Source organism: Leuconostoc carnosum (assembly GCF_014207505.1).
GTDB lineage: Bacteria > Bacillota > Bacilli > Lactobacillales > Lactobacillaceae > Leuconostoc > Leuconostoc carnosum.
Genome location: NZ_JACHGL010000004.1, coordinates 9339 through 67009 on the forward strand (window position 1 = coordinate 9339; position 57671 = coordinate 67009).

63 protein-coding genes, 1 tRNA gene and 1 riboswitch (1 of these 65 only partly in view) are annotated in these 57671 nt (G+C 36.9%); of the genes, 56 read left to right on the forward strand and 8 right to left on the reverse strand.

Annotation, left to right across the window (positions count from 1 at the left end; genetic code table 11):
- The 3 genes from HNQ98_RS05115 to HNQ98_RS05125 form a co-directional block, all read left to right on the forward strand.
- A partial coding sequence (locus HNQ98_RS05115) for a CAP domain-containing protein (protein ID WP_184284959.1) occupies positions 1-817 on the forward strand: 817 nt, incomplete at its 5' end.
- 66 nt (positions 818-883) lie between these two features.
- Positions 884-2137: a peptidoglycan bridge formation glycyltransferase FemA/FemB family protein gene (locus HNQ98_RS05120; RefSeq protein ID WP_184284960.1), complete on the forward strand. Its 1254-nt coding sequence runs from the start codon at positions 884-886 to the stop codon at positions 2135-2137.
- Between the two features lie 57 nt (positions 2138-2194).
- Positions 2195-3376: an LCP family glycopolymer transferase gene (locus HNQ98_RS05125; protein ID WP_135197812.1), complete on the forward strand. Its 1182-nt coding sequence runs from the start codon at positions 2195-2197 to the stop codon at positions 3374-3376.
- 13 nt (positions 3377-3389) lie between these two features.
- Here HNQ98_RS05125 and HNQ98_RS05130 read toward each other — a convergent pair whose 3' ends face one another.
- On the reverse strand, positions 3390-3839 hold the full coding sequence (locus HNQ98_RS05130; protein WP_135197811.1) for a YbaN family protein: 450 nt from the start codon (positions 3837-3839) through the stop codon (positions 3390-3392).
- 82 nt (positions 3840-3921) lie between these two features.
- Between HNQ98_RS05130 and HNQ98_RS05135 the strand changes: the two genes are divergently transcribed.
- The 35 genes from HNQ98_RS05135 (at position 3922) to HNQ98_RS05305 (ending at position 33995) form a co-directional block, all read left to right on the forward strand.
- Positions 3922-4839: a Ppx/GppA phosphatase family protein gene (locus HNQ98_RS05135; RefSeq protein ID WP_135197810.1), complete on the forward strand. Its 918-nt coding sequence runs from the start codon at positions 3922-3924 to the stop codon at positions 4837-4839.
- Positions 4832-6046, forward strand: a complete 1215-nt coding sequence (locus HNQ98_RS05140) for a hydroxymethylglutaryl-CoA reductase, degradative (protein WP_135197809.1) — start codon at positions 4832-4834, stop codon at positions 6044-6046. The genes HNQ98_RS05135 and HNQ98_RS05140 overlap by 8 nt, the downstream gene beginning before the upstream one ends.
- A complete protein-coding gene (locus HNQ98_RS05145) occupies positions 6043-6987 on the forward strand; it encodes an HELLH-NELLK family protein (RefSeq protein ID WP_135197808.1) in 945 nt (314 codons plus the stop codon). Before HNQ98_RS05140 ends, HNQ98_RS05145 begins: the two co-directional genes overlap by 4 nt.
- A gap of 42 nt (positions 6988-7029) precedes the next feature.
- Positions 7030-7734, forward strand: a complete 705-nt coding sequence (locus HNQ98_RS05150) for an NAD-dependent protein deacylase (RefSeq protein ID WP_014974883.1) — start codon at positions 7030-7032, stop codon at positions 7732-7734.
- 299 nt (positions 7735-8033) lie between these two features.
- The gene (locus tag HNQ98_RS05155) at positions 8034-8777 is read left to right on the forward strand and encodes a metal ABC transporter ATP-binding protein (protein ID WP_135198202.1); all 744 of its coding nucleotides are present in this window, start codon (positions 8034-8036) and stop codon (positions 8775-8777) included.
- Positions 8770-9615 (forward strand): metal ABC transporter permease, encoded by an 846-nt coding sequence (locus tag HNQ98_RS05160; protein ID WP_014974881.1) that lies wholly within the window; start codon positions 8770-8772, stop codon positions 9613-9615. The genes HNQ98_RS05155 and HNQ98_RS05160 overlap by 8 nt, the downstream gene beginning before the upstream one ends.
- Positions 9616-9665: 50 nt before the next feature.
- Positions 9666-10604: a metal ABC transporter substrate-binding protein gene (locus HNQ98_RS05165; protein ID WP_172600986.1), complete on the forward strand. Its 939-nt coding sequence runs from the start codon at positions 9666-9668 to the stop codon at positions 10602-10604.
- 119 nt (positions 10605-10723) lie between these two features.
- A complete protein-coding gene (locus tag HNQ98_RS05170) occupies positions 10724-11629 on the forward strand; it encodes a cation diffusion facilitator family transporter (RefSeq protein WP_014974879.1) in 906 nt (301 codons plus the stop codon).
- A gap of 374 nt (positions 11630-12003) precedes the next feature.
- A complete protein-coding gene (locus tag HNQ98_RS05175) occupies positions 12004-13398 on the forward strand; it encodes an Nramp family divalent metal transporter (RefSeq protein ID WP_150281209.1) in 1395 nt (464 codons plus the stop codon).
- A gap of 23 nt (positions 13399-13421) precedes the next feature.
- A complete protein-coding gene (locus HNQ98_RS05180) occupies positions 13422-13889 on the forward strand; it encodes a universal stress protein (RefSeq protein WP_135197804.1) in 468 nt (155 codons plus the stop codon).
- A 211-nt stretch (positions 13890-14100) separates the two neighbouring features.
- Positions 14101-14712: a cadmium resistance transporter gene (locus HNQ98_RS05185; RefSeq protein ID WP_135197803.1), complete on the forward strand. Its 612-nt coding sequence runs from the start codon at positions 14101-14103 to the stop codon at positions 14710-14712.
- Positions 14713-14719: 7 nt separating this feature from the next.
- Positions 14720-15013 carry an ArsR/SmtB family transcription factor gene (locus tag HNQ98_RS05190; RefSeq protein WP_135197802.1) on the forward strand — a complete coding sequence of 98 codons (294 nt, stop codon included), beginning with the start codon at positions 14720-14722 and terminating at the stop codon, positions 15011-15013.
- A 91-nt stretch (positions 15014-15104) separates the two neighbouring features.
- A tRNA-Leu gene (locus HNQ98_RS05195) sits at positions 15105-15188 on the forward strand.
- Positions 15189-15442: 254 nt separating this feature from the next.
- Positions 15443-16162 carry a 16S rRNA (guanine(527)-N(7))-methyltransferase RsmG gene (gene rsmG, locus HNQ98_RS05200; RefSeq protein ID WP_135197815.1) on the forward strand — a complete coding sequence of 240 codons (720 nt, stop codon included), beginning with the start codon at positions 15443-15445 and terminating at the stop codon, positions 16160-16162.
- 40 nt (positions 16163-16202) lie between these two features.
- Positions 16203-16964: a ParA family protein gene (locus HNQ98_RS05205; protein ID WP_135197801.1), complete on the forward strand. Its 762-nt coding sequence runs from the start codon at positions 16203-16205 to the stop codon at positions 16962-16964.
- Positions 16954-17853, forward strand: coding sequence for a ParB/RepB/Spo0J family partition protein (locus tag HNQ98_RS05210; protein ID WP_135197800.1), 900 nt, complete (start codon positions 16954-16956; stop codon positions 17851-17853). The genes HNQ98_RS05205 and HNQ98_RS05210 overlap by 11 nt, the downstream gene beginning before the upstream one ends.
- Position 17854: 1 nt before the next feature.
- Positions 17855-18061 (forward strand): DUF951 domain-containing protein, encoded by a 207-nt coding sequence (locus HNQ98_RS05215; RefSeq protein WP_014974871.1) that lies wholly within the window; start codon positions 17855-17857, stop codon positions 18059-18061.
- Positions 18062-18124: 63 nt separating this feature from the next.
- A complete protein-coding gene (gene ychF / locus HNQ98_RS05220) occupies positions 18125-19225 on the forward strand; it encodes a redox-regulated ATPase YchF (RefSeq protein WP_135197799.1) in 1101 nt (366 codons plus the stop codon).
- 66 nt (positions 19226-19291) lie between these two features.
- Positions 19292-19999, forward strand: coding sequence for a DUF1129 domain-containing protein (locus HNQ98_RS05225; protein WP_135197798.1), 708 nt, complete (start codon positions 19292-19294; stop codon positions 19997-19999).
- 11 nt (positions 20000-20010) lie between these two features.
- A complete protein-coding gene (locus HNQ98_RS05230; RefSeq protein WP_014974868.1) occupies positions 20011-20700 on the forward strand; it encodes a response regulator in 690 nt (229 codons plus the stop codon).
- Positions 20701-21807: a sensor histidine kinase gene (locus HNQ98_RS05235; protein ID WP_014974867.1), complete on the forward strand. Its 1107-nt coding sequence runs from the start codon at positions 20701-20703 to the stop codon at positions 21805-21807.
- The gene (locus HNQ98_RS05240) at positions 21794-23071 is read left to right on the forward strand and encodes a D-alanyl-D-alanine carboxypeptidase family protein (RefSeq protein ID WP_135197797.1); all 1278 of its coding nucleotides are present in this window, start codon (positions 21794-21796) and stop codon (positions 23069-23071) included. Before HNQ98_RS05235 ends, HNQ98_RS05240 begins: the two co-directional genes overlap by 14 nt.
- Before the next feature lie 128 nt (positions 23072-23199).
- The gene (locus HNQ98_RS05245) at positions 23200-23901 is read left to right on the forward strand and encodes a glucosamine-6-phosphate deaminase (protein ID WP_135197796.1); all 702 of its coding nucleotides are present in this window, start codon (positions 23200-23202) and stop codon (positions 23899-23901) included.
- Between the two features lie 123 nt (positions 23902-24024).
- Positions 24025-25377, forward strand: coding sequence for a glucose-6-phosphate isomerase (locus HNQ98_RS05250; protein WP_014974864.1), 1353 nt, complete (start codon positions 24025-24027; stop codon positions 25375-25377).
- 97 nt (positions 25378-25474) lie between these two features.
- Positions 25475-26431: a competence type IV pilus ATPase ComGA gene (gene comGA / locus HNQ98_RS05255; protein ID WP_135197795.1), complete on the forward strand. Its 957-nt coding sequence runs from the start codon at positions 25475-25477 to the stop codon at positions 26429-26431.
- Positions 26373-27410: a type II secretion system F family protein gene (locus HNQ98_RS05260; protein ID WP_135198199.1), complete on the forward strand. Its 1038-nt coding sequence runs from the start codon at positions 26373-26375 to the stop codon at positions 27408-27410. Before comGA ends, HNQ98_RS05260 begins: the two co-directional genes overlap by 59 nt.
- Entirely contained in the window at positions 27407-27718 is a 312-nt protein-coding gene (gene comGC, locus HNQ98_RS05265) for a competence type IV pilus major pilin ComGC (RefSeq protein WP_014974861.1), read from the forward strand. The genes HNQ98_RS05260 and comGC overlap by 4 nt, the downstream gene beginning before the upstream one ends.
- Positions 27702-28094, forward strand: a complete 393-nt coding sequence (locus HNQ98_RS05270; RefSeq protein WP_135197793.1) for a prepilin-type N-terminal cleavage/methylation domain-containing protein — start codon at positions 27702-27704, stop codon at positions 28092-28094. Before comGC ends, HNQ98_RS05270 begins: the two co-directional genes overlap by 17 nt.
- A complete protein-coding gene (locus tag HNQ98_RS05275; protein ID WP_135197792.1) occupies positions 28069-28281 on the forward strand; it encodes a hypothetical protein in 213 nt (70 codons plus the stop codon). The genes HNQ98_RS05270 and HNQ98_RS05275 overlap by 26 nt, the downstream gene beginning before the upstream one ends.
- Positions 28265-28681, forward strand: coding sequence for a prepilin-type N-terminal cleavage/methylation domain-containing protein (locus HNQ98_RS05280; RefSeq protein ID WP_172600984.1), 417 nt, complete (start codon positions 28265-28267; stop codon positions 28679-28681). The genes HNQ98_RS05275 and HNQ98_RS05280 overlap by 17 nt, the downstream gene beginning before the upstream one ends.
- Positions 28682-28978, forward strand: coding sequence for a hypothetical protein (locus HNQ98_RS05285; protein WP_019040211.1), 297 nt, complete (start codon positions 28682-28684; stop codon positions 28976-28978).
- A gap of 31 nt (positions 28979-29009) precedes the next feature.
- On the forward strand, positions 29010-30023 hold the full coding sequence (locus tag HNQ98_RS05290; protein ID WP_135197790.1) for a class I SAM-dependent methyltransferase: 1014 nt from the start codon (positions 29010-29012) through the stop codon (positions 30021-30023).
- A 126-nt stretch (positions 30024-30149) separates the two neighbouring features.
- Positions 30150-31406 carry an acetate/propionate family kinase gene (locus HNQ98_RS05295; RefSeq protein ID WP_135197789.1) on the forward strand — a complete coding sequence of 419 codons (1257 nt, stop codon included), beginning with the start codon at positions 30150-30152 and terminating at the stop codon, positions 31404-31406.
- A 109-nt stretch (positions 31407-31515) separates the two neighbouring features.
- On the forward strand, positions 31516-32844 hold the full coding sequence (locus HNQ98_RS05300; protein ID WP_135197788.1) for an endolytic transglycosylase MltG: 1329 nt from the start codon (positions 31516-31518) through the stop codon (positions 32842-32844).
- Between the two features lie 188 nt (positions 32845-33032).
- Positions 33033-33995, forward strand: a complete 963-nt coding sequence (locus tag HNQ98_RS05305) for a GRP family sugar transporter (RefSeq protein WP_014974853.1) — start codon at positions 33033-33035, stop codon at positions 33993-33995.
- A 77-nt stretch (positions 33996-34072) separates the two neighbouring features.
- Here the strand turns inward: HNQ98_RS05305 and greA are convergent, their stop codons facing one another.
- Positions 34073-34555, reverse strand: coding sequence for a transcription elongation factor GreA (greA, locus tag HNQ98_RS05310; RefSeq protein WP_014974852.1), 483 nt, complete (start codon positions 34553-34555; stop codon positions 34073-34075).
- A 69-nt stretch (positions 34556-34624) separates the two neighbouring features.
- On the reverse strand, positions 34625-37225 hold the full coding sequence (locus tag HNQ98_RS05315) for a YfhO family protein (protein ID WP_135197786.1): 2601 nt from the start codon (positions 37223-37225) through the stop codon (positions 34625-34627).
- A 95-nt stretch (positions 37226-37320) separates the two neighbouring features.
- On the opposite strand from HNQ98_RS05315, the gene HNQ98_RS05320 reads away from it, so the two are divergent.
- Entirely contained in the window at positions 37321-39375 is a 2055-nt protein-coding gene (locus HNQ98_RS05320) for a peptidoglycan D,D-transpeptidase FtsI family protein (RefSeq protein WP_184284962.1), read from the forward strand.
- A gap of 41 nt (positions 39376-39416) precedes the next feature.
- Here HNQ98_RS05320 and HNQ98_RS05325 read toward each other — a convergent pair whose 3' ends face one another.
- Positions 39417-40028 carry an NAD(P)H-binding protein gene (locus tag HNQ98_RS05325; protein ID WP_019040131.1) on the reverse strand — a complete coding sequence of 204 codons (612 nt, stop codon included), beginning with the start codon at positions 40026-40028 and terminating at the stop codon, positions 39417-39419.
- A gap of 65 nt (positions 40029-40093) precedes the next feature.
- On the opposite strand from HNQ98_RS05325, the gene HNQ98_RS05330 reads away from it, so the two are divergent.
- The 12 genes from HNQ98_RS05330 (at position 40094) to HNQ98_RS05385 (ending at position 49286) form a co-directional block, all read left to right on the forward strand.
- Positions 40094-41248 carry an ATP-binding protein gene (locus HNQ98_RS05330; protein ID WP_019040130.1) on the forward strand — a complete coding sequence of 385 codons (1155 nt, stop codon included), beginning with the start codon at positions 40094-40096 and terminating at the stop codon, positions 41246-41248.
- Positions 41245-42408: a vWA domain-containing protein gene (locus HNQ98_RS05335; protein WP_135197785.1), complete on the forward strand. Its 1164-nt coding sequence runs from the start codon at positions 41245-41247 to the stop codon at positions 42406-42408. Before HNQ98_RS05330 ends, HNQ98_RS05335 begins: the two co-directional genes overlap by 4 nt.
- Positions 42409-42433: 25 nt before the next feature.
- On the forward strand, positions 42434-42730 hold the full coding sequence (locus HNQ98_RS05340) for a hypothetical protein (RefSeq protein ID WP_014974846.1): 297 nt from the start codon (positions 42434-42436) through the stop codon (positions 42728-42730).
- Positions 42727-43236, forward strand: a complete 510-nt coding sequence (locus HNQ98_RS05345; RefSeq protein ID WP_135197784.1) for a hypothetical protein — start codon at positions 42727-42729, stop codon at positions 43234-43236. The genes HNQ98_RS05340 and HNQ98_RS05345 overlap by 4 nt, the downstream gene beginning before the upstream one ends.
- A 53-nt stretch (positions 43237-43289) precedes the next feature.
- Positions 43290-43379, forward strand: a riboswitch (TPP riboswitch).
- 142 nt (positions 43380-43521) lie between these two features.
- Positions 43522-44298 carry a hydroxyethylthiazole kinase gene (gene thiM / locus HNQ98_RS05350; protein WP_135198204.1) on the forward strand — a complete coding sequence of 259 codons (777 nt, stop codon included), beginning with the start codon at positions 43522-43524 and terminating at the stop codon, positions 44296-44298.
- Positions 44291-45124: a bifunctional hydroxymethylpyrimidine kinase/phosphomethylpyrimidine kinase gene (thiD, locus tag HNQ98_RS05355; protein ID WP_135197783.1), complete on the forward strand. Its 834-nt coding sequence runs from the start codon at positions 44291-44293 to the stop codon at positions 45122-45124. The genes thiM and thiD overlap by 8 nt, the downstream gene beginning before the upstream one ends.
- The gene (gene thiE / locus HNQ98_RS05360; protein ID WP_135198198.1) at positions 45114-45749 is read left to right on the forward strand and encodes a thiamine phosphate synthase; all 636 of its coding nucleotides are present in this window, start codon (positions 45114-45116) and stop codon (positions 45747-45749) included. The genes thiD and thiE overlap by 11 nt, the downstream gene beginning before the upstream one ends.
- 78 nt (positions 45750-45827) lie before the next feature.
- On the forward strand, positions 45828-46136 hold the full coding sequence (locus HNQ98_RS05365; RefSeq protein WP_014974841.1) for a PadR family transcriptional regulator: 309 nt from the start codon (positions 45828-45830) through the stop codon (positions 46134-46136).
- Positions 46136-46726: a DUF1700 domain-containing protein gene (locus HNQ98_RS05370; protein WP_135197781.1), complete on the forward strand. Its 591-nt coding sequence runs from the start codon at positions 46136-46138 to the stop codon at positions 46724-46726. Before HNQ98_RS05365 ends, HNQ98_RS05370 begins: the two co-directional genes overlap by 1 nt.
- A complete protein-coding gene (locus HNQ98_RS05375; RefSeq protein WP_135197780.1) occupies positions 46716-47720 on the forward strand; it encodes a DUF4097 family beta strand repeat-containing protein in 1005 nt (334 codons plus the stop codon). Before HNQ98_RS05370 ends, HNQ98_RS05375 begins: the two co-directional genes overlap by 11 nt.
- A 101-nt stretch (positions 47721-47821) precedes the next feature.
- The gene (locus tag HNQ98_RS05380) at positions 47822-48436 is read left to right on the forward strand and encodes a TVP38/TMEM64 family protein (protein WP_019040290.1); all 615 of its coding nucleotides are present in this window, start codon (positions 47822-47824) and stop codon (positions 48434-48436) included.
- A 13-nt stretch (positions 48437-48449) separates the two neighbouring features.
- Positions 48450-49286, forward strand: a complete 837-nt coding sequence (locus tag HNQ98_RS05385) for a DUF368 domain-containing protein (RefSeq protein ID WP_014974837.1) — start codon at positions 48450-48452, stop codon at positions 49284-49286.
- A gap of 103 nt (positions 49287-49389) precedes the next feature.
- Here HNQ98_RS05385 and HNQ98_RS05390 read toward each other — a convergent pair whose 3' ends face one another.
- Entirely contained in the window at positions 49390-50094 is a 705-nt protein-coding gene (locus HNQ98_RS05390; protein ID WP_135198197.1) for an SDR family NAD(P)-dependent oxidoreductase, read from the reverse strand.
- Positions 50095-50189: 95 nt separating this feature from the next.
- Positions 50190-50624, reverse strand: a complete 435-nt coding sequence (locus tag HNQ98_RS05395; RefSeq protein ID WP_019040664.1) for a winged helix-turn-helix transcriptional regulator — start codon at positions 50622-50624, stop codon at positions 50190-50192.
- 110 nt (positions 50625-50734) lie between these two features.
- Between HNQ98_RS05395 and HNQ98_RS05400 the strand changes: the two genes are divergently transcribed.
- Positions 50735-51211 (forward strand): tautomerase family protein, encoded by a 477-nt coding sequence (locus HNQ98_RS05400; protein WP_014974834.1) that lies wholly within the window; start codon positions 50735-50737, stop codon positions 51209-51211.
- A 144-nt stretch (positions 51212-51355) separates the two neighbouring features.
- Here the strand turns inward: HNQ98_RS05400 and HNQ98_RS05405 are convergent, their stop codons facing one another.
- The gene (locus HNQ98_RS05405; RefSeq protein ID WP_135197777.1) at positions 51356-53155 is read right to left on the reverse strand and encodes a M3 family oligoendopeptidase; all 1800 of its coding nucleotides are present in this window, start codon (positions 53153-53155) and stop codon (positions 51356-51358) included.
- Positions 53156-53319: 164 nt separating this feature from the next.
- On the opposite strand from HNQ98_RS05405, the gene HNQ98_RS05410 reads away from it, so the two are divergent.
- The 3 genes from HNQ98_RS05410 (at position 53320) to HNQ98_RS05420 (ending at position 56433) form a co-directional block, all read left to right on the forward strand.
- Positions 53320-54249 (forward strand): alpha/beta hydrolase, encoded by a 930-nt coding sequence (locus HNQ98_RS05410; protein ID WP_135197776.1) that lies wholly within the window; start codon positions 53320-53322, stop codon positions 54247-54249.
- A gap of 119 nt (positions 54250-54368) precedes the next feature.
- Complete coding sequence (proB, locus tag HNQ98_RS05415) at positions 54369-55184, forward strand: glutamate 5-kinase (protein ID WP_135197775.1); 816 nt, start codon at positions 54369-54371, stop codon at positions 55182-55184.
- A gap of 1 nt (position 55185) precedes the next feature.
- Positions 55186-56433 (forward strand): glutamate-5-semialdehyde dehydrogenase, encoded by a 1248-nt coding sequence (locus tag HNQ98_RS05420; RefSeq protein WP_135197774.1) that lies wholly within the window; start codon positions 55186-55188, stop codon positions 56431-56433.
- Positions 56434-56470: 37 nt separating this feature from the next.
- Here HNQ98_RS05420 and HNQ98_RS05425 read toward each other — a convergent pair whose 3' ends face one another.
- Positions 56471-57427: a nucleoside hydrolase gene (locus HNQ98_RS05425; RefSeq protein WP_135197773.1), complete on the reverse strand. Its 957-nt coding sequence runs from the start codon at positions 57425-57427 to the stop codon at positions 56471-56473.
- A 206-nt stretch (positions 57428-57633) separates the two neighbouring features.
- On the opposite strand from HNQ98_RS05425, the gene HNQ98_RS05430 reads away from it, so the two are divergent.
- On the forward strand, positions 57634-57671 hold the 5' end (the start) of the coding sequence (locus tag HNQ98_RS05430) for an NAD(P)/FAD-dependent oxidoreductase (protein ID WP_172600985.1). Its footprint extends 973 nt past the window's final position; 38 of the gene's 1011 nt are visible here — the first part of the coding sequence; it begins with the start codon at positions 57634-57636; its stop codon lies beyond the right edge, outside the window.

The following is a 57671-nucleotide window of genomic DNA, read 5'->3' on the forward strand; positions in this document are numbered from 1 at the left end:
AACACCTGCTGCGTCAACATCAAGTGCACCAGCAGCCGCAACACCATCAACACCTGCTGCGTCAACATCAAGTGCACCAGCAGCCGCAACACCATCAACACCTGCTGCGTCAACATCAAGTGCACCAGCAGCCGCAACACCATCAACACCTGCTACGTCAACATCAAGTGCACCAGCAGCCACAACACCATCGACACCTGCTACGTCAACATCAAGTGCACCAGCAGCCACAACACCAGTTAAAGCAGCTAGTGCGCAACCATCAGCACCAGCTGCCGAAAAAGTTAGTTATATTGCTGCAGCTGATGCAAATCGTGATGGCTTTATGACAACTGCTGAGTACAATGCTTATAAAGCCAATGGCGGAAACAAGCAAGCACCAGTTGCAGCAAAACAGTCTGCACCTGTTCAAGTAGAACAAGTTTCAAAAGCTACAACAACTCCAGTAGCACAACAAGCTGCACCTGCTTCTTCAGCAGCACAAACAATGTTGAACTCATTGAACGCTAAGCGCGCTTCACTTGGCTTAGGTGCTGTGACATTGGATGCTGGATTGTCAGCACGCGCACAGTCACGTGCGGTTAATGCTGTTGCCAATGGTGGCTTACCAACCAATCACTTCGCAACAAACGGCGAAGTTGTTGCCATTGGTTGGGGTGCTGGAAATGTTATTGATGCATGGTATAACGAAACCAATATGATAACTAATGGCACACCTGGACATCGTATGTGGGTAGCAAATGCCCGCGCCACATCAGTAGGATTTGGTATTGTTGGCGGTACAATCGTTGCCGAATCAAATGCCGGTCAATATTAATAATTACTGAAGCGTCTATACGACGCTTTTTTTATTTTGTATAATAGTAATAGAGGACTGAATTTTATGACGTTACAGTTTATAGAACTTTCACCACAAGAATACGCAGCATTTGAATCAAAGCATCTATTAGGCACTTATACACAGTCAATTTTGCAATATGAGTTATTACTAAAAAATGGACATCATCCTTACTTGCTAGGTGTCAAAGAAAATGGGCAAGTAATTGCCGGTTCATTGGTTGTAACGGAGTCCACTCGTTTTGGTCAAGTTTTTCTATTTGATCGTGGGCCTTTGTTAGATTTTAACGACCTCAATTTATTATCTTTTTTTGTTAAAGAAGCAAAAAAGTATGCGAAAAAACATGGCATTTTGTACATAGAATGGGCACCTAATGTAACTTATGTTAAAACTGATAATACAGGTCAATTTATGCAAGAAACCAATGATGAGTTTCTAAAGAAATTATCGCGGGAAGGGTTTGAACATCAACCATTTGAATTTGGCATGTCAACAAACAGTTCACCGGCCTGGGAATATGTGAAACCAATATCTGGTCTGACCGACGAAAAATCTATTTTGAAATCGTATACTAAAAATGTGCAGTACTATCTCAAAAAGAATAAACAATTTGGTATTCAGTTACGTCAGTTGGACAAGAATGATTTACCAGATTTTAAAAAATTAGCAGCCACAACAGCTAAGCGACTTAATTATCATGATAAGGATTTATCATTTTATGAGATGTTGTATGATATTTATGGTAATGATGCTACGTTTATGTTTGCTGAACTAAATTTTGAAAAATATATTTCTGAAGAAACTGAAAAAATACAAGAATTAAATCAAAAACTAGATAAAATTCAGCAAAAGATTGATAAATATCCATTGCAAGACAAGTTTAAACGTCAGTTTGCAGAATTTAATGATCAAAAGCAGCAACATATTAAACGTATTGCTAAAGCCACAGAACAAATGAATAAAGCTGGGCGACCAACTGTTGTGATAGCTGGCGCTTTATTTATTCAACAACCTCAAGAAATGACATATTTGTATTCTGGGACGTATGAAGAGTATATGGATTATTATGGCCCTTATCAAATTCAACATGAAATGATTAAAAAAGCTGTGGCTGGGAATATTGACCACTATAATTTTTATGGTATATCGGGACACTTTGATGGCACAGATGGTGTATTTCGCTTTAAAACAGCATTTTCAGGCTATGCTCGTCAGTTAGTTGGTAGATTTATTTTGCCAGTCCATCCTTTAAAATATAGATTATATCGTTTATTAAAACATATTACCGGACGTGCCTAATATTATTCACCTATAAAATAATTAATGGTATAATTATTGTTATTAAATGGGGGAAATATGGATAACCAAAGTATGAGTCGCCGAGCGCGACATGAACAAATTAAAGCTACCCAAAATCAACCTCGAGGGCCCAAAAAGCCTCAAAAACCGCGTAAACGTAGGAAAATATGGCGTTGGATTTTTGTGATATTGCTTATTGCACTGATTATTGGCGGTATAGTTTTTAGCAGAGTGTTGAGTAATGTGCACCGTTCGGTTGATAATATGCAACGAAGTGCTAAAATTACCAAGGCACGTGATGTCAAACAAGTTGTTAAAGAGGGTAAGCCTTTTTCAGTTTTAGTACTGGGTACTGATACTGGTGCACTTGAACGTGATCGAACTGGGTTAACAGATTCGATGATGTTAATCACGATCAATCCAAAAACTAAACAAACTACTATGATGTCAATACCACGTGATATTATGGTTGCAGTAGTTGGCGCTGAGCATACATTCCCTCAAAAATTAAATGCATCCTTTCCAATTGCCGGTGTCGGTGGTGCAATGATGACTTTACAGAATTATCTTAATGTGCCAATTGATTTTTATGCTTTGGTTAATATGGGTGGACTAGAAAAGTTAATCGACCAAGTTGGCGGTGTAAAAGTAGCATCACCGCTAACTTTCACATATACAGCTGATGAAGATGTCAGTCCTGCAACATACAAGTTTGTTAAGGGACAAGAACGTTTTCAATATGCAAAAGATGGCAAAAATTTTAAAACATATACTACTATGAATGGTAATGCAGCATTGTCCTTTTCTCGTATGCGATATGATGACCCAAAGGGTGATTACGGTCGTCAGTTACGACAACGAATGGTTCTAAAAGCACTGCTAAAAAAGTCAGCTAGTGTGTCAACTCTGCTTAATGCTAAATTCATGGCGTCTATTTCAAAAAATGTTAAAACTGATTTATCTTATAATGAGATGATTAAAGTTGCACAAAAATATATGTCCGCAACTAAAAATCAGGTTTCTGACAACATACAAGGTACAGGCGATATGTATAATGGCATCAGCTATCAGATGGTAAAGGAAACAGAAAAGCAACGTGTCACTAATAAATTACGTCAGTCATTAGATTTAGCGCCAAAGACAACAGGAAAACAATTTGGTGGTGCTGTACCAGCAATATCATATGGTATTGCTGAGACCAATTTAAATGGTATCAATGAAACATTGGATCCACAATAAATAAAAGCACCAACTATTTAAAATAGTTGGTGCTTTTATTTATTGTGGATCCATCATTTAACTCTGGACGTTTGACATTTTGAGTAAACGGAATACCATTGCGCCATAAATAACCGTGGTAGTAACTTTCCATTGCAGTAATTTGTGTTAATGAGGTGAGTGGCAATACAAATTTTAACCAGAGCATATTAGTTGTGAGAAAAGGGATGGACATCATGCTAGCGGTAATAAAGTAGATGACAACTCTGCCGCGCAAAGATAATTTACGATTAAAAACGGCTTCATCAACATATTTAATGTAGTATTTATTTTTGTGTAACCATTCTTCAAGACGATGAGAAGATTTTGACCATAAAATGGCAGTTAATACGTAAAAACCAGTAGTTGGTAGGCCGGGAATCCAAATTGCAATCGTACCGACAGCGAAACTGATTATGCCAAGTAGAATATAAATAATTTTCATAATGATATTGTAACATGTTTCTTTGCCCGTAGTTCAGGCTTTTTTGGTATACTAGAAATAAATAACATCTAGGATATCTTACATGAGCTATTTAGCAATTGTCGATCTTGGTAGTAATTCGGCACGTATGGTGGTCGAACAACTCAATGATGACGGCACATATACGGAAGTTCTCCGTGAAAAAAAAGATACACGTATTGCACAATATATGGGTCCTGAATTAATGTTAAAGGAAGAACCTATGGTACGTACGATTGCGGTACTGAAATATTTTCAATCACGCTATCAAACATATAATCCAGAAGTACGTGCTATTACGACAGCAGCAGTACGTATGGCAGCTAATCAAGCTGATTTTTTGAGACGAGTAAAATCTGAAGTAGGCATTGACTTTAAAATTTTAACTGGTGAAGAAGAAGCTCACTATGATTATCTTGGTGTTATGGCGACATTAAAGATACAAAACGCGGTTATTTTAGATACCGGTGGCGCTTCTGTGGAACTCATTGCTGTCAACAATGGGCTAAGTACTGCTGAAGTGAGCTTACCATTTGGTGCGGTTAGTTTATCGGAAAAATATAATTTAGCAAATGAGATTAATCAAGTAGATATTAATTTGGCCAATCGGGATATTTGTGAGCAATATGCACCGTTATCATGGTTAAATCATCAAATTGGTGATCCGGTTATTTTATTGGGCGGCGCTAATCGTTCACTTGCGCGTATGGCACGTACGTATTCAGGCGAGGCTGAAGTCAACCATATTCACGGTTATGAAATGTCAGTAACGATGGTTGAAAATATTTTTGATGATATCCGCCATATGACACGACAAGAAAGGGAACATGTTGCAGGTCTAGAAGTATCACGTGCTGATATTATTATCAGTGGTTTATTACCTTTGCTGAATTTAATGCACATGATTAGCGCACCTAAAGTCATTTTTTCAGAAAGTGGTGTGCGTGAAGGACTGATTTCAGAAACACTAAAAAATGACTAAAAAATATTATGAACTGACGCCGGATGAACGTTTGGCGTCTTTAAATTTAAAGCAAGAAACAATGACTGCATTTCAAGAAAATCAAACACCACAGCATGCGCAAATTATTGAAAACTATATCAGCGATTTTCGTGTGCCGATGGGGATGTTGCATGATATTATAGTTAACGGGCAACATGTCAGTGTACCAATGGCCATTGAAGAACCAAGCGTGATAGCAGCAGCTAATAATGGTGCTAAAATGATCAATTCAGTTGGCGGTGTTAAGGCAATGTTACCTAAAAGAACGGCAATGATCGGGCAAATGATGTTTGTTGATATGCCAATTACGGTGCTAGATGATTTTGTGTTGTCACATCAAAATGAATTACTAGCAATTGCCCAGCGAGCAAAACCAACAATTTATCAGCGTGGTGGTGGTTTATTATCAGTTACAACACGGCAAGTATCACCTACAGAAGTGAGTGTTGATTTTATAATTGATACGCAAGATGCGATGGGTGCTAATATTGTCAATACAATTTTAGAAGCAGAAATAAGCGCTTTTTCTAAATTTGAAACACATTTAATAGGTGTGATTTTAAGTAATCACGCTTTGAAACAAATTGTTACTGTAAAGGTTAATATGACATTTGATAGTGTGGGTGGACACGATGTCGCAAAAAAGATAGTAGCATTAAATCACTTTGCAAAAAATGATCCTTATCGTGCAACAACAGAAAATAAAGGTCTATTCAATGGTATTGGTGCAGTTGTATTGGCGACGGGCAATGATTGGCGTGCTGTTGAAGCTAGTGGTCAAGCCTATGCTAGCCGTGACGGACAATATCGTGCATTAGCTTCATGGACAATTCAAGAGGACCAGCTGATTGGGGAGTTGTCTATGCCGATTTCTGTTGGTACTGTGGGCGGGGCTATTTCAGCCATGCCACAGGCTAAAAATGTGTTAAATATCATGAAGATTACTTCTGCTGATGAACTACGTACAATCATTTTAGCGACAGGATTAGCACAAAACTTAGCTGCTCTAAAGGCTATTGCGTCAGGTGGTATTCAACGTGGACACATGCGTATGCAATATCGTGTACTGGCTTTGCAAGTTGGGGCAACTATGGCAGAAGTACCCATTCTGGTTGCTAAATTAAATCAGTTAAAACAAGTTGATACTACTATTGCATCAAAATTATTATCGGAGATAAGAAAATGAATCCCAAAATTAAAGAATTACTCAATCAAGTGAATCAGTTGTACCCAGGTACGGTGATAACTCGTGTATCCGGCGAGGATGCTGGCGAATTACATATAGACCGTGTTTCACAAGAAATGCTAGGTGACCGTATTTTACTTGAATTAGCAGAAGATACAGAAACTGATTTTATGTTTGGCAACGAATTACTAAAAATGTTGCTGACCTTTAATGGTGTAACACCGCAGGTCTTTTTTTCGTTAACATTTAAGGATGATGATTTAGACAAACAGCTCATTCAAATTGCGACTCGTATGCAGCGTGTTGTTGTGCACGCAATCACATATCGCGAGTTATTAAAGCAAGGAATTTTAACTTCAACCACAAAAACCGCTTATTTTTCCGGTATTAAATCTGAATTAACACCGGAAAATGGTGAATTAGATGATGAGAGTCTTTGGCGCTTGCTGGTCTTATTAGATGCACTGATATTTGCTGATATTAGTGGTTTAGATATTAGTGAATTAGCTAACTTGTATCCATTAGCCTTTACTGCTGCTAAAAAACTGGTAGCACCAATTTTAAATGCTGATTTAAAGCAATCACGCCACATTCGTCGTCAAATTACAGCTTTATTCTCAGGCGTAGATGAGGTATTAGAAGCTTGGGGAAAGCCAACTGTTAATGCCAAAGAGTATGTAACATTAACAAGTGTCCTATCAAAGCGACAATTAGATTTGCCGGTTAGTCAAGTTTTTACAATTTTCCACTCAGAAATGACAGATTTCCAAACTAAAAAAACTGCTTACGTCGGCTTAAGTCAGTTAGATTCACAAAATAGTTTTGTCATCACAAAGCCAGAGAATCAAGACTCGGCAACATTTTTCAAGGCATTATACAAAATGAAGGTTGGCGATTTGTTCAAACAAATGGCCTTGCCTTACATTGAACGTATGTCATAATTTAAAGTCATAGTAATATCAGGATGATGAAAGGGGAAATAGATGTTAGTGACAGCAGATATTCAAGCACAGTTTGATCATGCTAAAAATATTGTCTTTATGACAGGCGCTGGTGTTTCGACACGTTCAGGTATTCCTGACTATCGTTCGAAAGGAGGTATTTATGATGGGGTCAGTTTGAGACCAGAGTATTTACTGTCAGCGACAGCGTTTCAGGAAGATCCAAAACGGCAATATCAGTTTATGATTGATAATATGTATTTCCCTGATGCGGTGCCAAATATTATTCATGATAAAATGGCGGAGATGACACGTCAAAATAAAGCTAAAATCATTACACAAAATGTGGATGATTTGCATATGAAGTCTCATCCCAAAAGTGACAGTATTATTCGTTTTCATGGTTCATTATATGATGTGTATGCGCCTGTCGATGATAAACAGGCTGATGTAACAGCATATTTGCAATCAATGACACGTTCTGATGGGGCAATATTAAGACCACGAATTACTTTTTACGAAGAAATGCCCTTTGATATAGAGAAATCTGTTTTATGGGTGCAACAGGCTGATTTAATTGTGGTAGTGGGTACAAGTTTTCGAGTATATCCATTTGCTGGATTACTAAACTATGCTAATCAACAAGCAAATATCATGTCAGTCAATTTGGAATATATTGATACACCTTTTAAAATTAATCAAATTGTTGGTGATGCGACAACCTTTTTTAGCGAGCTTAAGTTGTAATTAAGATGAAAATTAATATCCGATTCATGTATAGAATAGTTCTAATATAAGAAAAAATATAGATATTAAAGAAAAATTATGGTAATATCAAACTATATTGGTAATTATCATCTAGTTGTGTCAGCCTAGAAACAACCAGATGATAGTTAGTCAATATAAAAATAAAATGTTACGACGCACTTATTTCGATTGTGAATTTTAAACGCGCCTTTTTTGGTTATCAGAAAGTTTTGGCTGAAAGCATTCTAAATTAAAAAGCACTTGAATTAATGCCAAATGACATTAGGAGAGTACAACTAATGATAAATATCCGAGATATGACGGTTACCTATGGTGGTAATCCGATCTTTACGAATCTGTCCATTCAGTTTGAACCAGGTAAAATTACGGGTATTATTGGTCCTAATGGGGCTGGTAAGTCAACAATGATTAAGGCGATGTTAGGCTTAATCAGTAAACAGACAGGAGAAGTCACGCTTGATGATAAGCCAGTGACTAAACAATTAAAGAGAGTTGCGTATGTTGAACAACGTGCAGCGCTTGACTTGAGTTTTCCAATTAATGTATTTGACACTGTCATGACAGGGACTTACCCTAATTTAGGGCTATTTCGTGTGCCAGGTGCAAAGGAAAATGAAGCGGTAACAAAAGCGTTATCCGATGTTAAACTTTCAGAATTTACTAAGCGACAAATTGGTGCACTGTCTGGTGGACAATTACAACGCGTTTTCGTAGCACGTGCTATTGTGCAAAATGCCGATGTCATCATCTTAGATGAGCCATTTGTTGGTATTGACATGAAATCTGAAGTTGAAATTATAGCAATATTGAAGCGTTGGCAAGCAGCAGGAAAAACAATTATTGTTGTGCACCATGATTTAAATAAGGTTACGACGTATTTTGATAATCTTGTGATTATCAAACGTGGGATTGTTGCTGCCGGTCCAACAGCTGATGTTTTTACAAAAGAAAACATCGCAAATGCTTTCAGTGGTGACTTGTCAACGATATTATTCGCAGATAAGGAGTCAGAAAATGCATAGTATTGAATTATTTATTGATGGTTTAATGAAATATAACTTCCTACAAACAGCTTTAATTACTTCTATTTTAGTAGGTATTATGTCAGGCATAATTGGTTCTTTTATTATTTTAAGAGGCATGTCATTAATGGGGGATGCTATCTCTCACGCAGTGCTACCAGGTGTTGCTGTCGCCTACATGTTGGGAATTAACCTACTTGTTGGTGCATCGATTTTTGGAATTTTAGCTGCTTTACTAATTGGTGTTGTGACAATGAAGTCAAAGCTAAAAAATGATACGGCAATTGGAATTGTTTTCTCGGCGTTTTTTGCTCTAGGATTTATTTTAATTTCATTAGCAGAATCTGCCACAAATTTACATCATATTTTGTTTGGTAATGTGCTGGCTGTTTCTGACAGTGATTTGGTTACAACGGCTGTTGTCTTGGCTATCATTTTATTGTTTGTTGTCATCTTTTACAAAGAATTACTCATTACCTCGTTTGATAATACTTTTGCCAAAGCATACGGTTTGAAAACACAAGTGTTGCATTATGCATTGATGTTGATGTTGACACTAGTTACAGTAACGGCTTTACAGACAGTTGGAATTATTTTGATTGTTGCCATGTTGATTACGCCAGCAGCAACAGCGTTTTTGTTAACAAATCGGTTGTCACACATGATGGTTTTGGCAGCAACATTCTCTGTTATTTCATCAGTTATTGGCTTGTATTTCAGTTTCACGTTTAACTGGGCTTCAGGACCAGCAATTGTACTTACAGCAGCGATGTTTTTCCTAGTGACATTTATTTTTTCACCAAAGCAAGGCATTATATTTAAACAAAAAGAGAACTAAATAAAATCAAAGCCAGCGCAATAGCGCAGAAAATAGCGGAGAATAAAATGATTAAACGTCTAAGTATTATTATTATTGCAGTAGTGGTTGTTTTGGGTGGTGTATTCTGGTTTGTTAACAGTAGCCAAGGTGGTAAAACAAGTCAACACGATAAGATTCAAGTTGTTGCCACGAATTCGATTATAGGAAACATGGTTGAAGAAATTGCTGGCGATAAAGTAAAGTTGCACACGATTGTGCCACGCGGAACAGATCCTCATGAATATGAACCACGACCACAAGATGTTCAAGCCACACAAGAGGCCGATATTTTGTTCCATAATGGGTTAAATCTTGAGACAGGCGGATCCGGTTGGTTCAAAAAAATGTATCAAAACGCTGGTAAAGCCGATAATAAAGAAGTATTTTCTGTCTCAGAAGGTGTCCAAGCTAAGCACTTAACAGACAAGGGAAAAGAAAATGAATTAGATCCCCATGCTTGGTTAGATATACAAAACGGGATTAAGTATGTTAAAAATATTGAAAAAATATTAATTGACAAGGATCCTGATAATACTAAAACATATCAACAACGTACCAAGGCATATATTAACAAATTATCTGAGTTAGATAAGTCAGCGAAGACGAAATTTAACAATATTCCTGAAAATAAGAAATTATTGGTGACATCTGAAGGTGCATTCAAGTACTTCTCAGCTGCTTACGGTATTACACCAGCTTTCATCTGGGAAATCAATACAGAGTCACAAGGTACACCAGAACAAATGCGAAATGTATTAGCTAAAATCCGTGCAACAGAGGTACCATCATTGTTTTTGGAAAGTTCAGTATCGCCTAAAACGATGGAGAAAGTATCAAAGGAAACTGGCTTACCAATCTATTCTAAGATTTATACTGATTCATTAGCTAAGAAAGGTCAAGCAGGAGACACTTACTACGGCATGATGAAGTGGAACTTGGATAAGATTTCTGCAGGTTTATCAAAATAATTACATGAAATCATTAATAGTTAGCTATTGATGATTTTTATTTACAAATTACATGAAACAAAATTCATATAAGTGGTATATTAGACGTATAAATAAAATAAGATATATGAGGAAGAACGATGGTACAACAAAAGATGAAACAAATGCCGTATATTATTGGTATTTCTTTGAATCTCATTTTCGTATTAACCGAATTAGTTTTTGCTAGAGTAGCACATTCGACAGCTTTATTTGCTGATGCTTTTCATAACTTGAGTGATGTGTTAGCTTTGGTCGTTGCGTGGTTAGCAGTGATTGTTTTTGGATTAAAATCTACGAGTAAACGTACATACGGTTGGCATAATGTGTCGATTTTAGCTAGTATTTTTAATTCAGTTTTACTAATATTTGCTGTGATCACTATCTTTTATGAAGGGATAAGTGATCTTATTAATCCGGGCAATGTACGGACAAGCGGTACAATGATTATGATCGTTGCAGCAGTAGGTATTGCCATTAATTTCTTTACAGCAATGTTATTTAAAGCTAGTGGATCTCCTGATGAGCATGGGCACCACCACGACCAAGATTTAAATTCCAAAACAGCTTATATTCATTTATTGGCTGATGCAGGTGTTTCCGTTGGGGTGATTGTGGCTGGTTTGCTAATTCAATTAACAGGTTGGCATGTGATTGATGCGATTGTCTCGATGATTATTGGTGTTATTATTTTGGTTACATCGTGGTCTGTAATTGCAGAAACATTTAATTTAGCATTAAATAGTGTGCCAGAAAAAATTGATGAAAAGAAAATATTAAATTATCTCCAGTCACATCAAGGTGTCAACCGTTTACACGATTTGCATATTTGGCCATTATCAACAACAGAAGTTGCCTTGACAGTACATCTATCAGTTAAGGATAATGTTGATACACAAATTTTATTGGAAGATATATCTCAAACACTACGACAAGATTTTGATATTAATCACGTGACAATTCAAATTGAAACAGCTGTTTTTGATCAAATATGTAATTCGATTTAAAAGGTCATATAATTACCACATTCTCATGAAATCGTTTACAAAAGCTTACAGAACAAAATCGATTTATCATTTTTAAAACATGAGGTATTAGTGAATAAAAACACAATTATTTTTGTGTGTTTTTGTTGTTGACGAATTTAGAAAAAAGTGTATTATTAATTATGTACTAGGGCATCAATAGCCGAGTTAGGTAACTTTCATAAGCTTTCAACAACAAAGTTGAATGAAATCCTTTATGAAATTTATTTAGCACTTAAGTATGTGTTTGGCTAATATTTTAGCACATACAGCTCGTAAAAGTGAATACTGGGTACGAATTTGAGTCAAAATTCGGCTATTTTTGTCCTGAGGAGAAATCTGAAGGAGAGATTAGAATGGATAATTCTAAAGAAACAAAAAATCATCACATCGTTCAAGATGCGACTGATACTTTGAGTTTGAGCGATGTTAACAGCTCAATTGAAGCGCCGAAAGATGGGTCTTTCTGGCGAAAACTACTTGCATTTTCAGGTCCGGGCGCGTTAGTTGCTGTGGGATATATGGATCCAGGTAACTGGGTTACATCAGTTGGTGGTGGTGCGCAATATCACTATGTTTTGCTATCAATTGTTTTGATTTCAAGCTTAATTGCCATGATGTTACAATATATGGCTGGTAAGTTAGGTATTGTTAAGCAGGAAGATTTAGCGCAAGCAACACGTGACCGTACCAACAAACCAGGTGGTATCGCGTTATGGATCATGACTGAGTTGGCTTTGATGGCAACTGATATTGCCGAAGTTATTGGTGGCGCTATTGCGTTGCATTTGCTGTTTGGTTGGTCAATGATTGCCTCAGTTTTGACAACAGCATTTGATGTTATTTTGCTTTTGTTACTAATGCGCTTTGGTTTCAGAAAAATTGAAGCTATTGTTATTACATTAATTGTGACAATATTGGTAATTTTCGCTTATCTAGTAATATTGGCGAAACCTGAATTATCTGCTATGTTTGGTGGCTATTTACCACAAATTCAAGATTTGAGTTCAAAAACACCCATCGGCGGTGGGGATTCTAAATTGACGTTAACGCTTGGTATTATTGGTGCTACTGTTATGCCCCACAATCTTTACTTGCATTCATCAATTTCACAAACGCGTAAAGTTGATCGTAAAGATAAATCAGCTATTAAAGAAGCAGTTCGCTTCATGACTTGGGATTCAAATATTCAATTAACGTTTGCTTTTGTTATTAACTCGTTGCTATTGATTTTAGGTGCTGCATTGTTCTTCGGGCATGCTAATTCAGTAGGTACTTTCGCCGCAATGTATGATGCATTAGGTGATAAAACTATTGCTGGTGCGGTTGCATCGCCAGTATTGTCAACATTGTTTGCTGTAGCTTTATTGGCTTCTGGTCAAAACTCAACTATTACTGGTACTTTAACTGGTGAAATCATCATGGAAGGTTTCTTACACATGCGTGTTCCAATGTGGATACGTCGAGTTGTAACTCGTGGTTTAGCATTAATTCCAGTTGTAGCCTTTACAGTTATTTATGGTGGTGCTGAAGAGAAACTTGATTCACTTTTAATTAATTCACAAGTATTTTTGTCCATTGCTTTGCCATTTGCCATGGCACCATTAATTTTGTTCACGTCTTCTAAGAAGATTATGGGTGAGTTTGTTAACCCAAAGTGGATGGTTATCTTAGGTTGGCTTTCATTTATTGTTCTAACTGGGTTGAATATCAAATTGATTTTTGATATGGTAGCAGGTTGGATTGGATAATTACTGAAATTAAGGAGACGATTATGAGTGAATTAAACTTAGATATTGAACCATTGCAATTTAAAAATATTGTAGTTGGTGTTGATGAGTCTGAACAAGGCTATTTTGCCTTAACAAACGCCGTTCACCAAGCACATGAAGATGATGCTAATTTGATCATTGCTTCAGTGTTAGAAATGGGTGATTTGTCTGCGATTGATGCGCTACACTTAGGTGTTATCAAAGAAAAACGTGCAGAAATTGAAGCAAATTTAGCTCGGTATAAAGCATATGCAGAGTCTCAAGGGGTTAAGCATGTCGTAACTATTTTTGCAGATGGTGCGAAGGCTGGAGAAGCCTTATTGCAAGATGTTGTACCTAAAGTTAATGCTGATTTCATTATTGTTGGTGCGCATTCACGTGATGGTTTCTGGGAATCGTTAGGTTCACAGGCTGCATATATTGCACGTCATGCAAGAATTTCATCAATGGTTGCTCGTAAGAGTTATTAATAAAAATGGGTCGTCTTCGGACGGCTTTTTTTATTGCCTAATGATAATATATGAACGTGTTAAGTGTCCTACCTTCCTGAAATTTATCATTGTTTGAGACCAGTTGTTTTATTATTTTTTACAATATAGCGTTACTAGATTAAACCAGTATAAAATATGAAAATGTCAGCATGCTATAATATTGAGGAGATCGCAAATAAAAGGAGGAATTATGTTACAAACATTATTTACCGCTTTTATTTCGTATTTGGGTACTAGTTCTGATTATTTTGTTGTGTTGTTGCTAGTATTTGGACAATATCGATCAAATGAAGAATCACGTGCAGTAATATTTGGCGCATATTTAGGTAATCTGCTACTGATTGGTACTGCAATAGTTATTGCTGTCTTTTTGAAACGTGTACCGTCAGAGTGGGTACTTGGTTTATTAGGAATTATTCCTGTTATCATGGGTATTTATGGCTATTTTTCAAATAAAAATGAAAGTGCAACTATATCGGAGCATTTAGACAAAATTGGTATTGGAAAAATTATTTTTCATATTGTATGGCTGACAATAGTAGCATGTGGGGCGGATAATCTAGCATTGTATATTCCTTATTTTGCAACTACTAACTTTGTATATTTACCAATTATTTTAATCATGTTTGCAGTTGTTTTAACAGTTACTATATTTGTTGCTCGCCAAGTTACGCATTTAAAAATAGTTTATGATTTTTTTGAAAAATATGGCGATATGATGCAATTAATCATATATGTGGTTTTAGGAATATATATCATGTTTGCTGCAGGTACCTTCCAACATTTAATTTCTCTGCTATAATATAAATATGAATAGAGAAATTAATATTGAATTGGAACATATTTTTAAAATTTTAGGTAATAAACAACGATTAACGATTCTTGAATTATTACGTGTCAGGCCACGTACAGTGTCAGAAATCGTTGATTCTTTAAATATGGAACAATCTGCTGTGTCACATCAGCTAATGGTTTTAAGAGAGGCTGAATTAGTGCAATCACAGAAAAATGGGCGAGAAGTTTTGTATGCTTTGAGCGATTCGCACGTTTTGATATTATTGGATAATGCGTTGAAACACGTGGGTCATATACTAAAACATTAATTCAATGAATGAAAGCATATTGACGGATAGCTGATTTTTTGATATTATAATATAGTTGTTTAACGAAGTTAAATAGCAAAACAACTATAATGCCGTTGTGGCGGAATTGGCAGACGCGCTGGACTCAAAATCCAGTGGTGGCAACACCGTGTGGGTTCGACTCCCACCGACGGCATAAGATAAGCAAAAAGCACTAACGTAATTTACGTTGGTGCTTTTTGCTTAATAAATAAAAGCTCGATAATATTTAATAGAAATTCAGGAATTGAAGTTGATACATTTAATAGGTATTATTCATTTGAAATAGCCAAAATAGATGATCGGTCAATAATTGCTGGAATGCTTGAAAATTAAGGGTTTTTCAGGTATTCTAATAGTAGTTGTAATTAGCGCTTTTCGTGCTGCACAAACTTGAAACGGAGCAAAAAATTGACAGTCGACGAGTTTATTTCAGCCTTAAAAGAAGCTGATATTATTTTAACAAAAAAACAAATTCAACAATTTGAACAATATTTTAACATGCTGGTTGCTACGAACGAGAACGTTAATTTGACGGCTATTACAAATCAGCCAGATGTTTATTTAAAACATTTTTATGATTCACTAACCATTGCTTTTTATGAAAAGGATTTGCAATTAGCTAATAAAAGTTTAATTGATATTGGTGCAGGCGCAGGGTTTCCCTCACTACCGTTAAAGATTGTTTTCCCAAATATTAAAATTACGATGGTTGATGCCTTGCAAAAACGTGTTAATTTTTTGCAAGAAGTTGTAACAACACTAGATTTATCCGGTGTTGAAATTGTACACGCACGTGCTGAAGATATTGGCCAAGATTCACATTATCGTGAACGCTTTGATTATGCAACTGCTCGCGCAGTAGCCCGTACGAGTGTATTAGCTGAATATACGTTACCATTTGTAAAAATTGGCGGTCGTTTCTTAGTAATGAAGGGTTCAGCAGCTGAACAAGAGCTGGCTGATGGTCAAAAAGCATTAGCCGTATTAGGTGGTGAAGTCAGTGAGTCGTTTGAATTTAAATTACCAAATGGTGATGTACGTTATATTCAAATGGTTGATAAACACAAAAAAACACCCAAAAAGTATCCAAGACAAGCGGGCACACCAAGTAAAAAACCGATTAATTAAGTACACATAACATGTTTTTTAGAAAGGACGTCTAAACCAAATGGCACAAATAATTGCACTAGCCAACCAAAAGGGTGGCGTCGGGAAAACCACAACAAGTATTAATTTAGGTGCAGCATTGGCACAATCTGGTCAACGTGTGTTACTTGTTGATATTGATGCACAAGGGAACGCAACGAGTGGTTCTGGTGTGGATAAATCTGAATTAGAGCATGATAGCTATGACGTCATTGTTGATTCAACACCTATACGAGATGTTATTGTACCAACAGACAACTATGATTTAGTACCAGCCACCATTCAACTTTCTGGTACAGAAATTGAATTAGCTAGTTATGAACGACGTGAATATCGTTTGAAGGATGCACTCGTATCAGTCTCTGATGATTACGACTTTATATTGATTGATAACCCACCGGCTTTGGGTTTGTTAACAGTCAATGCGTTTACTGCCGCTGATGCAATTTTAATTCCAGTACAAACTGAATTTTATGCGTTAGAAGGCCTGGGCCAGTTACTTAATACTATTGAATTAGTACGACAACAATTTAATGATAATTTGGACATTGCGGGTATCTTGTTAACAATGTATGATGCGCGTACCAATTTAGCAAAACAAGTATCATCAGAAGTACGTCAGTACTTTAATGATAAGGTTTACACGACAGTGATCCCACGCTCAGTTCGTTTGAGTGAAGCGCCATCTTATGGTCAAGCAATCATTGATTTTGATCCACGTTCATTGGGCGCGCAAGTTTATACTGAACTTGCTCAGGAGGTCTTGAAACAATATGGCAAATAAAAAAGGTGGTTTAGGAAAAGGTCTTGGCGGGTTATTTAATGCCAACAACGTGACTGAACAGGCATTGGAGCACACAAAATCAGTTACAAAAAAAGCATCGGACACAGAAAGTGTTGAAAAACTTGATTTAAACAAAATCCAAGCAAATCCATTCCAACCACGTCATCATTTTGATGACGTTAAGTTACAAGAATTAGCTCATTCCATTAAAGAAAACGGCGTCTTAACGCCAATTATTGTCCGTAAATATGGTGATCAGTATCAAATTATTGCTGGTGAGCGTCGTGTGCGTGCTTCACAATTGATAGATGCATCTACAATTAGCGGTATCGTTCGCGATGTTGATGATGATACCATGGCAGCCATAGCGCTTGTGGAAAATTTACAGCGTGATGATTTGGATGCCATTGAAGAAGCGCAAGCTTATGCATCATTAATGACGCAATTAAATTTAACGCAAGCACAAGTGGCTGAAAAAGTTGGCAAAGAACGGGCAACGGTTGCCAATGCGATTCGTTTGTTAAAATTACCAGACGCTGTACAAGAACTGTTACAGAACCAAGATCTATCTATGGGTCAAGCCCGCGCACTTCTTGGTTTGAAAGCTAAAAATCAGATTGATCATGTTGCGAAATTAGTGGTAGCACGAGATCTAAATGTTCGCCAAGTAGAAGCTTTGATTAAACAGATGAACAATGGCGAGACAGACAAAAACGAAAAACATGTATCACCATATATTAGTGCACTAGCAACACAACTTGAGGAAAAATTTGGTACAAAGGTTAAGGTTAACGCTGGATCAAAAGGTAGCGGTAAAATTGAAATTAATTATGTATCTAATGAAGATTTGAGCCGGATTTTAAGTTTAATAGATATTGAGGTGGATTAATATGGCAGAACCACTTGTTTATCATTTACATGATATTGTTGAGATGAAAAAGCCACATGCTTGTGGGTCAAATGCTTGGGAAATTACGCGTGTTGGTGCAGATATTAAATTAACCTGCACCAATTGCGGTCGTGGTATTATGATGCCTCGTTTTGATTTCAATAAACGTTTGAAGAAAGTTTTGAAATCAGCTGATAGGGCTGATTAGTTAGTTTTAATTAGGAAAGGAAACGTGCTCCGGTGTCCTAATGACACCGTCACACTTACATTCATGGCACTTACAGCTGGAATTGTTGGTTTACCAAACGTTGGTAAATCGACATTATTTAATGCAATTACTAAAGCAGGGGCGGAGATGGCGAACTATCCATTTGCGACAATCGAACCAAATGTTGGCATGGTTGAAGTACCTGACGATCGTTTAGCACGTATACAAAAAATTGAACCTGCTGATAAGGTCGTGCCAACAACGTTTGAATTTACTGATATTGCGGGTATTGTTAAGGGGGCTTCACAAGGTGAAGGCTTAGGTAACAAATTTTTAGAAAATATTCGTCAGGTAAATGCTATTGTTCATGTAGTTCGTGCGTTTGATGGCGATGAAATTATTCATGTTAACGGTGTTGTTAATCCATTAGATGATATTGATACAATTAATACGGAATTGATTTTAGCCGATCTTGAGACTATTGAGAAACGATATGCGAAAGTTGCTCGTGCAGCTAAAGGACCAGATAAAGAGGCTAAAGCTGAATTTGGCGTGCTAGAAAAAATTAAACCAGTGCTTGAAGCAGGAAAATCTGTTCGTACGATTGATTTCAATGAAGATGATCAAAAAATTGTTAAAGGCCTATTTTTGTTAACTGCTAAACCAGTACTATACGTTGCTAATTTGGCCGAAGATGACATGGCTGATCCAGAATCATCAAAGCACTTTAACGACATTAAAGATTTTGCTGCTACTGAAGGTGCTGACGTGATTGGTTTGTCTGCAAGCGCTGAAGAAGAAATTGCACAACTGGCAGATGAAGACAAGGCTGAATTTTTGGAAATGGCTGGCGTTGAAGAGCCAGGACTAAATAAATTGATTCGCGCCGCATATCATTTACTTGACTTGCGAACATTTTTCACTGCTGGTGGTAAGGAAACAAGAGCATGGACATTTAAAGCTGGTATGAAGGCACCACAAGCAGCAGGCGTTATTCACTCTGATTTTGAACGTGGATTTATTCGCGCTGAAACAATCGCTTTCCAGGATCTAGATCAAATGGGATCCGTTAAAGCGGTAAAAGAGGCTGGCAAGCTACGTTCAGAAGGAAAAGAATATATTGTTAATGATGGCGATATTATTGAATTTAGATTTAACGTGTAATTTGATTTGTAAATAATATATTAATGCAGAGACATTCTGCGTACATATTCTCGGAGGAATGATGACATGTCAGAAGAAAAGCGCTCACTAACAAAGAAAAATGAGGACTTTGTTTTTCGTTTTAAAAAGATAATTTTGCAAAACAGTAAATTATCTACTGAAAAAATAGAAGAGATAATTGCAGAAATCGAAGATGAACTGCGTGTAGCACAAAAGTCTGGGCAAACAGCAGCACAACTATTTGGGACACCAACTCAAGCAGCGCAAAAGTATTTGGACCCAAAACAAACCGCTAAAAGAATGCATGAATTTAAGTTTTGGACGCTAGCATTAGACACAACTTTAGTTATTTTTATGTTATTTGCTGTTGTGTTTGGGTTTACCTTGTTCTTTTCAAAAAATGGGAACAATCAAGCTGGTGGTGGTATTGTGTCATTAATCTTAATTGCACTACTTGGTGGCACAATATATACTGGCGTAATGTTAAAGGTAACTCCTAATCCAAAGGCAGCTCAGAAGCAAGAGGCTAAATGGATCCGATGGGCCTATTTATTAGGTGCCGTTGTCGCCTGGATTGTTGGCTTTACTGTTTTAGGATTGTTACCACAGTCATTAAACCCAACTCTACCACCAGTTGTTTATCTGGCGTTAGCTATTTTGGCTTTTGTAGCATTTCGCTGGAATCGTCAGCGCTTTGGTTTGAAGGGTGGGTTCTTCGCTATTAGTCAATTAGCGCAACAAGCAAGATTAGATGAAGCACGGAATAAGAAATAAGGGGTGCGGATATGAAAATATTAGTTGTAGATGATGATATTGAAATTGCTGAATTACTCGAAATTTATCTCAAAAATGAAGGATATGATCCTGTCATGGCAGCTGATGGGAAAGAAGCCATTTCTAAGTTAAATACTAATCCTGACATTGCACTAATGATTTTAGATGTCATGATGCCTAATATGAATGGCTTAGAGGTTGTTAAGGTTGTTCGTAAAGATAGTCGGATTCCTATTTTAATGTTATCAGCAAAATCGGGTGATATGGATAAAATCCAAGGCCTAATTACTGGTGCAGATGATTATGTGACAAAGCCTTTTAATCCTTTAGAAGTCATGGCACGAGTACGTTCATTGTTGCGTCGGGCAGAAAATGCAGTACAAGATCAGGCGCCTGACGTATTGGATATTGGCTCATTAATTATTAATAAAGATAGTCATGAAGTTAAAACATCAGATGGTGATTTGGTCAATCTCACTGCTCTAGAATTTGGTATTTTATATCTATTGGCTTCACATCCAAATCGTGTTTTTTCAGCAGATGATATTTTTGAACGTGTGTGGCAACAAGAGTCTGTTGTATCAGCTAAAACAGTTATGGTTCATGTCTCACATCTTCGGGATAAAATTGAAGAAGCAACTAGTGGAGATCAAGTCATTCAAACAGTGTGGGGCGTTGGGTACAAGATAGAAGTAAAATAAATGAAGAGATTAGTAGTTTTTTTTAGACGTAATCGCACAAAAATTTATTTTGCGGTAGTGACGATTTTGTTACTGCTGCTTTTTACTTTTGTTGTGAACATGGGGATAATAGTATTACGTGGACAATGGTCCTTATCTCTGCCTATGACCCAGTGGTTAACTTTTTTAGTGTTGATTATAGGGAACTTGAGTATTTTATTTTGGCAATATTTGAGATGGCGACAATCTGAAAGCCTGATACGATTAATTCGAGATTTGCGACAGATAGCAAGCCAAAATTCAGATATGACAATTGATTGGCATGCGCCATATGCTCCAAAAACACAAGCACTGATTAATGTTTCAAATCAAATTGCTCAAAATACACGCAAGATTCGTGAGGAAGAACGTCAAAGTGAGCGATCAAAAGATGAAATGATTACGAATATTTCTCATGATTTACGTACACCATTAACAGCAATTATTGGTTATTTAGGTCTTGTTGAAATGAATGGTGATAGTATTAGTGCTGCTGATCGAAATAAATATATTCATACGGCTTATGATAAATCTAATCAGATGAAAGTATTAGTGGAGGATTTATTTGAATTCTCAAAAACGCAGGCACATGATGCTGTTCTTAATATCACGACATTGAGCTTGGGTGATTTATTTGCACAATTGCTAGCGAGTTATGAATTAGAAGCAAGAGACAGACATATCAAGTTGACACAAATGACAAATCCAGAATTAATTATTTTGGAAGGTGATTCAGATAAATTGGCACGTGCATTAATGAATTTAATTACCAATGCTTTCAAATATGGTGATGGTGCGACTTTTATTAAACTAACAGCACAAGTCAAGGAATCACAAGTGGAAATTCATGTCATCAATGATGGTGTCGCGATTTCAAGTGATGCTATTGGTGATATCTTTGATCGCTTTTATCGAGTTGAAAGTTCGCGTAATAGCAAAACCGGTGGTACCGGATTGGGATTGGCAATTGTTAAAGGCATCATTGAACAACATCATGGGGAAGTATTTGCAAGATCAAACAGTGAATTAACATCGGTTATTATGACATTACCGTTAAAACAAATTGGGGCAGGAAATGAAAAAAATTAATTTTATTGTGACAAGTATCATTACTTTTTTAGTAGGAATAGTGATGATTTCAGCAAATGACAATACGGCACAACCGCTAGCTTTGCAAGAAAATGTGACTTCAGCAATTGTTGTCGATGCTCAGACAGGTCAAATCTTAGCAGAAAAAAATGCTGATAAAATGGTACAAATTGCCTCACAATCAAAAATGTTAACAGCATATGCTGTATTACGTGGTATTAATTCTGGAAAAATTAAGTGGACTGATAAAGTCCCTATTACAAAAAAAGCTGATTTATCTAAGCAAGATAGTCATTTGTTTTCGCATTTGGCAGTTAAAGCAGGTGATACACTAACTGTTCGTGAATTATATAATGCGATGATTAAGTTATCAGCTAATGACGCGGCCTTTGCCTTGGGTGAGTACATGACACCAAAAGGTATGACAATGCAAGGGGCACTTAAACAGTGGGCAGCAGAATTGCATTTAACAGGGTCAAAATGGTATAATTCTGCCGGACAGGTTAATAAAGATGCCTTTAGTCATCGTGTCAAAGATGCGTCTGATGAAGCAGCGAACGAGGCTAGTGCTGAACAATTAGCAGTTTTGGCACGTACCTTGGTACAATTGGATCCAAATATTAGGACCCTGTCAGAAATGCAGTATATTTCATATAAGTTGACACCACAATACACCGTAAAAGAACCTACAGACTATTTAGTATTGCAAAAAGAAGTTTTACCTAATTTAATTAATCCTAATCAATTGGTCATCGAAGGTTTAAAAACTGGGTCAACACCAGAATCAGGCGCTGCATTTACAGGACTGATTAAAGATGCAGATGGACATGAATTTATTACTGTTGTTAATGGTGCAGGTGTGTATACAGATGTACTTCAACGTTATCAATCTACAATCAATATTGTTAATGATGTGTTAAAGCACCAAGTACCTATAACTTACACAAAAGGTAATGAATTGGCGGGACAGAAAACGATTAAATTACGTACAATGAAAACGCACCAAATGCCTGTAGTTATGTCAAAAAGTAAGACGTTTTGGGCCAATAATAACATAAAACCTAAAACGGAAACTACATTAACAAAAGTTAAAGGAAAATCTGTTAAAAAAGGGGATGTGCTAGGGCATGCACATGTAAACCTAGCGGGGGCTAAATATTTAACAGATGCAACACAGAGTAATCAAACAATACCACTAGTTGCTACCGAACAAACCAATAGGACAAATTGGTTTGTTCGCACGTGGCGAGCAATATTTGATTAATGAAAGCAGTTCCTTTTTGGAACTGCTTTTTATTAAGTTCATTCAAATTTGACTTTCAAAGTCCAGATAAATGTGTTATTATATTGGTATAGACCAAAGTGGTATAGACCAATAAAGGTGGTACTGATATGCAAATTATTAAAGTTAAAAATGCAGCAGAAGGCGCAAATAAATCATTTGAAATTTATCAAAACGCTTTAGCGAATGGTGTTAAGGTGTTGGGACTAGCAACAGGCGCCTCACCAATTGCTTTATATGATAAATTAGCAACGAGTGATTTAGATTTTTCTGATGTGGTTTCAGTTAATTTAGATGAGTATTTAGGTTTAGATGGTAACGACCCACAAAGTTATCGTTACTTCATGAATGAGCATTTGTTTAACAAAAAAGATTTCAAACAAACTTATGTACCAGATGGGAAACAAGCAGATCGTGATAAAGCGGTACATGACTATGATCAAATCCTTTCTCAACACCCAATTGACTTGCAGTTGTTAGGTATTGGACGTAATGGTCACATTGGTTTTAATGAACCTGGGACATCGTTTGATTCAACAACTCATATTGTCGATTTAACTTCATCAACAATTGAAGCCAATGCACGTTTTTTTGAGGACCCTTCAAAGGTACCAACGCAAGCCATATCAATGGGAATCGCATCAGTGATGGCAGCAAAAAAAATTCTCTTAGTAGCATACGGAGAAAATAAAGCTGATGCAATTGCAGCAACTATTAATGGTCCTATAACTAAGGAAGTACCTGCCTCAATTTTACAGAAACATCTCGATGTCACATTAATTATTGATGACGCAGCTGCGTCAAAATTGTGATAGAATAAACTTGTAAGCGCTTAAAAGAATAAGGAGGAAATACGCTAATCCGGACAAACACACTGCTTTCTACAACTCAGTGGTTGGTCAACTTTTTAAGCTAAGGATAGCGTTTGAAGCACAATGGCACACATCACATTTGATACAAAGAATATTGAAAATTTCGTGGCAGAACATGAAATTTCAGAAATGCAACCATTAATTACAATGGCTGATCAACAATTACGTAACCGTTCAGGAGTAGGGGCTGAATATTCTGATTGGATTACATTGCCAACAGATTACGATAAAGAAGAATTTAATCGTATTCAAGTAGCTGCTAAGCAAATTCAGTCAAAATCAAAGGTTCTGGTTGTTATTGGTATTGGTGGATCATATCTTGGTGCCAAGATGGCAGTTGATTTCTTAAATCCTGTTTTTAATAATGAATTATCAGATGAACAACGCTCAGGCGTTAAGGTGTATTTTGCAGGTAACTCAACATCAGCTTCATATCTCAATGATTTAGTACGTGTAATTGGTGATCAAGATTTTTCTGTTAATGTGATTTCAAAATCAGGAACAACGACCGAACCATCAATTGCTTTCCGTGTCTTTAAACAGTTATTGGAAAAGAAATATGGTGTTGCTGAATCTAAAAAGCGTATCTATGCAACAACAGATGCAAATCGTGGTGCTTTGCATGATGAAGCCGCAGCTGAAGGTTATGAAACCTTTACTATTCCTGATGGCGTTGGTGGTCGTTTTTCAGTACTAACAGCAGTTGGGTTGTTACCAATTGCAGCCTCAGGTGTAGACATTGAAGCACTAATGTCTGGTGCAAAAGATGCGCAGGACCAGTACTCTGAAGCCGACGTAACGAAAAATGAAGCTTATAAATACGCCGCCGTACGTCGTATATTATATGATAAGGGCTATACGACTGAACTCTTAATTAATTGGGAACCTTCAATGCAATATTTGTCAGAATGGTGGAAACAATTGATGGGTGAATCTGAAGGCAAAAACCAAAAAGGCATCTACCCTTCATCAGCTAATTTCTCAACTGACTTGCATTCATTAGGTCAATACATTCAAGAAGGTCGTCGTGACTTATTTGAAACGGTAGTTAAGTTAGATAACCCTGTATCTAACTTGGATTTGCCACATGAAGAAGGTAATAACGACGGTTTGCAGTATTTGGAAGGCATTACAATTGATGAGGTCAATACAAAAGCTTCTCAAGGTGTTACTTTAGCCCATGTTGACGGTGGTGTGCCAAACTTGGCAGTTCATATCCCTGCTCAAGATGCTTATTCACTTGGTTACTTGATTTATTTCTTTGAAATGGCTGTTGGTGCTTCGGGTTATACATTTGGAATTAACCCATTTAACCAACCCGGCGTTGAAGCTTATAAGACAGCAATGTTTGCTTTATTAGGTAAGCCTGGCTATGAGGAAGCAACTAAAAAGTTCCGTGCACGTTTAGACAACTAATAAGATAAGATATTTTTAAAACATCCAGATTTTTCTGGGTGTTTTTTTGTGACAAAAATTGTGGTGCTCCGTATGATGATGTATAGAAGGAGCGAACATGAATGATATTTTAGAGGCAGCTATTGAACAAAAAGTAAATGATATTTATCTTTTACCCACCGAGGATCAACAATATGTGATTAAGTTTCATCTTGATGGTCAAGCAGTGACATTTAAACAAATATCTGAAATAAATGCGCAAACGATGATTTCAGCGCTTAAATATCGTGCCAAAATGAATATTTCAGAACGCAGGCGACCACAATTAGGTCGTTTTCAAAATGATGAGATTTGGCTACGTGTATCTACTGTTGGTGATTTTTTGAACCGAGAAACAGTTGTTTTGCGACTTATTTATCCGCAAAGGCAGACACAAAATTGGCTCGTTTCTCAACAGTTTGAAGCAATACAGACAGCATTGCCGAGTGCAGGTCTATTTTTAATTTCTGGGCCAACAGGGTCTGGGAAAACAACAACTCTTTATCGTCTATTAGACCAATTAGCAGATGATAAACTCGTATTGACAATTGAAGATCCAGTTGAAATTCAACAACCAAAATTTGTGCAATTACAAGTTAATGAAGATGCTGGTATTTATTATGATGAGTTAATCAAAGTAGCACTACGACATCGACCAGAAATTTTATTAGTAGGTGAAATTCGTGATAAGAAAACGGCGCAGGCAGCCGTTCAAGCCGCACTAAGTGGGCATTTGGTATTAAGTACTGTGCATGCTATGTCAGCACGTGATGTTATTGTACGGTTACAGGATCTAGGCGTCGATCATATGAAACTAATGGCGGCATTGGCTGGTGTTGTTTATCAACGTTTATTGCCAACTAACAACCATCAACAAGCAGCCATCATGGATATGCTCAATGATCATCTACTTGAACGTGTTATGCGTGGTGATGAGATTCCTAAATTTTCAAAAAAATGGCAGGAGGTGTTACAACATGCAATGGAACAGCAAATTATTTCGCAAGAAACATGTGAAATCTATCAAAAGCTTTAGTTCACACGACCGCGTACTATTTTTCCAAGAGTTAGGAGAATTGTTGCAATCAGGTTATAGTCTTGCGCAAAGTTTAGATATTTTAGTCAGTGCGCATGTGAAATGGCAAGATAGGCTAAATCAAATTATAGACGACTTAAATCATGGTATTAAATTACATATTGCACTTGAACCACATGCTAATCATCAAATTATTTTACAAATCAAACTAGCTGATCAACATGGTAATTTGTCTCAAACATTGGTTGCGATTGGGCAAAGCCTAGCCAAATTACAACAACAAGAACATAAAGTAGCACAAGTCATGCGTTATCCTTTAATTTTATTAGGTATTTTAGGCCTTATGTTGGTAGGATTGAAATATTTTCTATTTCCAATTTTAAATCAATGGCAAAATGAAACAACAACTGTTTATGCATTAAATCACACATATGCCTATCTATTTATTGGGACAGTGGTCTTGCTATTATTTGGTGTTTGTATGATCTGGCGTAGTCATACACCACGGCAACGTTTGATATTACTGGTTCACATACCAATTATAGGAAAAATTATCGAGACAATCATAACATATCAAGTCGCACAACAATTAGCCATTTTATTATCCAGTGGTGTAACTGTACCTGAAATTTTAGACGACATTAGTCAGTCGCACAAAAAGGATATGGCAGTTGCTCTAGTGAAACATGCACGTCAATCTTTAGAAAAAGGAGAGACAATAGAGGCCTATGTGCTAAAACAACCTTATTTGAATCGTTCGTTAGCCGGGTATTTTGCACGTGGACATGAACCACGTGTGTTAGCTGATTATTTAGCTTACTATGCGAAAACACAGTTTCAGTTACTCATGCAACAAACGGACCGGTTAATCGGTACGTTACAACCATTATTTTTTGGCATCATTGGATTAGCCATTGTTGGCCTATATATGTCTATGTTACTGCCCATGTATCAATCAATTGGAGGATTATATCAATGATATTATTAAAACGTCGTAAATCAGCTTTTACATTAATTGAAGCAGCTATTGTACTATTTATCATTAGTTTACTAATGCTACTGATTTTACCCAATCTTAACAATCAACGTAAAAAAGCTGTTGATACACATGCAACTGCGATGGTATCAACAGTTCAGACACAAATTGATCTATATGAGAATGAACATCCACAAAATCATAATGTAACGATGGATAATTTAGTACATGATGGTTATTTAACCAATAAGCAGGTACAAAAAGTTAAAGATTTAAATATTACAATTACCAATAATGAAGCACACAAATAGTGCTTTTACCTTATTAGAATCTCTTATTGTACTGACGATTGTTGCTAGTATGTTACTCATTGGTGGGCAAAAAATATCTCATCAGCAAAATCCGGATCAGTGGTTTCATGCGTTTGATGGTCGTTGGCAACAAGCACGTTTAATGGCGCAAAAGGAACAAAAAGTACAAGTCGTCAAGTTTGAAGCAAGTGGTGTATCATTTGATGACAAAAAAATTAAATATCCAAAAGGCTATCTCAATTCAAATACAAAGACCTTGAATATTTTAGCAACAGGATATGTCGCGCCAACTACCATAATACTAGATAACGGGCAGAAGGTAATTAAAATTGTTTTTAGTTTAGGAGGTGGTGATTATCGTACCGAAATTCAATAAACCCGCATTTGTCTTGTCTGAATCATTAATTGCTTTGAGTTTAATCAGCTTGGCATTAGCGGTTGAATATGATCAGGTGAAAAATTTCAATCACCAAAAGCAACGATTACAGTTGAAAGAAAAGCGTGTTCAATTGGAGCGTATTGCGACAATTAACGTTTGGAATGATTATGTTGACAAGAAATAAATCGGCGTTTACATTACTAGAATCCTTAGTAACATTAGCCATAACAGCATGTGTTTTACTAACTATTGAATTTTGTTTACCCTTATTGCACACTAATTCAAATACACCACCCGATATTGCTTTTAAAGGTGTGATACATCAAATTGAAATACAACGTTATCAATTTGTGAACGCGAATGAACACCAAGTTGCTTTAAGAAGCTCTGAAGGTAAGCGCATGCTACTTGAGGTCAAAAATAATAAGTTACAATTATCAGCTGTGGGTGCAGGACAAATTATTTTACAACAAAAAGTGAAATCATTAACTGTCAAAAATTGTCGAGGATATTTTATCCTTAAATTATTAACACATGATGATCAGACAGTTGACGCATTATTATATTTGCCAAAGGAAAAATAAATGATAAAACGTCAATCAGCTACCATTTTAGTGTCTACAATAATAATTATGGGTGTATTAAGTAGTGTCTTCTTACTACAAAATGTGGCTTTTAACGCGCAATTACGTGCAAGATCTGAATTAATAGAGTTAACGGTCATTGATAATATACAATTACAAGCGAGTCTGAAGTATAGTCAACAAAAAGCTCATAATCAAACAGTTGGTGAGGCAAACGTCATTGTTACAGGTGATAAGCTTCTTATTAATTACAATGGCACGCGCTATACACGTCAATTGCTTGTGAAACCAACTTGAAAAACATGTTTAAAACCGATAAAATAAGGCTATGACACAAGAAAATATAGCACGGTATTTCAACGCTCTAACTCAAGGTGCGCAGGCGTTATCACACGATGCCGACCTCAGCATGATTGATGGACTGATTGAAGTAATAGCAGACATTAATGCTGGTGATGTTCATCATGAACAGGGGAAACCAACACCAGCAGTCACAGAACAAATACAAAATATTATTGCTAAGATAGATTGGCAAAATGCGACATCGACTGATTTAAGGAAAGCTGTGCAATTAGCGATTTTAAAGGTTAATCGTGATGATCAGACGCAGGCGAATCATCAAATAACACCAGATGGTATTGGCTATCTATTGGCAGATTTGATATTACAGACAGCCGAATTGAAAGATGGTGATACCTTGCTAGATTTTGCTGTAGGTACGAGTAACTTGCTCAACACTGTCAACGGCATTGTCGAGATGAATGATATCGCGGTAAAACGTATAGGTATCGATAATGATGATATCCAGTTAGCATTAGCTGCAGCGGCAGATGAACTAATTAATCACGATACAACAACTTTCTATCAGGAAGATGTTGTATCGTTGGATGCTGATATACCTAAAGCCAAGGTTGTGATTGCCGATTTGCCTGTTGGTTATTATCCGATTCAACCTGAAGGTGCATATATCACACAGGCAGATGATGGTAGATCATTTGTTCATCAACTCATGATTGAAAAAAGCGTAGATTTTGTAACTGATGATGGTTGGATATATTTAATCGTACCCGCTAATATATTATCAGATAAAGATTCCAAAAAATTACTGCAATTTGTGACTAATGAAACGCGCCTTAAAGCTTTTTTACAATTACCTAACGATTTTTTCCAAGATCAACGCGCCGCAAAAGCTATTTTAGTTCTTCGAAAGCGTGATACTATTGGTAATAGCGAGGTATTAATGGGGCAGTATCCGACACTCAAAGATATTAAAGCTTTGCAAAAATTTTTGCAAGATATTAAAACATGGGTTAAACTGGATAAAGAACAAGACAGGGCGTGAATTGCTGTTAAAAACAGCATGAAAATCTAAGGTGTTATTAGGTAATTTAATTAAAAATAAGCGCCTTATATTTTTATACTCAGCAGCTTGTAACGTGTTTTTAAGAAAGACAGGTAGAATTAAATCATGGCTAAAACAATGGCTGTTAATGCAGGTAGTTCATCACTGAAATTTCAATTGCTAGACATGCCCGCGGAGCGAGTAATCGCACAGGGTGTTATTGAGCGTATTGGTATGGACGATGCTATCGTAACAATTAAGTATGGTGTATCTATTGCATCAGAAAATGCCGTTGATCATTTAGAAGATGATGAGCATATCACCTTATCAAAAGATGGTAAAGGCAAGAAGTATGAGAATGTCTTAGCTATTAAAGATCACCAACAAGCAATTAATTTTATGTTACAAAAATTGACAGACTTAGGAATAATTGCTGACTTTAATGAAATCACAGGTGTTGGGCATCGTGTTGTTGCAGGTGGCGAGTGGTTTAACCATTCTGTTGTTGTAACTGATGATGTGTTAACTAAAATTGATCGTTTGGCAGATTATGCACCATTACATAATCCAGCTAATGCGATGGGTATTCGTGCCTTTCAAAAGTTATTACCTCATGCCTTATCAGTAGCTGTTTTCGATACATCATTTCATCAGACAATGCCTGAAGAGAACTACTTGTATTCGTTACCATATGAATATTATACGCGTTATGGTGCACGTAAATATGGCGCACATGGTACATCACATCGCTATGTATCTGCACGTACTGCCCAATTATTAGGAAAAGATTTAAAAGACCTGAAGTTAATTACACTACACTTAGGTGCAGGGGCCTCAATTACCGCAGTCCAAGGTGGCAAATCAATTGATACATCCATGGGGTTCTCACCATTAGCTGGTTTGACTATGGCAACACGTTCAGGGGATGTTGATACATCACTTGTTTATTACATTCAAGAACGTGAAGGTTTGTCGAATGAAGAAATGACTAATATTTTAAACAAGAAATCAGGCTTGCTTGGTATTTCAACTATTTCTTCAGATATGCGTGATCTGCTAGATGTTCAAGATACACATGACCATGCAAAATTAGCTGTAAATATCTTTGTTAACCGTGTTGTGAAATATGTTGGTCAATATGTTGCTGAAATGGGTGGTGTTGATGCGATTGTATTTACAGCGGGTATTGGAGAAAATTCAATTCCTGTACGTAAAATGATTGTTGATAAGTTAGGATATTTTGGTATCACGCTTGACGAAGAAGCCAATAATGTTCGTGGAGATGAGGTTGAAATTTCAACTAAAGACTCACGTGTCAAGGCACTATTAATTCCAACTAATGAAGAATTAATGATTGCTCGCGATGTCGAAGCCCTTAAGTAATCTGTTTTTAATCTACAACGCTCAAGAGTATGATAAAATATACAAAGTCGACTAGTATTTAGTATGCTAGTCGCTTTGCTATTATAATGATATTTTTAAAGGGTGAATCATGGAATCCAGAAAAGCACGGCATCAACATGAAATCAAGGCTGCAGAAGCAATAAATGCTAGCCAACATAAATCAAAATATAAAACACAGTCACAAACAGCCAATCACGATGGTGGAGGACCGCGAAAAAGGAAGCGGGGGCCAAAAAGACGATTGATAGGATTATTAGTGATCCTGGCTATAGTTATTGGTGGTGTATTTTTGGGTAAAAATTTACTTGATAACAAAAATGCAGCATTAGATCCTGAAAATACAACGTTTAAAACAATTAAAATTGAAACAGGATCGACACCAGCCCAGATGGGTCAAATCTTAGAAGATAAAAAAATTATAAAAAGTGGTCACAGCTTTTATAAGTATGCGATGTCGCAAGGTGCTGAAAAATTGCAGGCTGGTACCTACCAGCTTTCACCTTCACAAACAGTAGAGTTGATTTTTTCACAGATGGCAGCTGGACCAGGTGCCTCACCAAAGTTACCAAAGGGTTATGTGTTGATATCGGTTGGTCAAACTTCTGGTCAAGTTGCGCAAAATATTGCAAACGAGGTGAAAGATGTGTCACCTCAAAGTATGATGAAAGCTTTTGACGACAAGGCACTTACTGCTAAGATGGATAAAAAATATCCTGACTTACTAAGGGGTGTCGAAGCGTCTAAAACTAATGAAGCCAAATTACTTGACTACGTGTATCCTCAAGCGTTTGATTTAAGCCAAGTTAAAACAGCTGATGATGTGGTTGAAAAACTTTTGGCAGTATCAAATACAACAATGACACCGTATTACAAAACGCTAAAAGAAAATAACATCCAGACACCTAATATTATGGCGTTATTGGCAACATCAGGAAAAGGTGAATTTGAAAGACGTTTGGCTTTTGTGAAGAAAATTGCGCCATATGCTCAAAAGTTAGCCAAAAAATATGATATTTTAGCATCTATTTCTATTGCACAAGCTGCGCATGAATCAAACTGGGATAATTCAAAACTATCGTCTAAATATAATAATTTCTATGGTGTGAAAACACAGGATGAGACACCTGGCAAGTCTGTAGTATTAACAACTACTGAATATGTCGATGGTAAAGCAGAAACTCAGAAAGCGCGATTTGCTATTTATGATAGTTGGCAAGATAGTATGAAGGAACATGCTGAGACCATTGTTAACGGTAACACATGGAATCCTACACAATTTAAAGACGTATTAGCAGCGAAAAACTATAAGCAAGCTGCTAAAGCACTATATGACAATCATTATGCAACTGATGTTAATTATACGAAGTTATTGACAAATGTCATAGAAACTTGGAATATGCAGCAGTATGATAAGTAACATAAAAAATCTCGTAGATGAGAAAATCTATGGGATTTTTTTAAATAAATAAGTTGATGTTAAAATTTGAAACCGTTTACAGAAATTTTACTAAAAGGGTTGTGTAAACGTTTTCATTCGTGTAAAATAGTTTTTGTGATTAAATCATGTTTTCAGAACATGATAATATGAAGGAGCAGTAGTATATTATGAATGCAGCAATTTTATTAGCCCTCGTACCAGCATTAGCTTGGGGATCAGTGGGTCTTGTTAATACCAAAATGGGTGGTTCAGCTGGACAGCAGACGTTAGGAATGACTTTTGGTGCGCTAATTTTTGGACTTGGGACAATGTTTTTTTATGTTATGCCTAATCATGCTTATATGGGTTCAGAAATTTGGGTAGTTGGTTTGGTATCAGGTTTAGTATGGGCGGTAGGTACTGCGGGACAATTCTTAGCGATTAAAGATCTCGGTGTATCGCTTGCTATTCCATTGTCGACTGCTGGTCAAATTGTTACCAATGCTTTAATGGCAGCAATTGTCTTAGGAGACTGGAAAACAGGAAGAATGTGGGCAATTGGCGTTATTTCGATTATTGCTGTTGTTATTGGGGCAACACTAATTTCAGCACGTGATCGCGCATTAAATTCAGGAATTAACGATCAAGTGCAAGCAAATAATATGACAAAAGGCCTAGTCTACTTAGCCATTTCAACAGCTGGATTCATGTTTTACTTTGTTCTACCCAATTTTTTAAATAAAATTGGATACATTTCTGATACGATTAAGTCAGAACACAATGGTGTTGACTACATGACTGCCATTGTTGGACCTCAAGCGTTTGGTCAAGTAATTGGTGCTTTCTTGATTGTTATCTTTGTCTTAAAAGAAGCAGATAAAATGTTTGCAAAACCAACTTGGAAAAATATTGTTACTGGGTTAGTTTGGGCTATAGGAAACATTTTCATGTTTATATCAGCAGCCAACCCAGCAATTGGTCAGACAATTGCGACAACATTCTCACAACTGGGAATTATTGTGGCAACATTTGGTGGTATTTACTTATTAGGTGAAAAGAAATCTAGCTATCAAATGCGACTGATCGTTATTGGTACGATTTTAGTTGTAGTAGGTGCTATTATTATTGGTAATATTAACTCATTTACTTGATTTAAAAAAGCTGGGACATTTAGTTCCCAGCTTTTTTATATACAAAAAAACCTGCCGAAGCAAGTTTTTGAATAGTGTTACTTTTCAACTTTTAGTATTTCAACACGGATACTTTCGCCACTTGGTAATGGTACAGTTACTGTGTCACCAACTTTTTTACCAAGTAAGGCAACAGCCATAGCTGATTCGTTAGAAATTTTTCCGGCAATTGGGTCAGATTCTGTTGATCCAACAATTGAATATGTTTCTGGTTCTTCATCAGGTAACTCTTTAAAAGTTACCATTTTGCCAAGAGAGACTTCATCTGCTGCTGTTGCATTTGGATCTATAATTTCAGCACTTTCAATCATTTTTCTCAATGTTTGGATGCGGCCTTCAACAAAGGCTTGTTCATCTTTGGCAGACTGATATTCTGAATTTTCTGACAAATCACCGTATGAACGGGCAATTTGGATACGTTTTGTAATTTCTGGGCGTTGATTAGCAATAAGATCTTCCAACTCAGCTTCAAGCTTAGTACGGCCTTCAGCTGTCATTGGAAATGTTTTTTCTTCTGACATCTTTTTAAATTCCTTTCATTATGACTTATTCTATAAATAGTAAGCAGAACGAGCATATCATGGTGAACGCTATCTTGCAAGTATTTTATTATAAATGAAAGGGACTAGTAGCGTGGCACTTGCTAGTAATGAAATATATAGCCCTATCAAAAAATAGGGTGGTGTGTAAGTGAATTGGATGATGTGTTGTCCTGGTGTTGTTTTGATGGCCAAAAAATAGTCGGCAACTTGCTGTGCTTTAATTGGTCGGCCATCAATTTTGATACGCCAACCAGGCGCGTCAGGGATAGTTGTCATAATCAGTGGTTTATCAGCAGTTGTGGTGATTCTCCCTTTAATCATGCGTTCATCACGGCTAATTATACGTAAGGGGTTTGCTTTGAAATTAAGGGCATCACGTTGAAATTCGTTATTATTGACACGATAAAGCGTTACATTGTTTAATACAAGCATTGTCGTATTTTTAAATCGAATAGTAATAGTTTGCGTTTGATTTTTAGCATGTGTTGCTAAATTAATCAAGACAGTATGGCGATAGCTACTAAATTGTGTGATGACTTTATTATTAATTAATAAATCAAAATCTTTAATAGGTAAGCCATTACCAATGGTTAGGTAGTAACTATCATCGGTTTGTGGTGTAAATTTCAAATCTAAACTAGCTGGTTTTGTGTTATTCACACGTGTAAGAGCAGCACCAGTGATTGTTGTCGGCGTATTAACATTATGACCAATTGCCTGTTGAAAGTTTTCGGAAGTAACAGTTGAGCGAGAATTACCTGTTAAAGCTTGCCACAGATTACCTTGATTTATCAAGGGGTTATTGTGTAACATTGTTGTTTTGAGAGCGGCATCGTTAGCCGCAAAAGCAATTGGTAAAGCTTGTGGGTTTTGCCAAACATTGGTTGTGCCGGCTTTTGATTTAAGTAAGTACCTTGAAGTGTCGGGACGAAAGCCAATGAGATGCGTACTAGGTTGGCCAGCTTTGCCATTATCAGTACCATTCGGTGTCACTAAATACTTCATATTGAGTAGGGCATCAGACAGTACGCTACCATTACTATAGACAACATAATTATCGCCATCTGGCTGTCCGAAGTTGCCAAAAAAGTTTGGTGTCTTTTTTGGCAATGCTGAACTAAAGTGTGAACCACTATAATAATCAAGCATCATAGCATCGCCACGTGTTCGTTGGAAAGTTTGAGCAACTCGATACCATGAGGTGTCTTTTTTAATTGTCTTATTTGCTGTTTTAAGTGCTTTGACTGTATTTTGATATTCAGTATTTGTTAGGTAAGAAAAATGATTAAGAGATAGGATCACATTGGCAGCAAGAGATAATGTGGTGAGTAATAGTAAAATTGGTAAACGCAGACGATCGGTCGTGTTAAAAGTAAATTGCGCCAATGTGAGTAGCGCAAGACTAGCAAAAATTGCAATACTTGTTGTGTCGATAAAGCTAGTTTTGTGATTTGCAAGTATCGCATAAACAACAATACCGCCAAAAGCGATGAAAAGACCAATTAGCGTTGGAACACGAGGTTGCCATCTCGGTTGCCAGGCTAATGCTGCTAGGTAAATAATGAAGAAACTGATAATAAAACTAAAACGATAAGGATACCAGACAGGATATTGAAAGCCATGGAAAAATAAGGTGAGTGGCGCCCACGTTGTTGCAGCAAACAAAAATAGCAATATTAATAAGGCACCTATTTTAACAGACCAATGTAATAGACGTGTTGTGAAAAAAGCAACGCAAGTAATTAAAATAAAGGAAGCTACATAAAAATTAGCTTGCCCGGATTGCATTTGATTAAAATCAAAACTACCAGGGATTAATTTAAGGAGTAATTTAATTGGATGATTATCAAACTTGAGTGACCAATCTGAACTGTATTGTGCCTTACCGAGTTGTAGCTGATAGTATGTTGGTAATATAAGCCAAGCACTTAAGCCACCACCAACTAAACTACCGATAGTAAAAGCTTTAATGGTTTGCCAACGTGAGTGAATTTGATTTGGCCAAGAAATGCGCCAAACAGCATAAAGAACAATGAAGATAGCAATCATATAACCAATATAGTAATTGCTTATAATCGCTAATGCTAATAAAAGAGAATAACGCCACCATGAACCATGCTTAAAGAGTTGTTCGATTTGATAAATAATAAGTGGTAACAAGATTGCCGAGTCTAACCACAGTAAATTCAGATCATTAGCTACAAACCAGCCAGAAAGTGCATAGTTAATGGCAAAAAGGGTAATATAGTGACCATTTTGAATCTGAAGTTTTTGTAATAAGTAAGCCATTGATACGCCAGCAGCGCCAAATTTTAGTACAGTTACCAATAGAATTGCAGCTGGTAGATGATTAATTGACACAAACAAGTAAATTAAATTAAATGGGCTCATCAAATAATAGGCCCATTCACCCAACATATCGCCACCTAAGGCATTACTAAATGAGTAAAAGAAACTACTAGGATGTGATAATAAAGTATGTTTAAAAGCAGCAAACTGGTCAATGTATTGCTGTCCTAGATCAACAGTTAGAATAGAGCTACTCCCAAAAGGTGCCATACCGCGATAAGCAAAATAGCTCAACATGATAATTGCTGGAATCCAAAAACTTAATGCTAGTGGTGAATTAAAAATCTTTTTTTTGTTCATGATACTAATATACCAAATTTTAATCATAATTTTAGCGCGAAAGCAAGATTTGTGGTAATCTAAATAGAGTAATTTATCAACAATTGGGGTCAATCATGCAACGCAATCCGTACTTAGAAGATCGTGACAAAAAAAATAGTGCTAGTGCTAATTTGCCAGTACGATTAAATATATTATTAGGTATCGCCCTGACGCTCATGATTGCACTTGTTGTGCAATTAGCTTTTTTGACGATTCAACAAGGTGCTTTTTACCAAGGAGAAGTTAATACAAGTGAACAAACGGTCGAAAAAGGCAATGTTCCTCGTGGGATGATCTATGATAACAGTGGCCGTGTCCTTGTGGGAAACAAAGCACAAGCCGCAATCACCTTTACACGAGGTACTAACGTCAATGCTAAAAAAATGTATGAAACGACCGCTAAACTATCAAAAATTTTGACTGTTGACACAGAACGATTAAATGAACGCGCGAAAACGGATTTTTATTTATCGAATGAAAAAAATAATAAAAGAATATCGGCAATTATTACCAAGCAACATAAAAATGATAAAATTGCTTTAACAGCAGCACAAATTAATGATTATGAAGTTGATTATGTTCAAAAACACAAATTAGCTGAAGATGTAGATAAAAATGCTGCTATGATATTTCAACGCATGAGTGGCGCCTATTCATTATCTACGACTTTTATTAAGGAATCAGGCGTTACGAACACAGAATTAGCCAAAATTGGTGAGAATCTCAGTAGTTTTCCTGGAGTTAAATTGGGAACGAGCTGGTCGCGTCAATATCCTGAAGGTGAAGAATTTAAATCATTAGTTGGTAATGTTACCAATGAGGCAACAGGGTTACCGGAAGACCGTTTACATACTTTGTTAGCACAAGGCTATTCTCAAAATGAACCAGTAGGTAATTCAAGTTTGGAAAAGGGGTATGAGTCTATTTTGAAAGGTTCTGCTTCACAAACTCTTGTTACAACAAGTGGAAAAGATCAAGTACAATCTTCGCAAATCAAGTACAATGGCCAGGCTGGGGATAGTTTGAAGTTAACTATCAACGCCCGTTTCCAAAATGAAGTTCAGAAAATATTAGAAGATAATCTACCAGGTGGCGATGTTGAAGGCGCTTATGCAACAGTTATTAATCCATATACTGGTGGTATTTACGCCATGGGTGGTGTTGATCGTGACCATGCGACCGGTCAAAAAACGGCTAATCCACTTGGAAACATTAATCATGCCATTGTTATGGGATCTGTCATTAAGCCAGCTGTACTGGCCACGGCCTTCCAAAAAGGGGTTATATCAGCTGATAATAATGTCTTGACTGATCAGGCCATTAAAATTCAAGGCACACAAGCAATCACATCGTATTGGAACCAAGCAGGGAACCCAACACCAATAGATGCTAAAACAGCTTTAGAGCGTTCATCTAACACCTATTTCGTACAATTAGGTATGAAGATTGGTGGACAAAATTATAGTCCAGGAGCGCCATTAGGGTTACGTTCAGATGCATTTCAGACACTTCGTAATGGATTAGGTCAATTTGGTTTAGGAACAAAGACAGGTATTGATATTTCTGGTGAAACTGGTGGTTATCGTGGACCAACAGATGCTGAAAATCAAGGAAAATATTTGTATGAAACCTTTGGACAGTATGATACTTATACGACACTGCAATTGGCACGTTTTGTTTCCACAATCGCTAATGGCGGTTACCTCGTACAACCACGTGTGGTTGGGTCTATTTTGCAAAAGCAAAAAAACAATGATCAAACTAAAACAATTTGGTCGGCATCACCAAATATTCAAGGTCAAGTAAAGTTGGGTGCTGATGAGTGGGATATTCTTAAAGATGGTATGAATCGTGTGGCTAACGGCTCTGATTCATGGAACACAGGTGGAGAAGACATGCACAAATTGAGACCACGTGTTCATGCTAAAACTGGTACGGCAGAAACGAAGACTAATGGCAATGATACATACACAGAGTCTATGGTGGCGTATGTACCAGGGCAACCATTTGCTGTAGCGATGGCCATTCCTGGAATGAATAACTACTTGGATGGTACAAACGGTAAAATATCAGCTAAAATTATTGATGCTTACTGGAAATACGTTCAAGCAAAGCCTGATTCAAAATAAGACATAAAAAGCTCGGGCAATTTGCCCGAGCTTTTTATGTCTTATTTTTCAGAAAGGGCAACCGATTGTTTGATATAATCGGTTGGGTTTAAAATTAGTTTAGTAATAAATTCAGCAACACTAGTACGTGTAACTGGGTTACCAACAATTTTTTCATGACGATCTGTTTGAATATTGAGTTGTTGCATGACGTTATCGTCTAGCAACTCATTAGGCCGAATAATCGTATAATCCAACTGAGAAGCTTCAATACGAGCTACAGCCGCAGCCTGATCACCAATGTAGGTATTTTCATTATTGACTGTACCTAACACATTTGACCAAATATCGCGTGTTTTATCAGGTAATTCATCATAAACACCAATTGTTGCTATCCAAATCAAACGCTTAACGCCGGCAGCATGCATGGCATTAACGACACTATTGGCCACTACTTTTTGGCGCCCTTCAGCACCGATATTAGCATAGACAATGTCAATATCCTTAAGCGCTTGAGCTAAGGTATTTTCATTTGTGGCATCAAGTGATTTAATGTTTTTGTCTGGTCGACCGTGTAGAGAGGTCAATTTAATCTCTGTTAGCGTATTGGCTAACATTGGAACTACAAGTTTTGCTATTTGGCCGTTAGCACCAAGAATTAATAGTTTTGTCATGACTTTATTTTAGCACGAAAAGTTTACTTGCGGTAGAATTGAAATAAGAAAGAAGAGGACGTCATATGTCATTATCGTTTCAACAACTACTCACTGCCGTACCACTTGTGTTACGTGGGGGCAATGTGCCAAATATTGTTGGCGAAGCTGGTATTGGTAAGTCAGCCTTGGTTTCAGAAATTGCACATCATATGGAAGCTCGACTATTTACTACTGTTGTTTCGTTGTCAGAGAAAGGGGACTTGGCAATACCCATTCCGCCACTCACAAAGGATGCTTTTTTAACAACTAAAAATTATGGTCAGTTAGCAGATGTAAAATTTGGGTACACACATACTTTGATTCAAATTATTCAACAAGCTGAAAGTTTTCCAAAGCAAACAATTATTTGGTTTTTAGATGAATTTAACCGTGGGTCACAAGCTGTCCAAAGTGAATTAATGAATCTGGTATTACAACGGCAGATTAATGATCTTATTTTGCCAGATAATGTGTATCTTATTTTGGCCGAAAATCCAGATGATTCAATGGCAGGATTTGAAAATGCTGAATATGCGGTACAAACTTCAGATGCAGCAATTAACGATCGTACGACACGTTTAGTCATGACAGTATCTGTGACCGATTGGTTGTCATGGGCAGAAAAACCAGGCAACCAGCGACCACATATACATCAATTGGTCAGACAATTTATAGCTGAAAATGCTGAGTTATTATATCCTCAAACACGAGGCATTGATTTGAATCCAACACCACGTGCTTGGCAACGTGTGTCAGATAATTTCTATGAACTCAGCAAACTACCTTCTCAGCAGCAAGATACTTTGTTATTTGATATCATTGCTGGAGATTTAGGAAAAGCTGTTGCAACACAATTTGTTAGTTTCGTGCATGAAAAAGTTAGTGGATTAACCGCTAAGAATATTTTTGATTCGGAACCAAAAGGCCCCAAATTACCGCAAGACATTCGTCAACAGTTTGTTCGTATGTCTGAGATTCAAAAATTAACTGTTATGAAAACAGTTTTGCTGACATCGAATTTAACATCAAACAATCATGCCGGACGTTTCGGAGAATTATTACATCTATTAGCACCAGATGGGCAATATGCATTGATTAAGCAGATGACTAATTCACCAATTTTAGATGATTTATATCGTGCCGATTCACATTATGCTAATGTTTTGTATCAACAAATTATGGATATTGCTACACGATGAATGCAGAAGATAGAGACAAATTAATTGTAGACGGGATCAAGACATTACTTGATGTGGCACCGTTATATGGTAATGTCATTATGAACTTAACTCGTGAAAATAACGATACAGCTAGTAACGCTTTATCTTTAAAATGGCAGGCTAATCAATGGCATTTGGTTATTAACCCAATATTATTGACAACTTATTTTATAAATCACACACAGATTGCACTTGCTTTTGCGCACGAGGCCTTGCATATTATCTGGCAACATCCAATACGTTATGCTGATGAGCGAGTTAAAAGTCCTAATCTGATTGATTGGGGAACAGATTTAGCCGTTAATCAATATTTACCGGTTGCATTAGGTATGTTACCAGGTGCCGTGACATTACAAACAATTTTAGGATTATATGGTAAAATGTTGCCAATTGAACAAGATTCTGCTGAATATATTGCTTTGTTGTCTGAATTAACAGAAAATCAGCCAGCACGAGGTCAAAAGCCGGTTGATGGGCATGGTGATTGGGCAAGTGCTGGTCAAGGTATTGACGAAGCAACATCAGCACTTAATTTTGTGATTGAGAAAGCAACTGAAGATACCAATCGGTCAGGGAGAGGGGACATAGCTGCTGCTGTACTGAAACAAATTGCTTCAGTTACCGTACCTAAACGTCACTGGCAAGCTATTTTACGGACTGGAATCAGCCAATTACCCACGAAAAAGAAAGCATCACACTCAAGATTTAATCGTCGGCAAGCTTATCGACTAGATTTACCAGGATCAGTGAGTGAGTATGAAGCTCAGGTGACCGTTTTTATTGATAATTCAGCTTCTATTTCTGACCATCAGGCAGGGGTTATGCTAGCAAATGCGAGGCAAATTATACAACAATTTGATGTTGAAGTGACTTTTTTTTCATTTGATACAACGGTTCATGAGATTAAAAATATCAAACAATGGCAACGTCAAGCTGGTGGTGGGACACAATTTCAAAGTATATTTGATACTTTAAAAGTAAGAAAATTCAATCCGAAACACACAGTTGTCGTCATTTTAACAGATGGAGATGGTGAAGAAACAGTATTATCTACCAAGTTTCGTCAAGTTTATTGGTTGTTGCTGTCCGACCATAAACTAAGTATTTTAGAACCATTTGGTAAAATTATGACTTTGTAGATAATGGAAAGCTGGCACAGGTAGTATGACAAAAGAATTGAGCCCACGAGATTTGAAGAGCCTCATTAATAAAGATGATCGATTTAAACGGGCAGAAGCATTATTGCAAAATCGTTGGGAATCACTATTATTAGATGCACATTTTGGTATGACAACAATAACACGTGAAGATATTAGCTTGGCACGACATTTAATTGATGCAGAAGTCATATCAACAGTCGTAGATTTACGAACTTTTTCGGGCATCAAAAAATTTATTATGACGAACCAATCCCGCTTGTCAGAAGATGTGATTAGAACATTAAAGGAGCCTTTCTTATGAAAATTAACTTAGTTTTAGCACCTGAACAGTTACCAGCACAACTATTGGCATTCCAAACTGCTAACTCCGCACATTTTTTCTATTTAGGCAAAGAAACGCAACTTTCTGGCGCAAATGTGCTGATTGTCGATGAACCAGAATTGGTTGCCCAGTTCAAGCGACCTCTTAGTTTTGATAGTCGTGTTGTGAGTGGTAATTTAGCTGGTGAAGTCATTCATCAAATATCTTTTCAGACCAAGGGTCGTAATGATGAATTGATTGAACAACTGGTCACAGGCAACGCAATTATGGCACAAAATGCGAATGGCAAAGCAGACTTTATGTTGTGGACCTTTTGGCCAGATCACCAAGCGTTGGCTAATTTTGTCAATAGTGATACTTTCAAACAAATGAAAAATTTGATGAAAAATGCTTATACAGTGAGTTATTTTCATATTTCATCAGCAGACCAACTGTCTTTGACACATCAAATGCGTGATTTTGACGATAAAACGTGGTGGGGTTAACATTTTAATCTTGCATAAATAATTGTTCTACGTTACAATAATGCCATGAGTTAATAATCTATCTGGGGTGCCTTTTTGGCTGAGAAATACCCATTGAACCTGATCATGATAATGCATGCGAAGGGAGATAACATCTACGATAACTACTTAAACTGCTTATATTGTGTAGTCGTTACCTGTTCTCCTAACGTGAAGATCAGGTAACGGCTTTTTTTGATCTGTCAGATAGTATTTTAAATATTAACTAAGTTAGAAAATAATTTAAAATGAATAGAGGATTTAATGATGAAACTATCAGAACTCAGACAGCAAACACCACTTGTCTTTAATTACGCTAATTATGTCACACCACAACTCGTTGCCAATGTTGTGAATGTTATTGGTGGTTCACCAATTATGGCGCGTGAAATTGAAGAATTTAAAGATTTAGTCTCACTAAGTGATGCCGTAGTTGTTAATACAGGTACATGGCAACGTGAGGAATTACCTGCAGCAATTAAACTGATGCAGTTAGCCAACCAAACTGAGACAGTTGTCGTCTTAGATCCTGTTGCTGTAGCTATACCCTCAAGAAGTGTACCCGTCAAATCACTAATTTCAGAATCTCAGGTAAATATCATTCGTGGAAATGCCGCAGAAATTGCTTGGTTTGCTGATGTTGATTTTGCTAGTCATGGTATTGATGCAACTGGTGATGGGGATGTTGCATATATTGCCAAATTAGCTGCACAAAAAACTGGTGCTATTATTGCATTGAGTGGTAAAAAGGATGTGATAAGTGATGGCGAAAGTACAATAAGCATTGCAACTGATGTGCCACTTTTGGCAACTAATGTTGGTACAGGTGATGCTTTATCTGCTTTGATTGGTGCATTTAATGGTGATAGTATCTCATTGGATAATACGGTACGTGCTATGGCAACGATGAAATTAGCTGGGCTTAAGGCGACTAAAAAAGTAGCAACACCTGGTTATTTTTCAAATCAATTGTTAGATGAGTTATATCTGTTGCCAGAAGAAGAATTAGAAGATTTCATTAAGCAAGAGGTGACGCATGATTAATGAAACACCACAAGTACTAACCATTGCTGGTACTGACTCGAGTGGCGGGGCAGGCATTTCAGCTGATTTGAAGACTTTTGCAGCTCAGGGTGTTTATGGTGCTAATGTGATCGTATCAGTGACAGCACAGAACACAATTGGTGTACAGCAAGTTCAAATGATTCCAGCAAATATGGTAACAAACCAAATAGAATCTGTCGGAGCTGATTTGAAAATACGCGCTTTCAAAACTGGTATGCTGGGTGATGCCCTGACAGTTCAAACTGTGGCTGATGCCATTAAAAAGCAACAATTCGGTGATTTTATTTTAGACCCTGTGATGATTGCAAAAGGTGGTGCACGGTTGTTGGCTGAAGAAGCTATTGATGCTGTTAAAAAAGAATTACTGCCATTAGCCACATTAGTCACACCAAACATTCCAGAAGCGGAAGTATTATCTGGCCGTACGATTAGTACCCATGAAGATGTGCAAAAGGTGGCGCAAACTATTCAAAAGCTTGGGGCAAAAAATATTTTATTAAAGGGTGGACATGCTGAAGGGCAAGCAGTTTACGACTATGTGTTGTTGGAAGATGGAACACATTTTTGGTTGAAAAGTATGCGCGTGAATACTGTGAGAACCCACGGTACAGGCGATACAATTTCAGCAGCCATTACAGCACAATTAGCCTTAGGTAAGGCATTAAAAACAGCGATTATTTTGGCTAAATCTTATGTTGATGCCACAATTCGCGAAGGTATTTCAGTAGGGCATGGTCATGGACCTCTGAATCATTTGGCGATGGTTAAGCCATTAAATTCTCCGGAGGTGTTGGATGACATTTGATAAAAGCATGTTAGCGCGTTACTTTGTTTTAGGTACGCAAAATGTTGCTAATGAAGCAGAATTTTTTAATATTTTAGAACAAGCTTTGGTAAGTGGCATTACTTTATTTCAGTTTCGTGAGAAAGGACAACATGCATTAACTGGGAATGATAAATTGCGTGTTGCTCAGCAAGTACGCCAATTAACAACGAAATATCGTGTGCCATTGGTCATTGATGATGATATCGCATTGGCACATGTTGTCAACGCGGATGGCGTTCATTTTGGGCAAGGTGATGGTAATATTTCTGAAAATATTAAGGCAAGTGCGCCTTTATTCGTAGGTGTTTCGGTTTCAAATCAAGCCGAGTATGATCGGATTGCTGGTTTGCGTGGTATTGATAATATTGGTATTGGTCCGGTATATGAGACAACTACTAAATCAGATGCTAGTCCAACAATTGGTATTGCAGGTCTCAACAAAATTGTTAATCAAAGTCAATGGCCTAGCGTCGCAATTGGTGGCATTACCCAAAAGAATTTACCAGATGTTTTAGCTACAAATGTTGATGGCGCAGCAGTGGTTAGTATGATTACTCAGAGTAAAAACATTTCAGAAACTATAAATATATGGAAACAACTTTAACAGTTGTTTTTTTTTGCAATTAAACCATATATAAGGTATATTATATTATATAAGAAACAGTATATAAGGAGAAATAGCATGAGCATACAAACACCGACAGAATTGCTCGATGGTACAGTGTTAGCTATTTTAGAGAAGCAAGATTTATATGGTTATGCGCTCACAAAAGAAGTTAAGCAACATGTTACTGTGTCAGAATCAACGATGTATCCAGTATTGCGGCGTTTGGAAAGGTGTGCGGAATTAACCACATACAGTGAACCATTTGAAGGGCGCATGCGGAAGTATTATCAGTTAACACAAGAAGGTCGCGAGCATTTAATTCGCATCAAAACCGATTGGAAGAATTTCGCCACGGGGATTAACGAGATTTTAGGAGAAGAATGATGAGCTATTTAGATGAATTAGAAGGTTATTTACATGCTTTACCACGCAATGAGCGTGATGACATGATGTCATACTATGAGGAATATTTTACGGATGCACATATTGATGATACATTAGCAAACCAAAAATTCGGCTCATCAAAACAATTTTCGCGTCGTCTGATTGCTGATTTTTATATGAATGAGGATGATGCCGTTGAAAATAAGCCGAAACATCAGTTACGTATGATTTGGGTTGTTATATTGGGTATTTTGGCCTCACCAATTGCTTTATCAGCTACAATTGTCGTTGCCTTTTTATTACTTGTTGTCATTGGTGTCGTATTGTCGGTGATTGTGAGTGTCATGATATCATTAGTCATCTCTGCAATATTGGCAGTATTCAGCATAATAGCGGGTATTATTATTCTCTTTAGCTCGCTCACAGGGGGAATATTTGCAATTGGTGTTGGTTCAGCAATGATTGGATTAATAATTCTTGTCGTACCATTACTGATTAATTTGACTAAAATATTAATCAGTAGTTTTGCGAAAATTATTAAACTTATTGGTCGTCGATATATCCAAAAAGGAGCAAATTATGAAGCGTAGAACAATTATCGGTTTGTCACTGTTAGTCGTTGGTGTAGTGGCAGCAACAACATCAGCATTAATTGATACCCCCGGGACAATTGTTTGGAATCAAGGTGGCATAGCTTATCAAAAAAGACGTGCCTTAACAAACGTTGATTTAACAAATCAAGTGCCTAAAGAAACAAAAAATATTCAAAAGCTTACAGTAATATCAGATGATACCAATGTATATGTGCAACAGGGCACGCAATTTTCAGTCACGCAAAATAAAGGTGGTAATGAGAAAAAAGCTCGGATAAACTATAGTAATGGTGAATTGACAGTTGATACAAAATCAAATTCACAATCTAATCGGCGCATTATGGACTTTAGTATCGGTGATGACGATGAATCTCGGATAAACTATAGCAATGGTGAACTGAAAGTTGATACAAAATCAACTTCACAATCTAATCGGCATATTGTGGGGTTTAGTATCGGTGATGACGATGATGGCATTAAAACTGGACCGAGTGTAATAATTACAATACCTAAGCAAACGAACATCAAAAATATAGACATTACTCAAAATAACGGACACGTGTCAGCTTCAGACATAGTGCTTGACAACATCAATATCAAAACGCAAAATGATGATGTTGATTTTGCTCGCGTTATCGCTAAAAATATAATTATTGATGCTAAAAATAGTGAAGTTGATTTGAACAGTGTGACATCTGATCAGTTAACGACCAAAAATTATAACGATGATTTAACTGTGAATGGTAGTACAATTAAGGATATTAATGTATCAATGCAAAATGCAGATGTTGATATTGAACATAGTGCGATCACAAAGGGTGGACGCATTACGAATCAAGGTGGAGATATTTCTTTTGAAACATCACAATTACCAACATTTTCAGCTCAAGCAACAAATGGTAATGTTGAAATCACACCACCATTTGCTCAGCAGCAGGGTACAGCTGCGCTGGTTATTCAAAATCAAAACGGCGATATTGAAATGGAATAGTTCAAATTTTTTGAACGAATACAGTGATAAATTGCTTTGGGCAACCATATCATCAATTGATTGAACATAAGAAATAAAATGGCAGGTATGGCTATTTATAAATGAAAACAATGACACTAAGTATCAAACAACGTCAAATCATACGACGATTATTACAGGTAGCAACGAGTATTGGTTTAATTGGCACAATATGCCTTGGATTCTATTTATGGTACAAAGGTTTACTCACTGACCCATCACTGCTACGACAAACAATTAAAAATTTTGGGTTTTGGGGGCCGTTAGCTTTTATTGGCGTTCAGATGATCCAAGTTATTGTTCCCATTATTCCTGGTGGTATTACGTTGGCAGTTGGCCCGCTACTATTTGGCCCGTGGTTTGGGTTTTTGTATAATTACATTGGTATTGTTGTTGGATCAATTATACTGTTTTGTATTGGGCGTTACTTTGGTACACCAATTGTTGAAACTTTTGTGTCACGAAAAATACATCACAAATATATTGATAAACTCAATAGTAAAGGTTGGGTAAAAACATTTACTGTTCTTATGGCTTTTCCCATTGCACCTGACGATGCATTGGTTTTACTGACGAGTGTGACGAAGATGCGGTTCAAGACGTTTATTTGGATATTACTTTTGAGTAAACCTATTGGGATCGCATGCTATAGCTTGCTACTGTTGTATGGTTTTGAGTGGTTAACACAATTAATTTGAATATAGGATGATAATGAAAAATAAATTAATTAAAGATTGGTTCATACGTTTTATAAAAGGTGTATTCATTGCACTAGGGTTTATTCTGCCTGGTGTTTCAGGTGGTGTTTTAGCCGCAATTCTTGGATTATATGAGCGTATGCTTAGTTTTATGGCGCATATTCGTCAGAATTTTAAACAAGATTTTTGGTTTTTTGTGCCAGTTGGGCTAGGTGGTATTGCGGGTATTATTTTATTAAGTAACCCATTAGAATATTTGTTGACCACTTACAAAGCTGTTGTATTGTGGGGTTTTGCAGGTGCTATTGTGGGAACATTACCATCATTGTTTAAAGAAAGTGCGAAGACTGGCCGTCGACGGTCAGATTGGTTCTTATTTATTGGAACGGTAATCATTGGTGGCATATTTTTGTATAATATGACGACTATTTTTGGTGATTTACCAATTAACTTTTTCTCATGGTTATTAGCAGGTGGGCTGATTGCTTTGGGAATTATTGTACCAGGATTAAGTCCATCTAATTTACTGCTTTATCTAGGGTTATTTGATCCAATGATTAAAGGTTTCAAAAATGCCGATCTGACAGTCTTTATACCCATGGCTATTGGTGGGGCTTTGACACTAGTTATTTTTTCCAAACTCATGCACTATCTTCTGCAAAACTTCCATGCAAAAGTCTATCATTTTATTTTAGGTATTGTCGTGGTGTCCACACTACTCATTGTTATTCCACCTGTAGCTGATTACACTGGCTTTACATTACTTAGTGTTTGTATGAGTATCGTATTATTTTTAATTGGTGGCTGGATTGGCTATTGGATGAGTCATTTGGAACAACAATATAAGTAAACTAATCAAAAAAGCCAACCTGTTATTTAACAGGTTGGCTTTTTTATAATTAGTTAATGCTAGCGTATACTAGATAAATCACGTGTACGGGAGGGGAACGATATTAATCATAACTTATTGGGTTACCATCAAAATTAATTACCTGACCAGAACGATCAGTGTCATCAGTTATTAGATCAACGGTTAACTTTCCAGCTTCGGCCGCTGTTTTGAATCCAGGACCTGCCATATGATTATTGAGATCTGTTGTCACACCACCGGGGATGAATGCGAAAATTTCTATAGCCTTATTTTGTGCTTTAAATTCAACATGCCAATTCTTAGTCATGACGTTAAGTGGGGCTTTAGCTGCAAGATAGCCAAAGGGATGGAAGAAACTATTGGGCTCAATTGGAACGGTCATGCTTAATATTTGACCATTATTCTTATCTAGAATCGGAAGAAGTGAACGACTTAATTCATAAGGACCAAGAAAATCAACAGTGTATGTTTCTACCAATTCATCAGTGGTAAATTCCCAAGCAGTTTTACCCATATCACCAGCAATGCCGGCATTGTTAACTAAGAGAGAGAAATCAGGATGCTGAGTTGTGATATCTTCAGCAATTTTAGCTAATTCATTGACTTTACTCATATCAATGATTTGTAACTTGGCGTCACCGAATGTTTTTAATTCATCAACGGCTTTTTGACCGCGACTTTCATCTCGAGAACCTACAAGTACAGTGTAGCCTTTTATTAATAGGTTTTTTGCAATTTCATAGCCAATACCTTTATTGGCACCGGTTACTAACGCTGTTTTTGTCATTTGTGAAACTCCTTTATATATGATCAACAATGTGTTGATCTTCCTTGGTATTCACATTAATTATACTACTTATTTTAAGTAAGCGAAAGTATAAATTATTTTTTAAGTAAATTGGCTATACGTTCTTTCAAATCAGGGTCTGATATTAATGATTCAAAGTCATTTGGAGACAACTTTGAATGCGCTAGTTCATTTACTAATATTTGATAAAATTCGTCGGATTTTTGGTCGTTGTCTTCCGAAAACTTGATTAGCGCATGTAGGATAGGTAGTAATTCTTTACCTTTTTTGGTCAATGAATATTCAACTTTAGGTGGCATTTCTTGATAATCATGCCGATGAATAATATCTTCCTGCTCAAAACTACTCAGTGTTTGAGAGAGCATTGTATCAGAAATACCAGGCAACAGTGATTTCAATTTATTAAATCTGATTGTTTTAGCCAAAGCCAGTTGCCAAATGATTTGCGTACGCCATTTACCCGAAATAATTGTTAGTGCATTTTGAATTGGATTGGAGTTATTGGTCATGAGAGATTGTCCTTAAATTTTAAAACATACTAAACTTTTTTTCAGTACTTATATTAATTACTTATTGAGAATACAATACTTAGTATACTAAAAGAAAAGAGAATTGCATAATGACAATTATTAATGTTAATACGTTAGAAGGCCGTTTTACGATTGATGAAAAAAGAATGTTGGCAGAAAAGTTGACTGATGCTGTTATGATTCCTGAAATTGGTCAGTTTGTTGCTGCAGCTCGTGTTGGTTTTCAGGTGACATTTACCGAATTCAAATCAGAAAATATGGTTGTTTCTGGCAAACTATTGTCGGATTTAGATCCAATGCCTGACAATATTAATGTACATGTTTTGGTGATGGATGGTGATTGGACAGTGCCTGTTCGTCAAGCAGTTATTGAAAATATTGCAAAAGCTTTAGCAGAAGTTAGTGGGTTGCCTGAGCCATTGAACAGTTGGAAATCAACTTTTCAAGTCATAGATGAGGGTAGTTTTGGTACTGGCGCAGGCGTATTATCAATTTTGGATTTACTTAATAGTGGTGTCTTTTCTGAAGAAAAGAAGCAAGCTGTAATTAATCATATTAATCATTAATAGGTTGAAAACAAGATATTACTAAATATCTTGTTTTTATTTCGCTAATTAATAGAATATATTAAAAACGTTGGGAATATGTTGTTAAATATTCCCAACGTTTTATAGACAGCATAAATTCACTCATGCTTTTTAGTTAGTATATTAAATAAATTGTTCTGATAAAGTTAAAAATTCATCAATGTCTTTTTGGATTAAATTAGCACCAGCTTGCCAAAAATCTGGTTGCGTGAGGTCCACGCCAAGATGCTTTTTTGCTAGTTCTTCAGAAGTCATATTAGCTGTGTCACGCAATAAGGCGATATATTTATCTTCGAAATCAGCACCGTCTTTTTGTGCTTGCGCGTAAATACCCGCTGAAAACAAATAACCAAAAGTATAAGGAAAGTTATAGAATGGGACGGAATCAATGAAAAAATGCAGTTTTGATGACCAGAAGTGTGGGTGGCGTACATCTAAAATACCGTCAAAGGCATTTTTTTGTGCGTCGTCCATTAATTCATTCAATCGCTGTGGCGTAACCACACCGTTTTTACGTTCTTGATAGAAAGCATCTTCAAATAAGAAACGCGCATGAATGTTTAAGAACATCGCAATTGGATTGGTCATTTTAGCATCAAGTAAAACTAACTTTTCGGCATCTGATTTTGCGCCACGGACATTGGCATCATTAACAATCAGTTCTGCAAAAGTTGAAGCAGTTTCGGCCACATTCATTGCATAAGCATCACGCCATAATGGTAAATCTGTCAATTGTGCAGAATGGAAGGCGTGACCTAATTCGTGAGCGATGGTTGCTGCATCATTAACGGATCCTGTGTAAGTTAAGAAAATACGGGATTCCTGTAAATCAGGAACAGACTCCATGTAGCCGCCTGGTTGTTTTCCGGGACGATTTTCTGACTCAATCCAACGTTTTTCAAATGCCATTTTAGCAAATGAAGCCATTTTAGGTGAAAATTTTCCAAATTGCTCAATAATGAAAGCGGCTGCATCATCGTAGGATACTTCTTCAGGTTGGTAGTTGCCGATATTTGTCAATGGGGCGACTTGATCTTGCCAGCCAATATTTTTTAAACCGAGTAATTGTTTTTTGCGGTCAAAATAAGGTTTAAACATTGATTTATTGTCGTCTACAACACGCCACATTGCGTCAAGTGTTGCTTGAGACATACGGTTCATCTCTAGTGGCTGTTCGAGATGATTCTTGCGGTTATGCGCTTTTTGGTTCGTTAATCGGAAGCCAGCGAGATGATTTAAAGTATCTGCGGTAAGATTTTCGGCATTGCTCCACATCTTTTCGTAGTTAGCCATGATGTTGGCGCGAGTGTCGTTGTTAGCTTCACCATCTAACATATTCAATGCCTGACCAGCAGAAATGTGTCGTGTTTTACCATCTTTAGTATCTGTGTAATTCATGGATAAGGACGCCGATATGGTATCATAATGTTTAGACCAAGCCTGTTGACCATCTAAATCAAGTTGATTAATGAGTGACTCGGTATCATCATCCAATAAGCGCTTGGCATTAGTACGTAATTCAGTAAGATAGAACGCAATATTAGTTAAGCGTTCAGAGTGAATGACTCTTTCAAATGATGCATCATCTAGCGTTAATAGTAGTTTTTGAAATTTATTTAGTGGTGCTGAAAAATCAACAAAAAGTTTGCCTAATTTGTCAAAATGAGGGCTATAAATACTATTACCATAGTCAACTGATGCCCAACCATTGATAAAAATATTGATTGTGCCAAGCCCAGAGCCAATCGATTGTGCGAGGTCAGAAAGATTAGCGATAGTTTCAGCTGAGACTTCTGCTTGATCAACTGCTTCAGCAAATGAATGGATTTGTTCAGCAACTAAATCATATTTTGCCATCAGTTCTGGTGAATTAATGCCACCTGGGTAAATACTTTCCAAGTCCCAAGTCTGTGAGTAAGTCATAATATATACCTCATGCTTTTGTTTTTATTATATCAGTTTGAAAAATGTGATGATATGTTATTATCGTTTAACTATGAATTTAATATTTAGTCAGTAAGTCACTAGTTTGCGTTAGATTTTGTTCTATCGTACAATAAGAAAGCTATTATTTTAAGGGGTAGAATATGACAAAATTAGTTAGGTGGTTGCTTGGATTGGTTATAATATTAGGTATTTTATTATTAATTGCGGGCATGTATTTTTTTCAGGTCGCACAAGTTCGTGACCCAAAATCAAATCAACCTGATACCTTACGGACAGAAACTAATGCGCTTTATCAATATGAACATCAGTTTTTGGCACGTGAGAAGCAAACATGGTATGAAACATCAAATGATGGACTTAAGCTAGATGCATGGTATGTACCCGCGGATAAAAAAACAAATAAAACCGCTATTTTAGCTCATGGGTGGCATAATAATAAGACAACCATGGCTATTTATGGTGAGTTGTTTCATGAGCTGGGCTATAATGTGTTAATTCCAGATAATCGTGCGCATGGTGAGTCACAAGGAAAAATGATTGGTTACGGCTGGCTGGATCGCCGTGATTACATGCAATGGCTGCATCAAATCATCAAGAAAAATGGGCAACAGTCTGATATTGTGATGTACGGTATGAGTATGGGTGCAGCAACAGTGTTATCAACCTCTGGTGAAAAAGATTTACCAAAGCAAGTAAAAGCGGTGATTGCTGATTCTTCATATACAAGTGTATGGGAAGAGATGAAACACGAGGCAGGGGATATGTACGGTTTGCCATGGTTTCCGTTGGTCAATGTTGTGTCAGGGATTTCCAAGATAAGAGCAGGGTACACTTATTCTGAAGCTAGCCCAGTAAAGCAAGTTGCTAAAAGCCAACAACCAACATTGTTTATACAAGGTGGCGGTGATACATTTGTGCCAGCACATATGGTTTACACATTGTACGATGCACTTCATGCGCCAAAAGAACTTTGGATAGGAAAAAATTCTAAGCATATTCAAAGTTTTAATGACCATCCGATAGCATACCGTGAAAAAGTCAAAACGTTTTTAGAAAAATATGATCAATAGCTCAAAATTGAGTTAGCTTTAATGATTATGATATAATAATTAGTAAATGAATAAAATATCATGTCAGCTACTCACATAATTCTGATGGATATATAGTTAATTTAAATGAGGGTTCTATCATGTCAGTAGGTTCAAAAGAACACCGTAACGACAATAATTGGCGGCGTCTAGTGATCAAAGTTGGTACAAGTACAATTGTCGACGGTAAGGGTGAAATTAAGTATCCTGTGATCAATCGGCTGTCGCAAACGTTGACTCAATTACAGAAATCAGGCTACGAAGTGATTCTAGTAACTTCTGGGGCTATTGGGGTTGCCTTGCAACAAATGAAAATATCGCAGCGACCAGCTGATATTCCTGAACAACAAGCACTAGCAGCCATTGGGCAAAGCTATTTAATGGCGATATATAATCAAAGTTTTGCATTTTATCAGCAACATGTGGGGCAAGTATTATTAACTTATGATGTTTTTGATAATAAGTTAATGCTACAGCACACAATAGATGCCGTCGATGTGATGTTGGCGCAACGTGTGATACCAATTATTAATGAAAATGATGTGATTGCGGTTGATGAGTTAGATCATCAACATTCATTCGGTGATAATGATCGGTTGGCTGCCATTGTAACACATGAAACGCAGGCTGATAGTATGATTGTTTTAAGCGACATTGACGCATTGTACACTGCTAACCCATTTGTCGATCCGACAGCCCAACCAATTTCGTTGGTCTCAAGTATTACGCAAGAACTATTAGACAGCGCTACTGGTTCATCTACTTTAGGTACTGGTGGCATGTTGACTAAACTAAAAGCAGCCGAATATTTAATGCAGCAGCAGCGTCAAATGGTATTAATCAATGGTGCTAATCCAGCAACTATTTTAGATGTCGTTCAAGGTAAACAGGTTGGTACGCTATTTAAGGGAGAATAATATGGCACTTACAGTACAAGAAATTGGTCAACGTGCAAAAAGAGCAACCAATGATGTCGCTCATTTATCAATTGCAGTGCGTAATAATTTGTTGTTAGAAATGGCGGCGGCTTTATTGGAACAACAACATGCAATTATTGTCGCAAACCAAGAAGATCTCGCTGAATTTGCAACGCAATTAAGTGAACCCATGCAACATCGTCTGACTCTGGATGAAAAACTGATACGTGATATTAGTCAGTCGATGGCAGCGGTAGCCAAGTTGCCGGATCCAATTGCAGGCCCTTTTGATGAGTGGCGTACACATGTTGATTTGAAAATAGTTAAAAGAATTGTGCCATTAGGTGTCGTAGCAATGGTATATGAAGCACGTCCGAATGTGACAGTTGATGCAGCAGCATTAACGTTGAAATCTGGCAACGCCGTTATTTTACGTGGTGGTAAAGAGGCTAAACGGACAAATATGGTGCTTGCAGGTATTATGCGACAAGTCTTGCAACGCAATCAATTAAATCCTGATATCATTCAATTACTTACTGATACATCACATGAAACAGTCCATACATTGCTCCATATGAGAGATTATGTGGATGTTTTGATTCCACGTGGTTCGGCGCAGTTTATTAATTTTGTGGTAGCCAATGCTACAGTACCTGTCATCGAAACAGGTGCTGGTAACACGCATATCTTTGTTGATGAATCAGCTGACCAAGAAGAGGCTATACGAATTATACATAATGCTAAAACACAAAAACCTTCAGTTTGTAATGCAGCAGAAAAACTCTTGATTCATGAAAATATTGCAAATGATTTTTTGCCAAAAATTGTTGATGTGCTTGTTGCCGCAGGTGTCGAGGTGCGTGGTGATGAATTGAGTCGCACGATTGATGAGCGAATTGTAGTAGCCGGAGATAAAGATTGGGACACGGAATATAATGATTTAATCATTGCAGTGCATATTGTGTCAAGCATCGAGGAAGCAGTAACCTGGATTAATACGCATACGACGCATCATTCTGAAACAATTATCAGCACAAATACGGAAAATGTTGTAACATTTATGAATGATGTTGATGCGGCTGTTGTTTATCAAAACGCATCTAGTCGTTTTACCGACGGATTTGAATTTGGTTTTGGTGCAGAAATTGGTATTTCAACGCAAAAGTTACATGCTAGAGGACCAATGGGACTGTCGGCACTGACAACAATTAAGTACGAAGTGTTTGGTCAAGGACAAATACGAGAATAACAAAAAAACAAGTTGAGTGAATTGTCAACTTGTTTTTTTAAGCTAATACATTAAGCATCAATTGTTGGAAATCTGACACAAAGCGATCAGTGTCAACTAAAACGGCAGCTTGAGAAGTTGTTGGTTGGAGAAGTTTCTCTTTATCACCAATTGTACGACCATAATCACCTGTTTCTTGATCATAAGTCACGTGCATAGTTAATGGTATTGTGGTCACGTACGAGGCATCAATGCCAACTGCAACTGCTAAAGGATCATGCAAGGCAGCACCTTTCTTATCAATATTGAGGTTGAAATAAGCATCAATATAAAAGTCCATCAATTCAGCAAACTTTTCACCTGCAGTGGTTCCTAATGCACGCCATTGGGCCGTTTCTTGTTTTGTTAATAATGTCCGTAATGTGACATCCAAACCAACCATTGTCAGGTTGGTTTGCTTTTGGAAGACAATATCGGCTGCTTCAGGGTCTTGGTGAATGTTGGCTTCAGTAAATGGGGTGACATTACCAGGCACGGTCAAGGCGCCACCCATGAGTGTGGTATGACCAATTAGAGTAGCAACTTTAGGATCCTTCTCAATAGCAGCTGCTAAATTTGTTAGAGGACCAGTCGGGATGAAAATAAGATCATCAGTATATTTATGAGCTGCTTCAATTAGAAAATCAATACCAGATTGCTTTTCAACGAGTCGAGGCGATTGTGATAATTCGACTTCACCAATACCATTTTTGCCATGAATTAATTGTGAAATGGGCATGACATCAAAGTGGTCGGTAGTGGAAGAATGTTGTTCGCCAATAAAGACAGGAACGTCATCAACACCTAGTAAGTGCAAGAGGTTGAGTGAGTTTTGGGCGGACGTTTCAACATATGTGTTACCATAGCTTGAGATAATGCCGATTAGTTCGACGTTTGGATCAGCAACAGCATAGGCGATAGCTAGTGCATCATCAATACCAGTATCAAGATCGAGAATCATTTTTTTTTGAGCCATATTATTTAAATCAGTGTGTGACGCACAAGAACATCGTATATTTTAGCGCCAAACAACACGTTTCCTCCATTTGTATGATAAGTCCATTATACCGATTAGCAGCACACTTTGGGTCAAAAAGGTATAATAATTAAAGTAAAAAAATTATAGCTGAAAGGAAAAGTATAGGTGTCCATCTGATTTAAATTGGGCATTGATACACTGAGATTATGGAATTATATGATATAGCCATTATTGGTGGTGG

Coding starts and splice junctions, on each gene's coding strand:
- HNQ98_RS05120 (WP_184284960.1), top strand. CDS start 884: ATGACGTTACAGTTTATAGAACTTTCACCACAAGAATACGCAGCATTT.
- HNQ98_RS05125 (WP_135197812.1), top strand. CDS start 2,195: ATGGATAACCAAAGTATGAGTCGCCGAGCGCGACATGAACAAATTAAA.
- HNQ98_RS05130 (WP_135197811.1), bottom strand. CDS start 3,839: ATGAAAATTATTTATATTCTACTTGGCATAATCAGTTTCGCTGTCGGT.
- HNQ98_RS05135 (WP_135197810.1), top strand. CDS start 3,922: ATGAGCTATTTAGCAATTGTCGATCTTGGTAGTAATTCGGCACGTATG.
- HNQ98_RS05140 (WP_135197809.1), top strand. CDS start 4,832: ATGACTAAAAAATATTATGAACTGACGCCGGATGAACGTTTGGCGTCT.
- HNQ98_RS05145 (WP_135197808.1), top strand. CDS start 6,043: ATGAATCCCAAAATTAAAGAATTACTCAATCAAGTGAATCAGTTGTAC.
- HNQ98_RS05150 (WP_014974883.1), top strand. CDS start 7,030: ATGTTAGTGACAGCAGATATTCAAGCACAGTTTGATCATGCTAAAAAT.
- HNQ98_RS05155 (WP_135198202.1), top strand. CDS start 8,034: ATGATAAATATCCGAGATATGACGGTTACCTATGGTGGTAATCCGATC.
- HNQ98_RS05160 (WP_014974881.1), top strand. CDS start 8,770: ATGCATAGTATTGAATTATTTATTGATGGTTTAATGAAATATAACTTC.
- HNQ98_RS05170 (WP_014974879.1), top strand. CDS start 10,724: ATGGTACAACAAAAGATGAAACAAATGCCGTATATTATTGGTATTTCT.
- HNQ98_RS05175 (WP_150281209.1), top strand. CDS start 12,004: ATGGATAATTCTAAAGAAACAAAAAATCATCACATCGTTCAAGATGCG.
- HNQ98_RS05180 (WP_135197804.1), top strand. CDS start 13,422: ATGAGTGAATTAAACTTAGATATTGAACCATTGCAATTTAAAAATATT.
- HNQ98_RS05185 (WP_135197803.1), top strand. CDS start 14,101: ATGTTACAAACATTATTTACCGCTTTTATTTCGTATTTGGGTACTAGT.
- HNQ98_RS05190 (WP_135197802.1), top strand. CDS start 14,720: ATGAATAGAGAAATTAATATTGAATTGGAACATATTTTTAAAATTTTA.
- HNQ98_RS05205 (WP_135197801.1), top strand. CDS start 16,203: ATGGCACAAATAATTGCACTAGCCAACCAAAAGGGTGGCGTCGGGAAA.
- HNQ98_RS05210 (WP_135197800.1), top strand. CDS start 16,954: ATGGCAAATAAAAAAGGTGGTTTAGGAAAAGGTCTTGGCGGGTTATTT.
- HNQ98_RS05215 (WP_014974871.1), top strand. CDS start 17,855: ATGGCAGAACCACTTGTTTATCATTTACATGATATTGTTGAGATGAAA.
- ychF (WP_135197799.1), top strand. CDS start 18,125: ATGGCACTTACAGCTGGAATTGTTGGTTTACCAAACGTTGGTAAATCG.
- HNQ98_RS05225 (WP_135197798.1), top strand. CDS start 19,292: ATGTCAGAAGAAAAGCGCTCACTAACAAAGAAAAATGAGGACTTTGTT.
- HNQ98_RS05230 (WP_014974868.1), top strand. CDS start 20,011: ATGAAAATATTAGTTGTAGATGATGATATTGAAATTGCTGAATTACTC.
- HNQ98_RS05235 (WP_014974867.1), top strand. CDS start 20,701: ATGAAGAGATTAGTAGTTTTTTTTAGACGTAATCGCACAAAAATTTAT.
- HNQ98_RS05240 (WP_135197797.1), top strand. CDS start 21,794: ATGAAAAAAATTAATTTTATTGTGACAAGTATCATTACTTTTTTAGTA.
- HNQ98_RS05245 (WP_135197796.1), top strand. CDS start 23,200: ATGCAAATTATTAAAGTTAAAAATGCAGCAGAAGGCGCAAATAAATCA.
- HNQ98_RS05250 (WP_014974864.1), top strand. CDS start 24,025: ATGGCACACATCACATTTGATACAAAGAATATTGAAAATTTCGTGGCA.
- comGA (WP_135197795.1), top strand. CDS start 25,475: ATGAATGATATTTTAGAGGCAGCTATTGAACAAAAAGTAAATGATATT.
- HNQ98_RS05260 (WP_135198199.1), top strand. CDS start 26,373: ATGCAATGGAACAGCAAATTATTTCGCAAGAAACATGTGAAATCTATC.
- comGC (WP_014974861.1), top strand. CDS start 27,407: ATGATATTATTAAAACGTCGTAAATCAGCTTTTACATTAATTGAAGCA.
- HNQ98_RS05270 (WP_135197793.1), top strand. CDS start 27,702: ATGAAGCACACAAATAGTGCTTTTACCTTATTAGAATCTCTTATTGTA.
- HNQ98_RS05280 (WP_172600984.1), top strand. CDS start 28,265: ATGTTGACAAGAAATAAATCGGCGTTTACATTACTAGAATCCTTAGTA.
- HNQ98_RS05285 (WP_019040211.1), top strand. CDS start 28,682: ATGATAAAACGTCAATCAGCTACCATTTTAGTGTCTACAATAATAATT.
- HNQ98_RS05290 (WP_135197790.1), top strand. CDS start 29,010: ATGACACAAGAAAATATAGCACGGTATTTCAACGCTCTAACTCAAGGT.
- HNQ98_RS05295 (WP_135197789.1), top strand. CDS start 30,150: ATGGCTAAAACAATGGCTGTTAATGCAGGTAGTTCATCACTGAAATTT.
- HNQ98_RS05300 (WP_135197788.1), top strand. CDS start 31,516: ATGGAATCCAGAAAAGCACGGCATCAACATGAAATCAAGGCTGCAGAA.
- HNQ98_RS05305 (WP_014974853.1), top strand. CDS start 33,033: ATGAATGCAGCAATTTTATTAGCCCTCGTACCAGCATTAGCTTGGGGA.
- greA (WP_014974852.1), bottom strand. CDS start 34,555: ATGTCAGAAGAAAAAACATTTCCAATGACAGCTGAAGGCCGTACTAAG.
- HNQ98_RS05315 (WP_135197786.1), bottom strand. CDS start 37,225: ATGAACAAAAAAAAGATTTTTAATTCACCACTAGCATTAAGTTTTTGG.
- HNQ98_RS05320 (WP_184284962.1), top strand. CDS start 37,321: ATGCAACGCAATCCGTACTTAGAAGATCGTGACAAAAAAAATAGTGCT.
- HNQ98_RS05325 (WP_019040131.1), bottom strand. CDS start 40,028: ATGACAAAACTATTAATTCTTGGTGCTAACGGCCAAATAGCAAAACTT.
- HNQ98_RS05330 (WP_019040130.1), top strand. CDS start 40,094: ATGTCATTATCGTTTCAACAACTACTCACTGCCGTACCACTTGTGTTA.
- HNQ98_RS05335 (WP_135197785.1), top strand. CDS start 41,245: ATGAATGCAGAAGATAGAGACAAATTAATTGTAGACGGGATCAAGACA.
- HNQ98_RS05340 (WP_014974846.1), top strand. CDS start 42,434: ATGACAAAAGAATTGAGCCCACGAGATTTGAAGAGCCTCATTAATAAA.
- HNQ98_RS05345 (WP_135197784.1), top strand. CDS start 42,727: ATGAAAATTAACTTAGTTTTAGCACCTGAACAGTTACCAGCACAACTA.
- thiM (WP_135198204.1), top strand. CDS start 43,522: ATGAAACTATCAGAACTCAGACAGCAAACACCACTTGTCTTTAATTAC.
- thiD (WP_135197783.1), top strand. CDS start 44,291: ATGATTAATGAAACACCACAAGTACTAACCATTGCTGGTACTGACTCG.
- thiE (WP_135198198.1), top strand. CDS start 45,114: ATGACATTTGATAAAAGCATGTTAGCGCGTTACTTTGTTTTAGGTACG.
- HNQ98_RS05365 (WP_014974841.1), top strand. CDS start 45,828: ATGAGCATACAAACACCGACAGAATTGCTCGATGGTACAGTGTTAGCT.
- HNQ98_RS05370 (WP_135197781.1), top strand. CDS start 46,136: ATGAGCTATTTAGATGAATTAGAAGGTTATTTACATGCTTTACCACGC.
- HNQ98_RS05375 (WP_135197780.1), top strand. CDS start 46,716: ATGAAGCGTAGAACAATTATCGGTTTGTCACTGTTAGTCGTTGGTGTA.
- HNQ98_RS05380 (WP_019040290.1), top strand. CDS start 47,822: ATGAAAACAATGACACTAAGTATCAAACAACGTCAAATCATACGACGA.
- HNQ98_RS05385 (WP_014974837.1), top strand. CDS start 48,450: ATGAAAAATAAATTAATTAAAGATTGGTTCATACGTTTTATAAAAGGT.
- HNQ98_RS05390 (WP_135198197.1), bottom strand. CDS start 50,094: ATGACAAAAACAGCGTTAGTAACCGGTGCCAATAAAGGTATTGGCTAT.
- HNQ98_RS05395 (WP_019040664.1), bottom strand. CDS start 50,624: ATGACCAATAACTCCAATCCAATTCAAAATGCACTAACAATTATTTCG.
- HNQ98_RS05400 (WP_014974834.1), top strand. CDS start 50,735: ATGACAATTATTAATGTTAATACGTTAGAAGGCCGTTTTACGATTGAT.
- HNQ98_RS05405 (WP_135197777.1), bottom strand. CDS start 53,155: ATGACTTACTCACAGACTTGGGACTTGGAAAGTATTTACCCAGGTGGC.
- HNQ98_RS05410 (WP_135197776.1), top strand. CDS start 53,320: ATGACAAAATTAGTTAGGTGGTTGCTTGGATTGGTTATAATATTAGGT.
- proB (WP_135197775.1), top strand. CDS start 54,369: ATGTCAGTAGGTTCAAAAGAACACCGTAACGACAATAATTGGCGGCGT.
- HNQ98_RS05420 (WP_135197774.1), top strand. CDS start 55,186: ATGGCACTTACAGTACAAGAAATTGGTCAACGTGCAAAAAGAGCAACC.
- HNQ98_RS05425 (WP_135197773.1), bottom strand. CDS start 57,427: ATGGCTCAAAAAAAAATGATTCTCGATCTTGATACTGGTATTGATGAT.